We start from the raw sequence: 49,208 nt of genomic DNA, 5'->3' as shown, positions 1-49,208 counted from the left end.
CGGCCGCTCGACGAGCATCTGATGCCGCGGTCGACATTCACCACAATGAAGGAGGAGGACCGCCTTGGACTGGGCGTCCAAGGTGACGGCGCGCAGTGGCTTGCCGAAGCGCGGCAGATGCTCGACTTCAACCTGAAGCGTCTGGCGCACAGAGCGCGGTCCGGAAAGCTCGAAGGTGTTCGTCTTGAAGACGGTACCTTGATCGTGACGCCAACGGCTGGCGAGATTCCGGCGGCGGCCGAGGAACTGAATGCCGAGATCAGCGAACTTTTTCCGCTGGTTGAAGTGCCTGACCTGTTGAGGGAGGTGCACGAATGGACCGGCTTCGCGGATTGCTTCACGCATGTTCGCACGGGCGACACTCCGAGGAACGTCACGGCTATGTTGGCCGGCGTGCTGGCCGATGCGACCAATCTCGGTCCGAAACGGATGGCGAGCGCATCCAAAGGAATCAGCGCTCACCAGATCGGCTGGATGCGCACGTTCCATGCCCGGTCGGAGACCTATTGCGCGGCGCAAGCATGCATCACCGATGCGCACACCCGACATCCGCATTCTCGACTGTGGGGCAACGGAACAACCTCATCGTCCGATGGCCAATTCTTCCGCGCGAGTGACCGAGCCGCAAAGCGCGGCGACATCAATTTGCATTACGGCAGCGAACCAGGATCGAAATTCTACAGCCATCTTTCCGATCAGTACGGCTACTTCAGCATTCTGCCGATCAGTCCGACCGAAAGCGAGGCAGCCTATGTGCTCGATGGGCTATTCGATCAGGACACGATCCTCGATATCCAGGAACACTTCACCGATACGGGCGGTGCGAGTGATCACGTCTTCGGGCTGTTCGCCTTGATCGGCAAACGCTTTGCACCTCGGCTGCGCAACCTCAAGGACCGGAAGTTCCACACGTTCGAGAAAGGCGATGCATATCCGGCATTATCCAACCACATTGGCGCCCCGATCAACGCCACCCTGATTCTTGACCATTGGGACGATCTGCTCCATCTGGCGGCGTCGATCACGACGCGATCCGTGGTGCCGTCCACGATCCTGAAGAAGCTGTCAGCATCACCGAAGGAAAGCCATCTCGCAAGTGCGCTACGGGAACTTGGCCGGATTGAGCGCTCGCTGTTCATGATCGAATGGTACTCAAGTCCAGCGCTACGCCGGCGTTGCCAGGCCGGCCTCAACAAGGGTGAGGCAGCACATAAGCTGAAGCGCGCCGTCTTCTTCCACGAGCGCGGAGAGATCCGGGACCGATCGTTCGAAAGCCAGGCCTTCCGCGCCTCCGGCCTCAACCTCGTCGTCAGCGCGATCGTACACTGGAACACGGTCTACATCGAACGGGCCGCCACCCACTTGCGCAACATGCGTCGCGAGATTCCGGATCATCTGCTCAGGCACATCTCGCCGCTGAGCTGGGAGCACGTCAATCTGACCGGCATCTATACCTGGGACAGCGAGCAGCATCTGCCGGAAGGTTTCCGGTCGCTTCGCCTTCCAGTTGGGCTGCGACGGGCCGCATGAGTTCTTGATCCGTTCGACCTTAGCGTGTCGCTGGGAACAGTTCTTGTTCTGCCCCCAACCACGACGTCCATCAGCCCCTCCGATCAAGCCCGAGCGGACCTGATGGCTTCCTTCAGAAGCAGAGAGCGCTCCGACGCGGGGCGTTGAGCTCGATGGCTGGGGTCAGCAGAACAGCTCTTTTGACGACAGAGGCGTCGCTACAACGCGCACCACCGACTTCGCTTCCGCCGACGGAATGTGCGGTATTCACATATTCAACGAGCGTGCTGCTCCTTATGGCTGAATGTAGAGTCTGGCATACGGGTCAGGGCAAGACGCGCAGGTAGTAAGGTGAGTCGCTCGGCGGGCCGAAGCGGCCGAAAACCTGCGCGATAGTGGACTGCGTATCCTTGTTTGACAGATTCAGGCACGCCTTCAGCAATGTTGAGGTGGCGGCGAAACTGCCAGGGCTTCCACCATCGAAAACGGCAAGGCAGGTTAAAGATAAATAGGTTTTCGCGGGGTCGAATTGATCAAGGATGAAGCAAATGAATGCAGTCGGTTCGCCGTATCTGCTCAGATAGCCACTGATGTGCGGATTCCGACGTGAAGCCGGCCGCCATTCCGATCAAACACCGGCCACCATTCCGGTATGAAGCCGGCCACCATTCCAACCAAAGACCGGCCGGTTTTCGGCACTGAAGATTACCTCCTGGGTCAGCAACTTTGGCATCAATTACCTCGCGATGAACGAGGACATTTTGATGCCGGCAAAGAGAAGGCTGACCATGAGACAGTTAAGACAAATGCTTCGGCTTGCCGGAAGCGGGACCAGCTCCCGCGAGATTGCGGTCGTATTGGGGATAGCGCGCAGTACGGTGCAGGAGGCGTTATCAACTTAACTCGCGTTCAGGGATTTGCGGCATAGACCCGATGTCATGAACCCGCAACCGTCAGCTACAAGCGCCATCGTTTCGCGCCGCAGATCATCGCCCATGCAGTCTGGCTTTACTACAGGTTCCCCTTGAGCCTGCGTCTGGTCGAGGAAATGCTGCTGGAGCGCGGCATCGTGGTTTCGTATGAGACAATCCGCCGGTGGGGCATCAAGTTCGGGCCTGATTACGTTCGAGGTCTTCGCAGAAAGCGGCCGAGCCGAAACGATGTCTGGCACCTGGACGGGGTCGTCATCACCATCGCCGGCAGGAAACACTGGTTGTGGCGCGCCGTTGACCAGGATGGCTATGTGCTCGACGAGATCGTCCAGAACCGCCGCAACACCAAAGCGGCCAAGCGCTTGCTGACGCGGCTGCTGAAGAAGCAAGGCGTCGCGCCGAAGCGCATGATCACCGACAAGCTGCGCTCCTATGGAGCAGCCAGGCGACAGGTGATGCCGGACGTCGAGCATTGGTCGCATAAGGGATTGAACAACCGTGCCGAGAATTCGCATGTGCCGCTGCGAAAACGGGAGCGGATTATGCAAGGCTTCCGATCACCAGGAGCACTGCAACGCTTCGTTTCGATCTTCTCGGCTCTGCGCAATCTCTTCGTCCCGCCCCGCTCAAAACGCTCCGCTCTCGCCACACATATTCACCGCCTGCAGGCCATGGCGGAATGGAAAGCCGTGGCCATGGTCAGCTGACATCAGCGGCCGCAGGTCTCAACGCGTGTATATGCAGACAACGTGACATCGCCCTCGTCGGGCCACTTTTCACTTCCACTCCAGAAGGTCGTGACAAAGCCTCCGTCCAAAGCGGCCTAACGGTACAGGAGGCAAATGGCGTATCCACAGCGAACATCCCGGCGTTCACTCTCCGTTCGACCTTAGCGCAAGATTCTGAGCAGCTCTTGTTCTGGCCCCGAATTGGATCGCTGCTCAACACATGGCCTTTTAGCGGTTATCCTTCATGCAGGATGCTTGCCCGCGCGACTGGATGAACCTGCCCTGTTCCCGAGTACATCCGCCACCGTGACGACCGGAAGAAAATTCGAGCTGATCGTAGGACCGCTCGCTGCCTGAAGACGGCGCTCCGCGCTACATCGGTTTCGTCCGCGGCTATGATCGCGAGCTGCAACGGCGCATTCTCGCCCATCTCAAGAAGCAGGGCGACCAAGCCAATCACGATATTACCTTCATCACCGACTGTGGGGAAGAAGTCCGCTCGCTCGCGGAATGATCGCACCGGCGAGCGAGCATGTCCTCGACTGGTTCCATATCACCATGCGCATCACGGTCCTTTCAGTTCGTGCAAGGGCTCGAAAACCACCGACGAGCAGACCGGACAGGACCTGCTTGAAACCTTGCGCAGGATCAAATGGCATCTCTGCCATCGTAACGTCTATCGTGCCCGTGACGAAATCGCCGACCTGCAGTTCGACCCGGAAGGTCTCGAAACAGGCTAGCCGAACATGCGCAAGTTCCTGACCCCCAATCGGCGAGTTCCAGGCCTACATAGCCTTCCAACAGTGCCAGCCTGATCAATTACGGCGAGAGCTACCGGTCCGGAGATCGCATCGGCGCCTCTGTCGTCAAAAGAGCTGTTCTGCTGACCCCAGCCATCGAGCTCAACGTCCCGCGTCGGAGCGCTCTCTGCTTCTGAAGGAAGCCATCAGCTCCGCTCGGGCTTGATCGGAGGGGCTGATGGACGTCGTGGTTGCTTCGCTCGCCTGCCGCCCCATGGCGAGGCTTTGCGGATTATCAGTCCTCTGCCTCTTCTCCGGTCTCCACAGCGCTGTGGAATGTTCAGTGTTGATGATGAAGCCGCGGCTGTTCACGAGGTTGTTCCTGTCAAATGTACGCGTCAGCTCGTCCTGCGCCTCGCGCGACTTGCCCAAGTGCCGTTCAAACGGCGCTGGCGCGACTTGTCGGGCTTGCTGCTCTTGCAAGACGGCGTGTTGCACCTGCGACCCGGCTGCTGCAAAAGCATCCGCGGGGATTGCGGCAAGCTCGTGCGGCAAGCGGCCCTCCCTCAGTCGGTTTTGCAGCGCCTGCCGGTCGGCGAAGAGATAGTCGAGGTGCAGCGGCAGCTGCGGGACTGGCCGCTCTTCGTTCGCCAATCGAAGAACCAGCTCGCGCGTGCCTTCCACCACAAAGACGCCGCAATCAACACCGTTGTTCTGCCGGGCCATGGCGGGTGTCACAAAGGTGGTCGCGTCCAGTCTTGTTGCGAGCTCTCGTGCAGGTGCGTCATTGGATCCCCGTCTATCGCGCTGATGGATGGAGTCGTAGTGATAGGCGACCGCTCTTTCCGGGTCGCGGCGATCAACGAGCAGCAACGACCAATGCTCGTTGCGTCCATCATTCTCCACCATAGCCATGGGATTGCCACTGTTCACTGGCAGGAACACGAAGTCGGCTGCGACGTCGTTTTGATGATAGATGGACAGCAATGTAGGTTGCGGGTCCCGGTCGTGACGGCGCAGTTGCTGGGAGACCAAGGGATCCACCAGCCGCGTTCGGGCGGCGAGCGCTGGGTGGGCCACCTGCAGGTCCTGCTCCAGCAACCGGTAATCCCTGTGGATATGGGCGTCGCCCAGCAGGTCGGCGCCGAGCACCTCCCCCCGGGGGAGGTTGGACGAGCCTGACGGAAAAGCTCCGATCCGTGCATCGGAAGAGGTGGTCAGATCGACTAATGGAACACCGCGATAGGTGTCTGACAGCATGGCGGTCGCAGGCAAGGCGTGTCCTGGAGCCCTTGCCGGTACTGCCGCCGCTGCAGCTTCCCTCATCGCACCGCTATGGACGAGCCAAACGTCGTTGCCCCCCTCTGGCCTCCGGGCGGTGTAGCCGTGACCGTTAATCTCGTAGTTCCATTCCGGCGTTTCCGCGTCCGGCAAGAGGCCCTGGTGATCCAGGAAAGGGAGCATCGCTTCTGGGACGCGTTGAGTCCCATGGGAGAAGCCTTTGGGGACGGCGAATGAGATATTTATGAAGTCCTCGATCGCAGCGGGGGGTGCCTCAGACCTTGCAAAGGGCGCGGCCTCCGCATGCAGGCTTCGGATATGTTCGGACCCCGTGCCTTGAACGGGTAGCCCTTGCAATGGCAATTCACCCAACTGCTGCATGGGGGGCTGCATCGGCACGCGGCCGCCTGAATTGCCGATTTCGCTCGGCGGCTGCTGAATGGCGGCGGCTTGCGGGGCCCACTGCCTCTCCGCTGGCCGCAACGGCGCCGTCGAATGTTCATTGTTGACGATGAACCGCTCGGGTGGCGGGAGGTTGCCCTGGTCAAGCGCATCCGGCGAGCGCCGGATCTGCTGTTGGCTAGCAGCTAACGCTGGCGGGGCGGCGGTCTCAACTCCGGCGTGCCCAGAGCCGGCCGCTGCCAAAGCGTCCGCCACGATCCTGTCTGACGCGGGCTCCCTATCGCGAACCCGTTCCAGCGCCAAGCGGAGATAACGGTTGCCTGGAAACAACCTCTTGGCGAATTCGATCCGCGAATCGTGATCCAGCCCAGAGATCGTCTGGCCCCGACTGTCAAGCGCCTCAGAAAATTTGCGAAGATTACGACCATAGACACCACGGGTGCTTGGGGCCAAGCTGCTGTCACTGGTCACTTGTTCCAAGACATGCGCGTCTGCCTTTGAGGGCACCGTCACTGGCCACCGGCCAGTCGCTGAATAGCCCGGCTCATGATACGCACGCAGGACGTTCAACGCCGGCTTTATGTCCTTGTTTTGCGGAAAGAAAGTATCGACGTGATCGACCAGGGATTGGTGATTTTTTAGATCAGTCGCTTGGCCACGAGCGCCGAGATCATTCGCCAATCGGCGAAGCGCAGACGAGTATATTCCGAGCGTCGGCGCGCTATGGTGTTGCTGAGCCGCAGCGTGGGCGATCGCCTTATCAATCACGTCCCGGTGTTCGTCCGACAGATGGGGATAGCGGGTAGCACGGACGCCACTCGCGACAGGAGCCGGATCGGCTCGGCGCGGCTCGGCCACGTGCTGCTCAAACCTCACTTGCCGGGCCTGGCCCGCATCCGGCAAGGGGCCATGGCGGAAAGAGAGCATCGCCTCTGGGACGCGTTGAGTCCCATGGGAGAAGCCTTTGGGGAGGGCGAATGAGACGTTTATGGAGTTCTTGATCGCAGCGGGGGGCTCAGCCCTTGCGGAGGGCGCGGCCGCCGCATGCAGCCTTCCGATGTGTTCGGACCCTGTCCCTTGAACGGGTACCCCTTCCAATGGCAATTCACCCAACTGCTGCATGGGGGGCTGCATCGGCACGCGACCGCCCGAATTGCCGATTTCGCTCAGCGGCTGCTGAATGGCGGCGGCTAGCGGCGTATTCAGGACCGTCTGCCTCTCCGCTGACCGCAACAGCGCTGTGGAATGTTCATTGTTGATGATCACCCGCTCGGGTGGCAGGTGGTTGCCCTGGTCAAGCGCATCCGGCGAGGGCCGGATCTGCTGTTGGCTGGCAGCTAACGCCGGCGGGGCGGCGGCCTCAACTCCGGCGTGCCCAGAGCCGGCCGCTGCGAAAGCGTCGGCCACGATGCTGTTGAGGTCACCCGGTCCAGCGGGCATCCCTGGGTCGCTGAAAAAAGACGAGGCGGCTTGATCATCCTGCCATTGCTGAGGCACTTCGCTCAACAGCACTTCGCTCAACCCCTGTTCCAGTCGCAGAAGCTCCTCTGGATTGGTTGGCGACTCGTCAGCTTGATCGAACAGCCTCCGGGCCTCGGCCAGGTGCTGCTCAACGCCCCCTTGCCGGGCCTGGACCGCTCGCCCCTCTTCCAAGCCGACGTTCTGCACCTGCGACAAAGCATCGCTGAAACCCTGTTCCAGTCGCAGAAGCTGCTCTGGATTGGCTGGCGACTCGTCAGCTTGATCGAACAGCCTCCGGGCCTCGGCCACGTGCTGCTCAACGCCCACTTGCCGGGCCTGGACCGCTTGCCCCTCTTCCAAGCCGGCGTCCTGCACCTGCGACGAAGCTGTTACACGGGATGGATTACTATTTCGCGGGTCCACACTAGCCTCACATCAAACTGTATCGTCAAAGTCCTGCGCCAATCCACGCAGCGGCTCATCGGGTTGAGATTCTGCCGGGAGCCCCTCGCCTGCTTGCATCAAGGGTACCGGCTCCGGGAGGGCGCCTGTCTGGTTTTCAAAGATGCGTTTCAGAATGCGATCCGAAAAATATCGCACCTTCCTCAATTGCAATGGTGGCAAACCTTTGATGAGAACGATCTCTACTCGTCGTTGAGCAGCCGCACCTGTTCGGGACGCAACAGCGGTGCACCCTGATGTGAATTCTGGATGTTCCAATCGAACGTTCGCGCCTGGTTGTAGGAAATCGATTGGGCTTGAAACGTGTATTCACCGATAGCTTTGGAAATGTAGTTCGGAGTCTCGTCATCGGCAGTGGCCATGAACACTTGCAGGCCGGTATTGCTGAGAAAATTCTGCTTGCCAGCCTCGCCATAGGCCCCCGTCAGTGCCGAGAGGCTTTGGATGATGAGCATGAAGCGACCCTTGTAGCCCGCGATGGTCGTAATTGCGGTCTCGATCGCCTCCAGCTTACCCAAGTGCTTGAATTCATCGAGCAGAAAGAAGTGCAACGTCCTGAACTGCACGTCGCGCTTGCCTCTCGGCGGATTTGAAGCTACCAAGATCGCGTGCTGTATCGCGCGGGTTAGCGGTTACTAACCGTTCTGCAACATGGTCAATGGCCCGTCTGGAAGGTCAAGGTCCTCGGCCCTCCTCCCGTCGCGGGATGAACTTCCAGCTGCACGTGTCCGTTTGCTATCGCGATCCATTGCTCAGCTTCCAAAGTCGTTTCTGTACCCCATGAGGTTACCATCGAAGCTTGATCCGCTAAACCAATATGGTGTTACACTTGTAGTCTCGCAGAGGCTTCTCCCAGCTCTCTGGGCCACGTCGAGAGCCGTAACCGGATCAGGACTGGGCTTTCTGGCTGGCTGCGGCTTCGCTTTGAATGATCCGGCCTGGCATGCTTCAGTCGGCGATATCCTTCACAAGCGCGACATTCCGGCTGCGGTGACGCTTATGTCTGTCGGATACAACCGTGTGCGCAGCGTCGGCCCGGCTTTGGGGGCGTTATCCTGGTATTCTTTGGACCGCTGGCCGCTTTCGCCCTGGCCGCGCTGAGTGATCTCGCGCCTCTAGGCGCAATATGGCGTACTAAATCGAAAGTTCGCTCCTCGCCTCTCCCTCGTGAGAGAATGATAACGGCTGTTCACGACGGGTTGCGCTTCACCGTGATGTCCTTGGAGATCAGGGCGGCGATCGCCCGTGCAACCCTTTTCGGCTTGGCCAGCATTGCCATCCTCGCGCTGCTCCCGCTCGTCGTGCGGGATCAGTTGAAGAGCGGCCCGATCGTCTACGGCATTTTACTGCCCGGGTTCGGAATGGGGGCTTTCATGGCGGGCATGAGCAACAGCTTTCTAATGAAGATCACGTCCCAACACAGGCTGGTATCATTCATTCGCCTATGTCGCCTGTGCAGCATGTTGCCTTTGCCTTGCACTTACATCGTCCGTCCCGGTGGCGGCCATTTCGCTGGCACTTGGTGGCGCGGGTTGGCTTATCACATGGACGGGCATTGACGTGTCGGTGCAGCTGGCAAGCCCAAGGTGGGTTGTCGGCCGCACGCTCTCGATCTACTACGCCTTGAGCGCTGGCGATATGGCTGCCGGCAGCTGGATCTGGGGCTCCGTCGCGCAGAATTACTCCCTGACATGGCAGGAGTGGCCCGATCGTTGCCAAGGTCGACTATTCCATATCCGAAAAGAATATCGACGCCTTTCCCGGCTGTATGCGCGCAAAGCGCCACGCTCTTAGCCGTGCTGGTGCACAAAACTGGACTCTCCAGCGCAATCTTCAAACGCCTTCACTTTGGACGGAGACGTTCCGCACGCCAACCTGGATGGACTTTCTTCGCTTGAATCATCGGCTCACGGCAGCGGATAAGGAAGCAGACGAACATCTTCTCGCGCTGCATGGTGGCGAACTTCCTCCACGCTTTCGATCGAGCGAACGACCGAGGAAGCTCGTAGCCGTGCCTCAACAATCGTTTCTCGTCCTCCGAGGTGACGTCGTCATGAAGCTGTCAGCCGACGAACAGGCGCAATCGTCCCCTGGGCTGAGCGGAAGGTTCGCACGGTGCCCTCTGCAGGAACCGATCTGTAGACCGACGTTCCAGTCTGCCATTTTATGCGACTGGAAACGCACAAAACGAGAACAAACCGAGTTATCGATCCTTAGCTTGTCCGGTTTGAGCTTTGAGCTTTAGTTGAGCCTCCACGCGCTCTCCACTCACAACCGCCAATCTCACGTTTCGCCACGTCGTTTGATGTGCAGAGAATGCCGGTCTCGCCCTCGCGTCACTCCCCCTGCCGTTGTTTACATGATATGGCACAGCCTAAGCGATATTCAGTAATCCACGGGGGCCAAATCATATGCATCTTCACTCTTTGACTTTTAGGAACTTTCGTAGATTGAGAGATACACGCGTCGAGTTTGCAAACGATCTGACAATATTTGTTGGAGCCAACAACAGCGGCAAAACGTCTGCAACTCATGCTGTGGACCTATTTTTGTCCGGTTCTAAGGACAAATTCACTGTCAATGATTTCAGCGCAGATTGCTGGCCGGGCTTTGAAAATTTTCCGGCAGAAGATGCGGCTGAGCAAGCCTTCGAATTTCCAGCCATAACTCTTGATGTGTGGATCAGCGTTGATCCGGACAGTCTCTACCGGGTCGTAGATCTCCTGCCCCGAGCCGCATGGGAAGGCGCACTCGTCGGCGTCCGAATTGAGTTTGCCGTGAAGAATGCCGCCCAGACGCTGGCCAGCTACCGGAGGATGGCGACCGAGGCCGCGAATTTCGCGCAGACCAAGGCCGAGCATGGCGCGGACTACAAGCCCTGGCCTCGCCACATGCGAGACTACCTCGCGCGAGAGCTGAAGAATGAATACGGCTTGCGCTATTTCATCCTCGACGAAGCGTCACTCGACCCCGCGAACGCTGGCGAGACTTATACGCCGAAGGAGATTCTGGGAGACACCGAGCGCACGGGCCACTCGATCATCAATTCCCTGATCAAGGTGGACTTCCTGAGCGCGCAACGACACTTGAGCGACGGAAACGCACAGGCTCGAACCGAAGATCTGTCTAAGCGCCTCAGCCGTTTCTACACGCGCAACCAGAGCAAGCGCGAAGACGACCACAACGCCCTGCGCGCGTTGGCGCTATCTGAAGACCAATTGACGAAGCATTTTTCAGACGTGTTCAAGGATACGTTCAAATCGCTGCGCAAGCTCGGGTATCCCGGCCTTGCCAACCCTTCACTGGAGATCCGCGCCGCCCTACGGCTGGAGCGCCTGATGGGCGATCAGCAGGCCAAAGTTCACTACCTGCTCGAACAGGCGATCGGTGGTGCAGAAGCTCTGTCCCTTCCCGACAGCTACAACGGGTTGGGTTTTAAAAACCTCATTTACATGGGCGTCGAACTCCTCGACCTCCATGCTGCGTGGTCGGTTACAGAAGAAGGTGAGGAAGAAAAGCGCCAGCCAATCCACCTGATGTTCATCGAGGAGCCGGAGGCGCATATGCACGCGCAACTCCAGCAGGCCTTCGTTCGCAAGCTCACCGAACTCATCCCGCCCGCAGGCGCGGACGCTCACGCCACGCAGTTCGTGATCACGACACATTCTCCGCACATCCTGTACGAGCGGGGCTTCAAACCGATACGCTATTTCCGCCGTTCGGCAGAAATCGGCTCCAAGCAAAGCTCGTCTGTTTTCAACCTCTCAGCCTTCTACGAGAGCAACAAGGAAGACCGGGACTTCCTGCAGCGATATATGAAGCTGACGCATTGCGACCTCTTCTTCGCTGACGGCGCAATCCTTGTTGAGGGCAACGTCGAGCGCCTCGTACTTCCGTTGATGATCGGACACGGCGCTGAGAAGCTGAACGCTGCTTATCTCAGCATTCTTGAGGTTGGCGGCGCCTTCGCCTTTCGCTTCCAGAAGCTGATTGAGTTTCTCGGCCTGCCAACCCTGATCGTGACGGACCTCGACAGCGTGTACCCTCCCAGGCCCAAGGACGCTCCTGAAGCCGCACCGGACGCCAATGGGAACGCCGCTACCCAAAGCGATAACGACGCGCGTGAAGACGAAGACGATGAGCTTGATGATGAAGTTACGGCTGAAGGAGATGAGCCGAAGCCAAGCTCAAAATGCCCTGCCGGAACGGCTGGAGCTGTGACGGCAAACCAGACCCTACGCCAGTGGCTCCCTGGCAAGATGCTGATTGAAGACCTCCTGGCCGCGGCGCCTGAAAGTAAGCTGCAAGCGCCCCAGAATGGCTTGGGTGCGCATGTGATGGTGACGTATCAGTGCCCCGTGACCGTAACGTGGGGAGCGGAGACGGCTGAGCTGAAGAGCCGAACCCTCGAAGAGGCCTTCGCTTACGAAAACCTTGAATGGTGCCAGAAGAAGGAGCACCACGATCTGAAGCTGCGATGGAGCAAGGCGGGAACCATGCCGCTGACCGATCTCGCTTCGAAAATTCACACGCGCGTCAAAGGCCAGCATTTCAAGAAGACCAACTTCGCCTTGGGTCTCTTGGCTAGCAGTGACGCTACATGGGTCGTCCCTACTTACATCCAGCAGGGCTTGGACTGGCTGACTCAACACGTGGCGATCGTAGAAGAAGAGACGGATGACACGGCTGAAGTCGCGGGCGCCCCAGAAGCTCCTACCCAACCTCAGAACGTTCAGGTGACTCAATGACCAGCCGCGCGGGAAAGCCAGATACGACGGCTGATATTGCACTGAGAACCTTGCTAGACGATGACGCGTCTACCGGGTTCGTGATGGTCTCAGGTGCAGGGTCGGGAAAGACGACCTCGATCGTCAAAGCGCTCGATCATCTTCTGAAAACACGAGGCCGAGCTCTCCGAGCGCGGTCCAAAAAGATCGCCTGCATTACTTATACAGAAGTCGCGGTCGCCGAGATCTGGGGTGATGTCGGCAACAATCCGCTGTTCCACGTGTCCACGATCCACAGCTTCCTCTGGGCGGCCGTGAAGCCGTTTCAGATCGACATCGCAAGCTGGGTCGGGCGTCGGCTCGACAAAAAAATCACAGACACTGAAACTGAGATTGCAGGATTTACGAACAGGACGCGGGCACCGACGCGCGAACGCAAAAACGCCGACCTCGAACGGTATCGAGCCCAAAAGCTCACGGTCAGTGATGTGGAACGCTTCACCTACGGTGTCGGGAGCGACTACCCTAAGGGCATTCTGGGGCACGACGACATTATCAAGCTTTCGACCGAGCTGATCCGCGACTTTCCGGTCATCGCCAAAGTGGTCGGGCAGAAGTACCCGTTCATCTTTGTCGATGAGAGTCAGGACACCGATCCGGATGTCGTCGCGGCACTCCAGGCGATCTCAGCCTTGCTTGGCAGTAAGTTCTGCCTTGGGTTCATTGGCGATCCGATGCAAAAAATCTACACATCCGGGGCCGGCGTCATAGCACCTCTCGAGGGCTGGAAGTCTATCGAGAAGCCTGAAAATTTTCGCTGCCCTATCGCTGTCCTCAATGTGATCAATCAGATCCGCGCGGGCGATGACGGTCTTGTTCAGACCGGCGGCAAAACGAAAGAGGTCGGAGGCGCACGCGTTTCGGTCCAAGGCTCGGCGAAACTGCTCGTGGTGTCGAAGACCGACCGTACTCAGAGCCTAGCTGACGCGCGACAGTGGCTAGCACACCACAACAACGACGCCCTTTGGCTCAGCGATGAATCTGACGCTGACGTGAAGGTCTTGGTGATTGCCCACCGGATGGCCGCCAATCGCCTTGGCTTCGGCTCCCTGTACGAAGCCTTCCACGACAAGACGTCTGACCGTCTCAGAGACGGTTTCGATGACGGCACACATTGGGCCGTCACCCCTCTGCTGAAGCTGCTGGCCCCCTTGATGCTAGCCGATGCCGATGACGATCAGTTCGAGGTTATGAGCCTTCTGCGTCGCCATGCGCCTTTTTTGCAGCGCGATTACATGCAGGCGAACGCTGTGCCCGGCATTTTGAAAGACATGGACACTCGGGTGAAAGCACTCGCGCAGATTTGCGGAGAGGCTTCAGCGACCCCTGCTTTTGCTGCGTTCGAGCATCTGCGGGGCGGAGGCATGTTCAAGCTGGATGATCGCATCCTCGCGGCAATGGCCGAATACGATGCTGCGGCTCCATCAGTTGAAAGCGGCGACCATGCTGCTTTGGTGAAGCTCCTTCACACGCCAATCCGCCAGCTATGGGGCTATCGTCGCTACATTGAGGAGCAGTCGCCGTTCGAAACGCATCAGGGGGTAAAGGGCGCGGAATTCAGCCGTGTTCTCACGATCCTCGATGACGAAGAAGGTCGCCATAATCAGTTCAATTACGGCAAGTATTTCGGCATTACGCCCCCCTCCGACACGGACGAGCAGAACATTCGGGACGGCAAGGAAACGACGGTAATGCGCACCCGTCGCCTTCTTTATGTCTGCTGCTCCAGAGCCGGCGACGATCTGGGTGTTGTTTTTTTCGCGGACGACCCCGCGCAGGCTCACGCCGCTATCGTCGCGTCCGGCCTGTTTCACCTTCAGGACGTCATCAATCTCGCCGCTGCCTAGGCCACTATAAGCCTACCATCCTGTCAGAAGGGCTATCGACCTGTGGCGTCTTGGAAATCGTTCCACATAGTCTAAATGCCAAGCGGCTATGCTCGGCACAGATGCAGCCCACGGCAAGGGCGTCTGGATAGTCGGGGGTTCCATGTACCCCCGGCACACAGCTTTTTGCTGTCCACAGAGAGGCCTATCCCTCCGGTTGATGTTTAACCGGCAACTGAGCCCTGAGCCATCCGACCTGGTAACCAGCTGACGGGGCGGCAGGCGCGATGTGACGCTTAAGTGCGATCCGACAAACCTGTTGCCGGTCGGGAGCTATTCATGTGTGGATCTCCGCGCTAGGTGCGGATCTTCCAACAATTCGCGTGGATGACCTCCCCTTCCCTTGGGGCGACGGGGTTGATAAGCACCTACCTTCAACGCTACGCCCTCCTGTAGGTTGTTTCGTCTGGATGCCAACTCGAGCGGTTAGCTCAACACCACGTCGATAAAGCCCTTTCCTTCCCTGATTCGTTCGAAGTCGGTGCGCAGAGGCTGGGCTCTGTCGAGCCATTCCCGCTCATAGGCTTCAAAATCCGCTGGATCTTTCGGTTTGAAATCTTTGAGGTCAGGCTTGTAGATTCGGGTATCGCCAACGCGCCGCGCTATTTCAGTCATCAGCAGCCCTCGCGGAATCGTGCGATATTTCCCACGTTCGGTCGACACAACCGCCATTGCTTTCGACTGCTGGCCGGCCGCCGGCACCGGCAGGATTGCATCCAGGATCGCAGTCGCCTCGCTCGGCTTTCCTTTGCCCATATCCCAGGGTGTACTGTTTTCACTGCCATGATGGCCGATTTTGAGGAAATCGACGGCTTTGCCGAGCAGATCTCGGCGCTCGTTCCACATCACATTCCACGAGCCGTTCATCTTGCTCTCTTTGAAGTCGCCGTTCCATTCAGCGTCACCGACAAACAGCAAGCGCTTCTTGTTCCATTCGATCAGCAGAACGATGCTGGAGTTGTTTTTCAGCGTGCCGTCCAGTTCGGCGAATGCCAAAGCGTTCGACTGCATGCGGGCGCGAAGGGCGCGAAAAGAGGCGGGACTGATATTGCGAGGCGAAGGTGGCTCTTGGGCTTCTGCTGTCGCATCAAACTCTTTTTCCGCGTCGAACGCGGCCGCTCCCAGCACGCCCTTCAAGGTACGCTGAGCGGTTGCGCCGAGATAAAAACGATCGAAATCAGCCTCCGGCCCCAGGATGTTGATCTTCGCTTTATTGAGTGCAATGCCATGCGTTTCATTGGTTTCGCCTGCTTGCACGTAGGTCGGCTCTTCGCCATCGAGCAACGTTTTGCGCAACGTCTGCATGGCGCCTTTGTTGTCGATCTGGAAAACTGACAAGAGCTCGCTTGCGCGAGGGCTGAGAGTGGGGCCAAGTGCTGCTAGTCCCCGCATGGCCTGCTCAGCGACCCCTCTAATCTTGCGGGTCTTTCCCGCCTGCGGATGTTTGGGATTCATTGCACAGTTCATCCAAACCGCGCCTACCTTCATGTTCTCGAACAGCTTGGGATCGAAGCCCGCTATGTGATCCTTGTGCTCATGCGTGACAACGACAAGATCAAGCCGCTTTTTTCCATCCTGTGTGTTTGGCAATTCGGTCTCGAGCTGTTTCATCGCCGCGACAAGAAGCTTCCCTTCGCTCCAGGTGCCGCAGTCGATCAGCATATGGAATGCATCTTCCTTCTTGTCGGTTTTGCCGGGGATGCGAACATAGATGCAGTCGCCCAGACCGACGTCATAAAGGCGGATCAGGAGCTCATTTGCCATCTAAGCGCTCCCAGGCTGGAATCATCGTCATCATAAACATGAAAGTGCGGCGAGAGCTCAAACCGAACCGAGCCGTCAACTTCGCGCGCGATCAGCGGCGGCGTAAGGCTTCCAACGAGACCTTCGGGGCCCGCTAGTTCCTCACCAACCATCCCCTCCTCGATGCGTCTGGCAAGTGCGTCGAGATAATCCTGCCTGCGCTGCTTGCCAGCCTCGACTTCAGCTAAGGCGACCTGCTCAGTGCCAAAGAGTTTTTTGCGCGATTTCACCTTCTCTATCGCCACGCTTGCGGTGGCAAAGGGTTCGCTGCCTGGCTTGCGCGCCCAATAAAGCAGGCTGCCATTGACGTCGAAGACCATTGTCCCGCCACAGAGCAAGCTGGTCGTCTTGCCACTAAAAGAGCCAAACTGCGTGCCCGCTAACGCCAAGTCCTCGCGCCACAGATATTGGAGGATGATCTGTTTGGGCTGGAAGAGACCTGGACCGACCATCTTCTCGGAGGTGAAGACCTCATCGACGATAATGTCGACATGGTCGGGAACGAACAGCTTGTCGCGGTTGTCATCGAGATACCGGTAGGCTGCGGCACGCGAACTCCCGATGAGCTCCGGATCGTGCGTAATTGTTCCTGGCATCCGATCGTACAAGGGCGCGCGCGCCAGCAGGTCGGTCCTCTCCTCCGCGGTCATGATCTCGCGATGGACGAAAATGTCCGCGATCATCTCGCGATAGTTGTTGGGATCAGTTGGGTTTGCGATCGCGAGGTTGCGCATGACAGCGCGCGCGTAGTCGTTGAACGTAACCTCGACTGGCGGCAAAAGATCAAGCGCCTGGATGGCAATTATCTGCATCTGGGCGACCGCATATTGTAGCGATTGAGCTGGAGTGTGTGTCTCCCCGCCGCTGCGCTCTCGTTTGAGATATTGCTCGGTCAACGCAACGAAGATGTCGAACATGGCTCCGGTCATCACCTCCGAGAGCGCGTGAGGTTCAATCTCATCCTTGTATTCGCCCAGCAAATGCTCGTTAGCCGCGCTACGAAGATATGGTTGTCCTGACACGGCGTTGCCGAACTCTGTGGCGACAGATGCGATGAGTTCGTCACCGGATTTCGTCTTCAAGTGGCCCTTGGTCCTGGCCGCAAGCTCCTTACGGAACGAATTGTTCCGCAGCGTCATCAAGATTGCGGTCAAGTCCCCAAGGAATTCGTGAAAGGCACCTGTCTGTGGTGAGACCGCCTCCAAGTAGTATGGGCGAATCCCATCCAGCAGGGCATGGCCGAACTCGTGATTGACGATATCGCTGGATAGGCAGGTGTGAATTCGCTGACCGCTGTCGTCGTCAAAATAGTAGAACTGGAGCGACTTGCTCTGGCGATCATAATAGGCATTTGCGCCGTAACCGGCATTCGGCGTGACCAGAAGCCGATTGCCTTCGAACGCCCAGGAGATGCGCCGGCCGAGGCCGCTTGGGCTCTCGAAGAAATCAAGTGTGCTTTGCAGAATTGCCCAAGTGCTGACCTGGCGGAAGTGAGCGGTTTCTTTTAACGCTCGATCGATCCTGTGCCCCTTCGGATCGAGAAAAACCTTCTCGCCGACGCTCCATTTGGCCGGATCTTCCAACGTATTTGTGGTGCTGTCGTAATCGACAATAGCGAACCTTGCACTTGTGGGGCCATCGCCAATGCGTGGCTCCCAAGGCACATAAAAATCGTCATCGATTTCCAGGCCGGGATTCTTCTTCGCAACAAGGGGATCCTTGTAATATGTGTCGAAGCGGACCTTGAGGCCGAGCTTCTTCTGCGTCGCCCCATCCAGGAACCGTCGAGAAGCGTAGACGTCTCGCGTCTCTGCAGGTGACAGGGCCACCGCCACAGCCTTTTCACCCTTCTTAACGGGACTGCTCTTTTTCGCCACCTGCATCCCCCTGCAATCGTGAACTTGGAGGCGTTACGACTCTCTGCCCTAACTGCCGGCTTCTTTTGCCAGGCGATCTTTCATCAGGTCACCATAAGGCTCGACATCGAACGCCGTTGGAAAATTCTCTGGCTTATATCCCAAGATGGCTGCCTTCCGATCCAGAACCGACTGATGAACAAACGGCCGCGGCTCCTGTTTCTCGATCATGCGAGGCTCGGCCTGCGGAATATAGAAACCGAGGGCGGATTTTCGCTTCCATTCACGCAATTTGACCGATTTTGGAATCCACTCGAGCGGCTTCCAGCCCCACGTCACTGAATCGTGCACGGCCCCAAGTGGATTCGGGCCGACGAAGTTCATCTTCCCCTCGCTCTCCCCTGTTCCGAAGACGAGGCGCTCCCGCATCCGAGAATTGATCTGCAATCCAAACGCGGTGGCTTCATCAATCATCCAGTCGAGCGGAAACTTAGAGATAGCGCCGTCCTCTTCAGGATAGCCACTCCCAACATCCGAATGACACCCGGCGAACCAGACTTGCTTGATATCTTGTTCTTTTGCTGGCGCAGTTTTGTCGAAAGGATCTTCGACAAACGGCTGTGGTTCGACCCACCGGTTCAGTCGGAACATGCGACGATGCTCATCGATCGCAATCGCGTGGCGAAAGACCTCGACGCTCGGGTTGGTCCTTGTATGTGGCAGTGTCTGGAGCTGCGGCAGAAGTCGGTCCTTTCGCGGCACGATGACCGACGCAACCGTATCCCAGACACCAAGAAATTTGATACGAGCGTCTCGGGCTCCAGAGACTTTGGAGAAGTGCCAGGCGACGTTTAGGTCGTTCTCGTCGCTGGCCTGCTTATAGGAGCTTACAGCATATCGAAGGATGTTAAGCTGATCTGGCTGCAGCAGGCCGATCATGTGGATCAGGCCCCCAACGGCGCGGACTGTGTAGGCACCGCGGCTGAAGCCAAAGAGGAAAATTGCGTCCCCTTCGACGTAGTGCTGGCAGATGAATGCGTAGGCACCCGCGATTTCAGTGTCGAGCCCATATCCCGTGGCCAGTTCAAACACCGATTTGGTGTTTTGCCGCCAACGGGCCCACGCGTTGCTGGTGCCGATCGTGCCTACGCCAGCGTCGTAATAGACGCGCTGTTCCTCATTCTTCTTCAGAATGCGGAACAGTTTCAAAACGTTCGAGAGATTGCGCTCGATCTGGTTGCCCGTACCGTCGCAGCAGACGACAATGTTTTTCCCCACCTTGTCTTACGCTCCCCCACTGATGTATCTAGACTAAACTGGACGACTTTGAACTTCTTCCATCTAGCACGGTTTTTCGTGCCGGGCCCTCCCCGAAGCAGTTTAAACTCCGTTTGGGGCTCGCATTTCCTGCGAATACAGACCCTCAGGTCGAAAGCACACCGCGAATAGAAGTGCGATAATTGTTGCACTCCTCTAGGATTCTGTAATCCGAATCACTGCGTGCAAAGTTATTTCCTGGACAGCAACACCGGCATGGACATCCAAAAGGCAATCTCTAGCCTCCTCAATCCATCGAAGTTAGGCGCGCACGTCGCCTGCGCCGTCGCGCACGACGCGCCATGCGAGGGCGACGGGCCACGGACTGCACTGCTCCATGTGCGATTCAAGGAAGACGAACCGCAGGTCGATGCCCTTGCGGAGTTTCTGTGGGGCCAATGCATGTACTACGCTCTGCCGCGAAAGCGGCGGCTTGAGTACACGGCGGCGATCGAGAAGGATTTCACACTGATTGCCCGGGTGCATCAGGCCGTGCGAGACGTCTTCATCACCTTCAATGCAACCAGCCCGTCGCGCGCAAGTGAACTAGGCGAGGTGCTCGCCTATTGCGTCGTTCAGCACCATCTTTCAGCGGCACAGGTCGCGGCAAAAATGGCGCTCAAAACCTCCGCCAACATGCCGGTTCACGGCCTAGACGGAATCCACGCCGCATTTGAAGGCGATGCCCTGACAATCTTTTTTCCGGAATCGAAGCTGGCGGGGAGCGCCAACGCTGGCCTTAAGGACTATGCCAAATCCGCCGCGGGATTTCTCGCCAACCGGAAACAGTACCTTCGCGAATATGAACTGGTATCGGACCTTGGGCACTTGGACTCTCTGGAAGGCGCGGCCCGGGAATCGGCGCTCGATTTCTTCGACATCGTCGGCAAACCCGATCTGCCGAGGCGCGAACGTTCTGTCGGAGTGATCTGCTATTCCGACCGCCGGTTTAATTCCAAATTACCCGTCTCCGATGGTCCCGTGAACGCGCACGAGGAACATTTCGCGGGCCTCTACCGAACGGATCACAAACGGCATCGCAGCGCAGCGAACAAACATATCAAGGCGTCAGGAGCTGACACCGCAAAGAGCCTCCTGTTCCTTGTGGCGGTTCCCGACGTCAATGTCCTGCGCAAGGCCTTTTACCAGGCGATGGGAGTGGAGCCTCCTAGCGAAGATATTCCAGCCGCGCCTGAAGATGAGGAGGACAGCGCGTCCGAGTCGGGGGAGGAGCTAGACCTCGTGGCGCCGGTCGAGAGCACTGTTGCATGACCTTCGCCCTGGACCTTTCCCGTCGGCTTGAGACCCACGAGGCCTTCCGATTCGACTTCGACCGCCTTCAGGCGGAAGCCGCCTTTGCCACTCTCCCCCGCACAATCGAGTCGCGCCGCATCGGGATGGATCGGCAGGATATACTGCGCCTGATGTACTGCGCCGGCGTGTTCGCCCAGACCGACGACGAGACCCTTCGGGCGCTTGCACAGGCGATCTCCCTGGGTGCCCTTCTAGTTGGTCGCGACGACATTCCAGTAGACGCCAGCCTTCGCCTTTTGACCGATCTCGGCAATTTCCCCGCCCTAACGTACGCGGAAGTCCAGCATGAGTCAGGCGGCACGATTCGGCAGGCCTTGCGGGCGGCAATCTCACGAGAGGTGAATGGCATCGACGTCGGCAGCGAGCGAATTGCTCTTACCGATTTCCAGAAACGCGCTTGGGATCGGCTTGGCCAGGCAGCTGCGCTGGCTATTTCCGCTCCGACTTCGGCCGGTAAGTCCTTTCTAGTGATCGAGCACCTCTGCAGGAGCGCAGAACGGTTGGCGATCTTCCGGGCGGTTTATGTCGCACCCACGCGCGCGCTCCTCTCGGAGGTCTATGCCTCGATCCAGCGCCGACTAAGAGATGAAGTCGGCGTTCGCGTTTCGACGGTGCCAACGATCGACCCGGCGGCCCCCGAGCGTCAGATATTCGTGCTGACCCAGGAAAGATTGCAAGTTCTGCTGGCGGTCTCGGCTATAGATTTCGACTTGGTGATCGTTGATGAGGCGCAGAATTTTTCGGACGGTGCCCGAGGGATGATCCTGCAGGAATGCCTCGAACAGGCGATTGCTCGACGGCCGAACACTCGCCTAGTCTTGTTGGCGCCCGGGGCGGAGGGTTTCGACACCGTCGCCGACTCCATTGGCCTGAAGGGACTGGAAGCGTCTGTTTCACTTCTGCCATCAGTCATACAAAACCGTATCCTGGTCAGCCGGGCGGCCGAGCCGAGGACCCTCGCTCTGCGCCTCCTGACCGCTCTTGGCTCGACGTCGCTAGGCGTGGTTCAGAGCGAACGAGGGTTCGACCACCCGGCCAGTCGCCTCGCGGCGGTCGCGCTGGAGCTCGGACGCACCGGCGGTTCTCTGGTGTACGCGACGGGACCCAAGGACGCCGAAACGGTAGCCCTACAGCTACACCAGGATTGCCGAGAAAGCGGCGATAAAGTGCTCGAAGATTTGGCGCAGTTCATTGAAAAGCACATCCATCCCCGATATGCTCTCGCAGCCTTGGTCCGGCGCGGCGTAGCTTTTCACTACGGCAAGATGCCGACGCTGCTGCGGGAGTCTATTGAGGGTGCCTTCAAGTCCGGCGCGCTGAAGTTCCTTGCATGTACCACGACCCTCTTTCAAGGCGTCAACCTTCCCGCCCGCAACGTCTTCATCGACACCCCCACACGGGGAACTAACTCGCGGCTGGATCCGGCAGCGCTGTGGAATTTTGCGGGACGCGCAGGTCGGATGAAGGCGGACATCGTTGGAAATGTTTTTCTCGTTGACTACGACGAGTGGCCGGATAAGCCGATGAACAGCTTCGTCGGCTACCGGATCGAACCTGCATTCGGAAAGGCCGCCGCCGACCATGGATCCGCCATATTACAAGCCCTGGCCGGCGAACTGCCAAGGATGGTACCTGGCGATGAGGTGGCGGGGAAGGTTCGTGCGGCTGCGGGCCTGCTCATAGCAAGAGCCGCCAGAGGCGACGTGGCTCTTTTTGCGTCACGATCCCTGTCCTCGTTCGCGGCAAAAGATCGCGACGCCCTAGTCGTCGCGGCCCAAGCTGCGAGCGATGGGATCGGCCTGCCCGCGACGCTGCTGTCCACAAACTGGACCGTAGATCCTTTCGGGTTGAAGCGCCTGTTCAATGAATTGGTCAGCAAGATCGTAGCCGGCGAAATCGACGGATTGATCCCAGTCAACCCGCACGACTATCTGCCGGCGCGTAAAGCGTATGAGTCGATTTTCATGCGTGCACAGAGGCTGGTGAATCTGTCCGCCAGCAGGTTCCCCGCATTGGTCGCCGGCGTCGCGGTCAAATGGATGCAGGGCACGCCCTACCCCGTTCTTCTTGCCGACGCTATCCGGCGCGAAGAGCGATCCCTTGCGAAAAAGATCAAGGCCTATGAGGATGAAATTGCATCGAATCCGAAGTCACGCAAACGTCGGCCGAAACCGATCGACATCAATGATGTGATCCGTAAGGAATTCGACCTCATTGAGGACGTCATCCGCTTCCAGTATGTGCAACTCGGTAAAGCCTACATTGATGTCCTGGCATTGCGGCACTGCGGATTCGAAGCGCGGATCAAAGAAATCTTTGACTTCTCACTGGCGCTTGAGCTCGGTGTATGTACGAGGTCTGGTTGGTCTTTCATGGAACTTGGACTTTCGCGGATCGCTGCCGCTGCGCTTGAGCCTCATTTCCCAAACTCCGATTTGAGCGTCCAGCACGCGCGGGACTGGTTGCGCAAACTAGACGTGACTCAACTCCAAATCAGTTCGGTGATCGTCGACGAGATGCTCAGCTTGGGGCTGATAGAATTGGAGAATTTCGCTTAGGCGGCCTTATTTGGCCAAAGGCCTTGTCAGCCCTCATCCAACTTGCCTGGCGGTCTCATTGCAGAGGCCAGAAACGGGCGTATTGGAATTCGACGCTTACCGCCACCGGCGCCTGTCTGGGCCACCCGTCAAGAAGTGCCGGGGCGGCTCCTGTGCCTATGAGGGAAGGTGTGGCTTAAAGTTGGCAGTCACCCGGGGAATGATGCGATTCATACGGGGCCAGTATGGGAAGCGTGTCAAGCATGGCGGTATGCTCGGATACGTATTTGATGGCAACTTCGCTTCGGCATTCGCTGCGATCACGGCAGCAATCCGAGCGCGTCTCGCGGACCTAGGCATGGATGCGCCGGGCGAGATGAAGCAATCTTCCAATCGGCCGCATGACAGCAATTGCCGAGAGACCTATCACAGGAGAGGTGAACTGCGCCCGTTGATCTTACACCACCAAGTCGTTCCAGTCGGACGGTAGAGAAGCGCCACGCTCCGACCTCGCCGTTGCGGCCGACAGAAGCCGAAGTGTTCGCTCGATCTCCGATCTCCGATCTCCGATCTCCGATCGCCGGGTGGCACGTGAGCTAACTGATCTGGTCAGCCGTCGCGGGAAGCCGGACATGATCGAAAAGCGAACTGTTTGGATCAAGCTGGCAATACGTCTGCAAATTCCCCACCGCAGAACCCGACATGGGCTGCAAGTGCTCGGAGCAGAACGGGCCGCCAGTGATTGAGGTGAAACTCTCGGCTCTCCACATCTGCCTGTGCAAGAAGATAGTTGCGGACACCCTCAGCGCCAGCACTATCAAACAGGATTCTAACCGCGGTCGCCTGACTCGTGAGATAGATATTGATCTCCCGCGCGTAGCGTTCGTTGAGTTTCAGGCGTTGCAAGACATATGAAAGGCGAGAACTGACAAGAGCTTCGATTGGGGCGTCTGGATCAATGTCAAACGTAGCAACCAGGCCACCCCCTTCAATTGCGACGCCAGCTCGCAAGAACGGCGTATCCGGGATGGCTTCCAAATAGGGATGAAAAAACTGCTGTGCCGGCTCTTCGGCAGCCGATTTGCTCTTCGACTGATTACACTCCTGGCACAGGGGCACCAGGTTGCGGGGATAAACAGCCAACGGATGGTAGTCCGATCGCGGAAGATGGTGGTCCAGTTGGCGCGGCGGTGCGATGCCACATATAGGGCACAGCTCAACTCCCGCCATTAGCGACGCTCGAACTGACGCAAGCTTGCCGCCCACTTGGGTGAAGTCGTACCCGCTATAGATTGCGTCGCGAAACTGCTGCAGGAGCCCGGCGCCCTTTAGAGCTTCCGCAGGAGCCCCCAAACTTGCGTCATACGAGTCGTAGATTGCGAGCACGCTTTCGATTTCAGCTTCGGTGGCAGAATAGCCCCTTGGAATACCCGCGTGAACATAGGTCTCGATGGCGCGCACGAGGTAGGCTTGAGCTTCGTCGCGAGAAGGACACGGCAGAATCCTCACTGGCGAGCCTTCTGAGCGAGGCCGCTAAGAACGTAGGCGAGCGCCTGCCCGCTAAGGCCGGGCGGAAAATGCTGATTCACCTCCTCGACCGTGTTGTGCGCCTGAATGAGAAGATCAAGGACCTCATGGAAATCCGTCGCAGCTGAGGTCAGACCAAAAATATCGTGGGTCAGGGTGCCCACATTTTCGCCAAACGTCTCTTTTGCCGGGACGAAAACCTCAAACCCCGAACCAATCCGCCTGATCACCCTCACATGCTGTGCCAATGTCTCCTGCAGGATAACAGGTGAGTGCGTTGCGACGATTGCAAACGCGTTCTTTTCCTCAAGTACCAATCTCAAGGCGTGCATGGCCGCTGCGATGAGCGGGGGATGAAGGTGTGTCTCAGGCTCATCGAAGAGCACCAGGGATTTTCTCGTCGTATGTGCGACCAAGGACGCGATCGCATGCAGCGTGATCTTGTGGCCTGTACTCCATCCTAGAAAGCTTGATCGGGGATCGGCACCAAAAAGAGCCTGCCGATCCGTCCCCGCTACATCGGCAAACGACGCGTCGGCGAGCACAGGGGCAAGCGCAGCATCGAACAGCGCATCGTCTCCATGCTCCGCAATCTGCCCGATGAGGCGAACAAACTCGTCGGCGAGTTGATCAAGCGACTTCAATTTCGTGCTCGGTCGCCGATCCTCGGTAGCCAACACAGTTCTTTCGTCCACATCCGTCGGGTTGGACCTCGCGGATGACAATTGCTCTCGCACTTCGGCAACGACGTCGCGGAGGCCGGCGTAGACGTAGCGACCGCCTCCCCTCTCCATGTCCGATGCGATCTGCTCTAGCTCAGTCTCATACAATCCCGGCACCGAAAAGTTCTCGAACGCACTATAAGAAACCGCGATTATACGCATAAAGCCGATTGACGGTGGATCGAACACGCCGACCGCGGTTAGCTGGGGCCACGTTCTGTCCGATGGTGAGGCGAAAGCAACCCGCGCAATGCGTGACAGGAGAGTACTTTTGCCCGATCCGTTGCGTCCGATCAGCACCATTGCTCGCCGTGGAAGCAAGACCTTGCGCTTGCTGGGACCAATTTCGCGCGATGGACCGAAATAAAATAGCGGGCTGGGAGCATCGAAATAGAGTTGGATCGGAGCCGCCCACCCAGCTGGCTGGAAGGTGAACGATAAATGGACGTCCGGCACCTCGCTGGCGTTGCGAGAATAAATCTGCCTGGCATCAGCGAGGAACCCCTCGGGTTCCGGATTGTCGCGGAACAAGGATACACGCCAGCCTTCCTCCTGATTGAACAAGGGCTCTAGCTGGGGGTTTGCAACGATGTCGTTCAACGAGGCCAGAATTTCGTCTCGATCCTCCCCGGCAATCTCATTGAGCCGCTGGTAATAGTCGAGTGAGTTGCCGACAGAGCCGAAGTCAGCCGGAAGCCGGTCGAATGCTTGGGTGATGAGGATTCCGTCTTGGGTGGTTTGGCCCCGCCTCAGAATCTTGACCGGCCCGATCAAAGTCGAGGGTTTTCCCTCTACCTGATAGTAGAGGTGATACAGCGTCATGAAGGAATAGTCGTTCCATCTGTCCTGCTGCAAGGCGAACTTTGTAGCAAAGCTCTGCACGCCCTGTCGGCTTGGGGGCAGGACGCTAATGGACATCGGCAGCCTCACTTTCGGGCAGTCGGCCTTGCTCGCTTAGCTGGCTTCCCCTATCCAGTAACATGCCAAGGAGTTCTTCGCGGTTCACGTTCGGGTCTGACGAACCGACGCCAATCAGCGCGCACACTACCTCCCGCGCGAGTTCTCGAGCACGCCGTCTATCGTTCCCGGAAATGTCCGCCATCTGCTTGCCGTGCAGGAAGTCGCTCCTGAGTCCGAAAAGCTTGGAATAGGCATCACCGGACGCCCAGTCGCCGAGCAACCCGGCAATGCGCAGCACGACACGGTGCGTCGCGCCTTGTTTCTTTCCCTTGATCTTTTTCCGAGCGCGTTGATCATGATCCAGAGGTAGGCCGAGCGCCGCCTCGATCGTCGAAATATGCGCCAGGAATTCATCCACCCCGTCTGACTGGAAGCCACGAATGAAGAAGTGCGCAACGGGACGATCAAATAGTGTCGTCTGGCGCGCGGATATAATGTCACTCCAGGCGCTGTCGTTCAGCCAAGCAATTTCATCGTCGCTGCCCTCGTCTAGCGGATACGTGATCGGCCTTTCGTACTCATGCTCGTCACCCTTGGCATCGATGTACCCCGCTGGCTCCCAGCTCAGGCTGTCCGGAGACGGTGGCGGAACCCGGCGAGCAAAGACATCGGAATCGAGAGTGTAAACCCACGGAACTCCAAACCCTCGCCACTCCATCTCCCTTAAGCTGCCAATTCGCTCCCACGGGATGGTGAGAAGACCGAAAAGGGCAGCTTCGACCGCTGGTGACAAGCCTGTCTTGTACGGTTCGATCCGTCCGAAATCCTGACCAAGATCCATGAACAGACCGGGCAGTTTTCTGCCCTCCGGACCCATGTCGTCGTGCGGAACCTGCTCGCTGACCACGAGCCAGTTGAACTGCGAGAAACGTCCGCTATCGAACGACCACTTTTCGTTCGCGCGGTGAAGAAGCAAAACATCGAAAAGCTGGTCAAGCTCGGCGGCAGAAAAGCGCCGGACCTGGTTTGGGCCGAAAGAGATCGCCGGAAGGTGTGCTGCCAGATCGAGCGGGCAAAGGTGCAGCCGCCTCGACGCGGTGCTCTTCACTGCCTGGTCGAGCCGGTCCGCAATCTCGGTTGCACTCGCCGCCAAACCGGATCCCCGGCCACCGACTAGACAGGCCAAGCCGAGCTGCCGGAGCGCCGAGGCAAGCGAAAACCGCAACATGGAGCCAAATCTAATGTGGGGGTATCGAGTTTTATACAGCTCGACAAAACGCAGAAACGCCGGCGTGTTTTGCAGGTGATTGACGTCAGTCGCCGGCGTCCAGGCTAGCTGTTCCAGTTCGTGGAGAATATCGACAGGAGGGCCGACCGTGACGTTCATGATGGCTGCGGTCCCGGCGGAGCTCGATAAAGGATGATCCGTCCGGTCGGCAGAATCTGAGTGAGGAAATCAAAATCACGGACGTTGCCAGTCAGCACACTCGCACCCAACTGACGCGCCTGCAGGAACACGAGGGCATCATTAACGAAGCGGCGCTCGTGCCCCTCCCCCTTGGGCAGATTGCTCAGCCGGAAGAGCAGACCGGCCAAAACTCCGGCTTGTCCCCAGATCGCATCGTCCGGCGCATGAAGTCGGTGGTCCGGAATGTCCTCTATCGTGGCTTCAATCGTCTCAAGGACAGCTTTTGTAGAGGCGTGCTTTGGGTCGAGCCGACCAAAGGCATGGGTCAGCTCAGACAGGCAGACCGCGGAATGGTGGCATCGACGATAGGTAAGCAGCGTATCGACTTCCACCGGCGATCGTCCCTGCAAGACATCCAGATAGACGCTCGTATCCAGAAATAGCGGGCCCCCGACCGCGGGTTCGTCGGCAATCCATGGGAGATCGTCGTCGGCTCTACGCTTCAGCGTTCCGGTGTACTTTTGCGGCTTGAGCGATCGGAGGGTTTCGGAAAGATCAAACCCCAAGATCTACGTCCGCCGGGATGCTGCCCTTACGTCCGACCAGACGGGCGCCAAAGTCATCTTCGAGGGCCAGGCGCGACAGCGCCAGTTCCAACAGTTCCGTGTCCGAGGTGACATGGGCGCGCTTCTTGGCCGCTTCGATCAACTCCGAGGGCACCCGCCCCGAAAGACGGGTATTCTTTGCGGCGCCGAGGAGGCCGGCGGCTTTCGCTTGCTCCAGTATAAGCTTATTGCGGGTCGATGCGACCGTTGCTTCGCTCTCTGCAGCCGTCCGTGTCTGCGCAGCCATCAAAACCTCCTGTGTTGAACAGAATATAGATTGCGTTGAACGCTTAAGCAAGGCTTAGTGGCCGCTTGCCTTTCGGGACGTCAGGCAGCTGAAGCAGACGTATAATAGTGATCGATTGGGGAGATCGATGGATTCCATGCAAACCGAAATTGCGCGTTTCCTTGCGGAAAAAGCGATGCGGCAAACGCGTGCGACGTATCAGCAGGTGGGGGAGGCCGTCGGTTGGAACCATCCGACAGGTCGCGGTCTGGGCAAGAACCTGGAGGTCGTGCTCCACGCGTTGCGTGATCGCGGACTGCCGGCGCTCACGACGGTTTTAGTCAAGCGCGGTGAGAGGCATCCGGCGCCTGACGCCATGGCGTATATCCGAGGAGCCTTGGGCGATATCGACATCGAGGCCGCACAACGTGAGGTGTTCGCGTTCGACTGGCCTTCGATTCCAGACTTGGCTCCTGACGTCGACAGACTTCCGAGCGGCCGGGATCTTTGGCTGACCTCATTTTGGGGATTTGACCCCGCGAGTTGGGGTTGCATCGGCTTTGCCGACGAGGCCAAGCGCAACCGCTATCTGAGACTGTCCAGCCCCAGTACATTGGTGGCGATCTACGTCACCAAGGGCAAAGGGCCAGAGGAGATGCGGGGTAAGGTCGTGGGCCTCCTCGAGATTTCGCACAACGCCGGCGATGCCAGTCAGTTCATCGCCGGCGACCGCTGGGCCAAGAAGGAAATGGACCTTGCCTCAAGAGGCAAATGGCTGTTCGCTGTGCAGGCGACCCGCGCATGGCGGATCGTCCAGGAGAATTGGAAACCTGTCGAACAGTTGTTTCCAACCGCGTACGCGAGCGCGCACGCCGAATACATCGGATCTAGTGGTGTCCAGGTTGACCCGGTTGAAGCCGAGCATCTCCTGCAACTCGATGTCTATAAGGTACCCGTGTATGGCCAAGAGAACCGCGTCAACGGCACGATCCAGACCCTTGAGTCCGCTTTGTCGCCAAGTCGGGCGATCCCACCCGCAACCGAACCGTACTGGGTTGGCGAAACCGATGGTCCCAAGCACCTTTACGTATTGGAACTCAGCGGCGATACATCGGCCTATCTCGGGCGTTCACGCGCCGACGTTGATGGTCGCACCATCATTAAGGTCGGCTTTTCCCGAAGCCCCTCGGCCCGTCGCGACCAGATCCAAAGCGCCTACCCGGACGGGCAATTCAAATGGGTGATAAAATACCCGCATCCCGTTCCAGATGCAGCACCATATTCGAACGCCAGGGTGGCGATTGTCGGCGAGGATGCCATGAAGCGGCGGCTCGTGACCGAGGGGGCTAAGGTGCTGGGTGGGGAGTTCTTTCTGGCCGAAGATTGGCTCGTTCACAGCACCTGGACAGCCGGAAAATTCGCGGCGGAGAAGGCTATGGAGAGCTGACTTGGCTTCAAGTGTTGGATTTGCGCCCCCAGAAATCAGCGCTGAAATTGTTCAGGTGGTCGCCGTCACCGAGCCTGACCTCAAACTCACCGGGGATACCCGCCCCGTCATGACCCGCCCGGAAATAGTCGCGCACCGACCAATGAGCCAGCTGCTCGAGGCGCTCCCATTCGCGCCGCAGGTCGTTCTCACGGACCTCGCCAAGCTTCCTGGCGCTCGGCTTGCGCTTAGGCTTAGGCTTAGCGAGTGCACGGTAGTCGAAATGGGGCCGGACCTTGTGTTTGAAGATGATGGAACCGGTAGTCCACTCATCTTCGATCGTTCGACGCCACCTGTAGCTGACACGAACTTGCATGTCCTGGGTCAGATGAAATGGAGGCGTCGTCGGATCGTAAATGAAGAACAATTGGCTCTCGCGTTCCTCGACCTCCAAGCGCTGCCTCATCTGGCCGAACGCAAAAGTCAAATCACTGCCGGCTTTGTGAGCAGAATATAGCGTCTCTTCCCGCTTCTTCGCCGATTTCGCGATCCTGTATGCCGCAAGCGCTTGATCGAAGTACCGGAGGTTGGCGGCCACGTATTCTCCGCAGTTGTAAAGTGGTAGACCGCTGAGTTTTCCGAGTTGCTCTGCCCTGATGCCCTGGTCAACCAGGTCGTGAAGCGCCCCGCTGTCGATGGCTCTAATAGCCTGCTTCTCGCGGTCACTGAGATTCATCAAGCCCATCTTGTCTCCCCTCAAACACAAAATCCCGCAGCGTTCATCGGACTCGAGCTATCTGGCAGCACGGTGGAGAGACGACGATCAAACCGTTGCCGCGTCTGCTAGTGAGATCGCGTCTGCAGCGTCTTCGTCCTCGGCCCGAAGACGCTGATGGGATGCTTCCTGCGTCTCCACAAAGAAGCTCTTTCCAGAAATGCCGGCGCGATCGAAGAATGCCTGATTCCGCTCTCTGGCGTCAGTGAGGAGTGTGTCCCACCCGATGAGCTCGATCGACCCTTTAAAACCCGAACGGGGCTGATAGTAGCGCCCTCTCCCGTCGGCAGTGCGGTCCCATGAATAGGTCCAGTCGTCCATTTTGCCCACGATGTCAGCAACTATGAAGCAATAGAAAACCGTGTCCTCCTTCAGCTTTATGGGGCGCCCCTTGACGTCAAGCTTCCCCCCTTCAAGCAGCCGGCGCACATAGCGCTCGACCTGATGCTGGGGGTTCTCGTCCGCGGCATAGTTGGTTCGTCCCGGCCGCTTGAACTCAACGAGCAGCACGCGCGAGGGATCCTCGGTCTGGCGCAGGCCGTGTACGTGATCGAAAATCAGAACATCCGGCCGCTCGTCGCTAGCGACTGCATCAGAGAGATTTTGGAATTCCTCATCCGAGCTGAAATACTGGGCGAAGGTCAATCGCTCATCGATGATCCAGAGGTCGTGCGACGCCGCCGGCATTACCTTTCTGGCGCCATCGGCTAGGGTGTTGACCCGCAGAGGACAGATGAACGAGTGCAAAATGTCTTCGCGCTGATAGCTGCTGTCACGCGTATCGTCGCGGACCTTCTCCAGCAGTATCTCGATGAAATCGAGCACGACCTTTCGGCGAACGATGTACTCGGTGAGACTCTTCTGCTCCGCCTCTTCGATTGCCTTGCCGGCGGCCTCGATTGCGCTCGCAAACGAATTGACATCGACGGACGGCTCCTTCAATCGCTCCAGCACCGCGCGAATTTTCTCCGCTTGGCGCTGATCCCGGCGATAGCGCTCACGCGACAGATGTCCGAAGATCGCATCATCGTTTAGCTCCCCCGAAGGGAGCTTTTCTTGCAGTTCATCGACGTCGCCGAATGCAACAGATGGGTAGGATTCCGTAATTGCCTTGACCCTGGTTCGCTGATCCTGGCGCAGCGCTAGCAACGGTTCTGCCAAAAACTTCTCGATATGTGGTGTGCAGACGTCGCTTACGATGCGATCGAGGACCGCATCCTCAAACTGGAATTTCGTGCGTTCCTGATTGACGTTGTCGTCCAGAAATTTGCCGGTGAGAACGCCGTGAAAGACTCGGTCCTCGTTCACCCCAAAGTACTTTAGGCCCAGCTTGCCGTCGATCTTTTGCGAATGAACTGTGCGGTCGTGCGCTATGAAATGGACGAAGTGCGACCCCTGCAGATCCGCGCTCGCAACCTTATCGCACTCCATCAACGTGAGTGTGAGCGGCCCATAGTCAGCAGTTGGAATGTTCTCGATGGTTTCCCGGCGATGGATGATCGAATTGATCTCATCCGGAAAGTGGCGGGTTTCGTCACCGCAGTGCACGGTGATGCGAGGCGAGCGCGACCCGATGAAGGTCGGCAAGAAATGCGACGTGAAATGCTGAAAGACGTAGGCTGGGCGACCGGGGAATTTGGCGCGATAACCATTGTCACGGAGCCCATCAAACTCAACAATCACCCCGGTGTCAGGTGCCTTAGCATCGGCTTTGCCCTCTTCGTAGTCTTGAATTTGGTCGGATTGCGATAGGACAAAGCGAAACTTCCGGCGCTTCGGATCGCCATTTTCTACCGAAGTACTGGACACGCTGATCGCTTCGAAGCAATCCAGCCACAATAGCCGCCCTACGCCCTTGCCTCCGCGGGCAATCTTATTATCCGTATCGGTCGTAGTAAAAGCGTCATAATTTCTGCCGTCGAGCCCCACGCCATTGTCTTCGACCACAATCTTTGCAGGCGCCTGTCGGCGCGCCATGGTGAGGGTGACAATGATTTTCCCTTTGGTTGCGACGTTTTCCTTGAACCGGTCCTGTGTGCTGTGAATCGAATTACTGACCGCTTCGAAAAGCGGTTGCATGGCGTCTGCAGCGTTGGTCGGCTTGGGAAGCCGATCAATTCTTTTGACGAGATTTGTCTTCAACGATGGCATTTATTATCCCCCACTGAATGCAACTTTACGCGACGAGTATTTCTCGGTCTATCGTCAAACGAGTGAGGGTTTAGATAATTGCCCATGCTCGTTACTGTCCTCTCCCGGTCATCTCCCGCACCCCAAAATCGGCAATAAAATTGAGCACGCCACGTTGGGTCACCTTCGCCATCGTCGACACCATAGTCGCGGACACCACTGGCCGCGACAACGCTTTCGTTCCATCTGTAGACGCGCCTGCTGAAGCGGGACAAGCTTCCGCAAGCCGCTATCTTCTGTCGCGGATCTGGCATCGAGGAAAAATCGACGAGCCGGATGACCGATCCCGCTGTGGCGACGGAGGAGACCTGGTTCGCATCGTGGTCGATGACCCGCATCGATGTGGTCTTGGTGGATACTCACGGCCGAACAGGTCTAGCCCACGCCCTTTTGGGAAGTATCGCATCGCAGGTCCACAGGGACCGACAGCACCCACACTCGCAACGGCGCCGAGTGATCCTGGCAGCGAGCGGCCATGATGAATTAATTGCTCGCTTCGCCGACTGCCGCCGACGTGCTGACGGCCTATCTGCGCGTCGCCGATCGAATCACGTCAAAGCCACACCACAACGTTGGAATTACACAAGCCTGACGGATTGACGGCGGCCCCTCCTGTCTTGACGCGGGGACTATTTGTCCCCTACGGCGCTAGCGCCAGGATCGCGGTCATCGGCAAACCCTGGCATGATGTCGCCCGCCAGCAGCTTCTCCTTCGACAGCAACCCGGCATCCTCGAGCGCCTCGAAGTCCGGGAGATCGCGCAGAGTGTCGAGGCCGAACTCCAGCAGGAATTCTTTCGTCGTGACATAGGTGTAGGGCGCACCGGGCGTCGGGCTGCGCGGCCCGGAGGCGATCAAGTTTGCGCCGCGTAAATGGCCGATCAGGTCACGCGAAACCTCCTTGCCAAAAAATGACGACAGTTCTCCACGCGTGATGGGCTGGAAGTAAGCGATGCACATCAGCACCAACACTTCGGGCTGCGACAGGTCGGACGGCTTTTCATTGCTGCCGACCGCGGCGCGGATGGCGTCGGCATAGACCGGCCGGGTCAAATGTTTCCAGCCGCCGGCGACGGAAACCAGGTCATAGGGTCGACCGCGCAGCTCCTCGCGGATGTCGTCGATGAGAAGATCAATGCTGCAGCTTTTCCCGACGATGCGGGCGAGCGTTTCGCGGTCGACCGGCTCGCTGGCCGCAAAAATCGTTGCTTCGACCCGATGCATCCATTCGCGCCAGCGCGTTTCCGGCGGCAGGTGATCCAGCTCCCGGTCAAACAGCTGGTCAGCCGATCGCCGTTCGCCTGATCGACGCTCATCTGACCGGCTCCCTCCTCGCCTGCGCACTGCCTCCGCCATGATCGTTACAGCCCGTAGATGCGGAAGGTCGGCCGACCGGACAGCTCGCGGACGGCGCCGAAATCGACCAGCCGGTCGAACAAGCGGCGCAAACCACGATCACTCATGCCAGCGATCTTTTCCGATGCCACGATCGCGTCGTCGGACAGCAGCTTTTCAACGACGAAGTCCGCTGCCTTGGCCCTGAGCTTTGGGGCAACGGCAAGCAGCCGGTCGGCGCGGCGCTCGAGCTCGGCGGAAAGATCAATCGCGCGCAGCGCGGCGCGCGCCTGCGCGGCCAGCAGGCCCTTCGCACGCTCAGGATTTGTCTCAGCGCCTGTCGCCACAAAGCTGGCTGCCGATCGACGCGGGCGGGCGCTTGTCCCCAAGGCTGACTCGGCGCCCAGCAGCGGCACAGCGTGGGCCCAACCCAGCCGTTGCGCCAGCAGGGCGTCCGCGAGCCAGCATCCAAAGGCTCGTGCGAAGCCATACCTTTCGGCGGCCGTGAACGCGCCGATCAGCATGCCGACCATTCCGATGCCCGCGGAAAGCTGTCGAAGATCATCTGCCAGTTCGCCGACTGCGTCGTCGTCGCGGCGCAGACCGAGGTCATCCAGCGCCGCGCCGATGCTCGCCTCGGTCAGCAGTTTCTCCACAGGCGTGCCGGCCAGCCGGCGCCAAGCCAGCAGCATCGATCCGGCGGGGCCGAGGGTCGTAGACCCCGACAAAATATCGCCTGGTCGGGCGAGGACAAATGAATCGCGCAGCGCGCTTTCGTCCTCGACGCGGCCGGCCTGCTTTGCCGTTACCGCAGCAGCGACAAGCGCCAGCCGCTGCCGCCAGGCGCCGGCCCACCGCTCCTGCTGGCGAACCACCGCATCGAGCGCGCCGATGGCGGCGCCTGTAGTGATCGCCACATCTTCAATGCTCTGGCTGGTAAGGCTTTGCGCGGCTAGAACCGCGCGGCGCAGCCAGCTCGGCACAGACGCCAACGAGGCGGCTGTGGCAACGCCAGCTGGCGTGCCATGGTGGCGAAGGGCGAGTGTGGGGCGCAGAATCATCCACAACACGATGAATCATGGCGGCGCTTTTGGCAACGGAAATAGGCAAAAAGCGCTGTACCTGTCGGCAGTGTAAAACGAATGATAATGTTGCATTATCATTCGTTTTGTTCTCTACATGAGAAATGGCCATTTTCGTCGAGCAGAAGCCCAAAAATCACCCCGAGCGAGCTTCCGGACCGTCCCACAGCACGGGGGCCGAAGACGACGTTTCGCCCGCGCGGCCGTCGGCCGGGCCCGCGGCGCCTGGCGCCGACGACTGTCTCGACAGCGAGCTGCCCGACATCGTTGATCTCGTCCTGGAAATGGGCCGTGCCGGCGACGAGCCCGGGCATGCACCGCCCTCCCCTCCCCTGCCGGCATCCGCGCCAGAGCCCGCATCGGGCCTTCCGGCGCATCTGGAAAAACTTGCAGATCACGCGCGAAAATATGTCGAGGCGGCGAGGTCCGCCAACACCCGCCGCGCCTATGCCGCCGACTGGAAGCATTTTTGCGCCTGGGCGCGTCGGCAGCATCTCGAAGTGCTGCCGCCCGACCCGCAGACCGTTGGCCTCTACATCACCGCCTGTGCGTCCGGAAGAGTGACAGGGGACAAAAAACCGAATGCCGTGAGCACGATCGAGCGCCGGCTTTCCTCCCTGTCCTGGAATTTTGCGCAGCGCGGCCAGCCGCTGGACCGAAAAGACCGCCATATCGCCACCGTCATGGCCGGCATCCGCAACAAGCACGCCTCCCCGCCCCGGCAAAAGGAGGCCATTTTGCCCGAAGACCTGATCGCCATGCTGGAAACGCTTGACCGCGGCACCCTGCGCGGCCTGCGGGACCGGGCCATGCTGCTCTTGGGATTTGCCGGGGGCCTGCGCCGTTCCGAGATCGTGGGGTTGGACGTCGGCCGCGACCAGACCGAGGATTCTTCCGGCTGGATCGAATTCTTCCCGGACAAGGGCGTGCTGGTGACGTTGCGTGGCAAGACCGGCTGGCGCGAGGTCGAGATCGGCCGCGGTTCTTCGGATGCCACCTGCCCCGTCGTTGCCCTCGAGACCTGGCTGAAGCTCGGCCGCATCGGCCACGGGCCGCTGTTCCGGCGCGTCACAGGCCAAGGCAAAAAAGTCGGCGCCGAGCGGCTCAACGACCAGGAGGTCGCCCGGCTCGTCAAGCGCGCCGCCCTGGCCGCCGGCGTCCGTGGCGATCTTTCGGAAGGCGAACGGGAACAAAAATTTGCCGGTCATTCGCTGCGCGCCGGCCTGGCGTCCTCGGCCGAGGTCGACGAACGTTATGTTCAGAAGCAGCTCGGCCACTCGAGCGCCGAGATGACCCGAAAGTATCAGCGGCGGCGGGACCGCTTTCGCGTCAATCTCACAAAGGCGTCGGGGCTGTAGAAAGCCCCCTCCCCTCCCCCGCTTTCGGCCTCTGCATAGGGGCTCAGGAACGTGGGGTTTTCACCTTAGCGCTTCAATTGAAATCGGGAAGTAAAACCGACATCGGCGCGGGCGAGCGGTCCGAGCAGGGCCTTCAGAGGCAGATTGGCGAATTGGTAAGCCATTGATGTTGTTGTAGCCGATTCGCGCAACGGAAGCTACATTACAATTCACTTCCGTCACAGGCGATGAGCCCGGGGACAAAGCTAACTATCGATAATGACCTCTTATCGATAGTGATTGTTTTTGCGGCGCAAATCAGCCAGAATCGTCCTCCAGCCGGCTGGCGACGTCGCTCGCGAGCAAGAATGACGCAAGGCGCGGCTATTCCGCCGCGAAAAAGGCCGTCTGGCATGAGCGAAGAAAAACCCGTCCGCCTGCCCGACCCCGCTTCCGTCGAAACCGTGCTCGCCTCCCTGGAGGCGCAGTCGGCCGACGCCGAACTCGCCCCTGCCCTCAACAAGGCCTTTCCAGCCTTTGCCTTCACCGTCGAGGCGATCGACGACCCCTATTGGCGCAACCCTCACGCTGTTATCGCTGCCGACGGCACGCGCCGCGGCGATCATCGTGCCTGGGTCGAGCGCGAGCTGCAGGAATGTGGCGGTGATCTCACCACCTTCTGGAACCGGCATCGGGAGAGCAAAGAAAAATTCGCCGAATGGCGCGGCACCAGCGCCTTCGCCTTTGCGCCGACCGGGCCGCGCGTCGCCGATTTTTTGCAGATCTCGCTCGGCCGCGAGATCGAGGTTTTGGCCGGACCGGTCGTCGATCCCGACTATCGTCCCCGCAACGTCGACGATCTGTTCGAGCCGACCTGGGTTTCTCGCGATTCCGCTGCTGAGGCGCAACAGCTCGCAGGACCAGTCTACCGGCTGCGTGGCCGCGCCGGCGGCGGCATCGTTCACATGAGGAGTTTTTTGACGCGCCGGAAGCGTATCGACGAGGACCAGCGCGAGGCAAGCCGTCCCGAGCTCGAAAACCGCATCATCCGTGAGGTCGGCCCCGACGGCACGCGCGACACCGCGTTTTTAGACGCCAATCCGGACTGGTTCGATTTTGTGCCGCGCGAGAACCGCTTTTTTGCCGACTGGGAGCGGTCGAGCGCTTGCGCCCACCGCATTTTTGACCATTGGGCCTTCGACATCCACGATTTTGAGCATCCTGGCCGGCGCGAAATCGGTTTTATCCCGCGGCCGCTGAAAATGCCGGCCGAGAGGCTGCTGGCCGACGAGGGCGTGTCGGTGCATCGGCTAATGGAGCGGACCGAGGCGATAGACCAAAAAATTGGCTTGCCCTTCGCCTGGTTTTTTCTGATGACGCACGGGCACTGGGTCGATCCGGACGTCGGCGATGCGATCGCTGAAGGCCTGCGCCAAGGACGGGTGCGTTTGCCAGACTGTGACGCCGCCGTGCTGCTCGCCTGGGCAGACAAAAAATATCTGTTCTGAGCCGCCGTCATGGATCTTCGCCTGCCAAAGCCCGCATCCGACCAAAAACTGCGCCGTGCGGAGGCACTCGACGCGCTGGATTCGGTGCTGCCATTCGACCGGCGCGATTTTCTGGCCGAAATCCTCACCGACGACGATGTCGCCACCCTGCGCCATCTCGCCAAAGAAGGCATCGGCGAGAATTCACTGCGGGCGCTGGCCTCCGACCTCGGCTACCTCGAGGCCTGGTCGCTAGCCGCGACCAATTTTTCGCTGCCCTGGCCGGCGCCGGAGGCGCTGCTGATAAAATTCGTCGCCCATCACCTGTGGGATCCCGCCAAGCGTGAAACCGACGTTTCGCACGGCATGCCGGAAGACGTGACCGCGGCGTTGAAGTCGGCCAAACTGTTGCGTGTCGATGGACCGCACGCGCCGAACACCGTGCGCCGGCGTCTGTCCAGCTGGTCGACGCTGACCGGCTGGCGCGGTCTTGTGGGAAATTTTTCGGCACCCGGCCTGCGCAGCGCCATAAAACTCGCGGTGCGCGCCAGCGCCCGCCCGCGCGGACGCAAGAGCAAGAAGGCGGTGACCGCCGACATTTTGACCGCGCTCCTAAAAGCCTGCGCCGGCGACCGTCTCGTCGACGTCAGGGATCGCGCGATCCTCATCACCGCCTTCGCCTCCGGCGGCCGGCGTCGCAGCGAAATTGCTTCGCTCAGGTTCGAGCAGATCATCGAAGAAGAGCCCGCGCCGGCTGATCCCAATGTTCCCGACTCTTTGGACAAACTGCCGTGCCTAAAAATCCGACTCGGCCGGACAAAAACGACACAGGCCGACAGCGACGCCTTCGTGCTGCTCGTCGGCCGGCCGGTGCTGGCGCTGAAAGGATGGCTCGAACGCGCCGGGCTCACCGAGGGCGCCGTGTTTCGCGGCATCGATCGTTGGGGCAATCTCGAAAAACGCGCGCTGACGCCGCAGGCGGTCAATCTGATCCTCAAGCGCCGCATCGCCGAGGCCGGGTTTGATCCGATGGCGTTTTCCGCCCACGGCCTGCGCTCCGGCTATCTCACTGAGACTGCCCGCCGTGGCATTCCGCTTCCCGAAGCCATGCAGCAGTCGCAGCACCGCTCCGTGCAGCAGGCCTCGAACTACTACAACGATGCGGAGCGGACGCTCGGAAGGGCGGCGCGGGTGATCATATAGATCCGGATGATGGTGCGGGTCGCTCGCGGCGCCCGCATGCCGTTTCGCGCGGAACGCGCCGTACAACAAGCTCCCGCTCTTACGCTGCGCGGAGATGTCGAGACCAAAGGCAGTGCCCTGTACAAAGTGCCCAATAACCCCAAGGCAACTGACCGCGGGAAATCGAACCTCGGATCCCGACCCGGCAGGTCGGTGATAAGCGCGTCGAGGCGCGGGATCGAATTGACCAGGACCGCCTTTGGAAACTGTCCGGACAAGCGGAGTTCCGCCAGTGCCGTTCGCGCCGCGATCAAGGTCCTTCAGCATCATACCGACACCCGTCCCCGTGCTCATCCCGCCATCCTCGCCGTGGCGCCGTTCGCCTTCAGCGCCGCCATCAGCATTGGTCCGACCGAAAACGCCCCTGCCCTGGCCTTGTCAGTCAGCACGCGCAGGTATCCGCCGGCGGAATTGATGTGCTGAGCGCGTTGCAGGATGCAGGCAATCACGATCGCGGCGGCTTCCTGGCCCATCGCATGGCAGGCCTCCTCATACGCCGACGGCGAGACGCCAAGGTAGCCCCGCACCTGGGCGGCGGTAATCATGAAATCGCGCCAATTGTCGATGCCATCGACGGCGTAGTCCGCAATTTCGGGGCAGGCCCTCAGCACAAGCCCTAGCGGATACGTTTTCGGGGGCTCTGCGTTCCTCGTCCTTGGCTCGGCCGTCGCCCCGCTTTTCTCTAAAGCAGGTTCAAATTCAAAAATAGAGTCTGTATTTGAATCAGATTGCTGCCGCTGGTTTTGAGAGTCATTGCCGCTCGGATTCGTGAATTTCATATGGATTTCCAGCAGCTTATCCACATCATCACGCAAGGCGGCCAGATCGGCAACGATGGGCTCGAGCTCGGCAATGCAGGCTCGGCGCGGAATTACCTCCACAACCTGGCGGAAACGCTTCCACAGGCCTCCCCAGTCGCCCGGGACATCTTCGTCAAGGGCGGCCTCTATCAGCTTGTGGATGTCCCGGCGGTGCAAAGTGATCCGCTCGCGCATAAGCCTGAGCGCCCTGTTGTCGGCGCGAACACGTTCGGCGGCCGCCTCGAACTCGTAAGCACGGACCAGCAGCGGGGCTAGGGAGAAGCCAAAGGCTTCCTCGATCTCCCCTCCCCTGCCCTTGCGGGCGTAACGCTTGCCGTTCGGGCTATCCCGCCGGATGATCAGCCCGCAATCAACAAGAGCCGCCAGGTGCCGCCTGACCGTGGGCTCGGCCATTCCGTGCGCCCTGAGCGACAACTGTGCGTTCGAGGGAAAGACGATGAGGTCGTTGTCCTCGCTTAAGTCGCTGTCAGGATAGAAAGATAGCAACGCATTCAGCACGGCCAGGGCACGATCGCCGACGCCGGCGATGCTCTTGCCCTCGCAGAGGTTGCGGTAGATCTGCCACTTGTCGACGACCCTGCCCTTGGGGATCTCACGTGAATCGTTCTGCGCTGCCAGCATGGCAAGCGACATCGGCCGCCGCCCAAAGGGCGTCGTTGCAATACCCGTCTCCATTTCTTCCTTCGCCTTCAATTAGGCAAAAAAAATCTGCTCGCCAAAACGACGCCAAAGACTCTTGACAGTGATTCGCGAAAATGTGATTCTCAGCTTGCTTATGGTTGAGAAGGGCTTCCGCGACGGTGACGTTCGGGGGCCTTTTTCTTTTGCGGTTCAGTCTCCTGTTTTCTTTGCCTGTTCCGATTCCCGGAAGGCCACGAAAAGTTCGTCTAGCCTATCAGCAATGAACGCGCCGAAGGTCGACGCGTCCTTCGATTTCAAGACTAGCGTAAAGATCTTTCCCGTATCGGTGATCTTGGCGCGTACGGACTTGTCTCCTGGCGTCCAGGCTCTGTCTTGCGACTTCGCCGGCGCTCGGGCACGATTCGGAACGGAACTCAGGAAGTCAAACAATCGTGTGAAGCGGGTATCGCTCTGAAGCGACGAAAAGTCTGCGCTCTTGACATAGTCCGCTGACCTGAGCCCATTTTCATGACGCTCCATCAGCTTTGCAAGTTGCCACCAGCGATCTCGACCTATGCCCTTGGCCGCTCCGACCGCCAAAATAATTCCCTCGGGGACGTGGCTGGTAACCGAGCGCATCTTGGAATATGTCGTATCGTCCAGCGCTAGCGCCAGCTTGACGGTCTCAGGCGAATGGCCAGCCTTGAGGATACGCTCGGCAAATAAGGTCCGTTCAATGAAGGACAGATCTGCCCTGGCAGCGTTCTCCTGCCCCTGGGCTATCACATGGTCCTTATCGTCCATGTTCTTGACGACCGCTCGAACGGGCCGGCCCAAATGCCGGGCGACCTTGAGCCTTCGGTGTCCAAAGACAGTCTGATAGCGCCCTGGCGCCGATGGATGCGGCCTGACCAGGACGGGGGAATCTTGCCCGCGCTCCCGAATTGCCGCTAGCAGCTCAAGGAACTCGTCATCAGCGTCGTCGATACGATCTGAAACGAACGAACTGTCGATCAGGGCGGGATCCAGATCGACCACGGAACTCTTGGACAGCTCCTCAAAGGATTGCATGATCGATCGCGAGGCGCCTCGAACGGCGTAGTTGGCGACGTCCCGCACCTCCCCGGCAGCAGCCCCTGCCCCCATCACGCTCCCGAATACGTCCTTGCGGGCCATTCAATCGCTCCGATTTTCCGCTAGGCTACTGATTTCGTAAAAAAACCGCCTATTTTTACTGCAGTAAAGTGCCCTTCAATCATGACCTGCCCCATGTGCGATGAATGAGATCGACGATTTCCGAATTCACTGCATCAAGTGACTCAAGCGCCCGATCGTAGGTCGAGCGCGTAAACGCCGATTTCTCCACCTCATACAGGGTCTGCTTGGTCAGACCGGCGTCCGAGATGGCAGTTGACTTAAGCATCGGGTTCTCAAGGATCTGACCGGCCAGCATGGACTGCATGAAGCCGACCATCTGCGCTTGCGGAATGTCCGTGGGCTCGTAGCGGGTGATGAGGTAACGAAACCAGTCCAACTGGATTTCCGCGCCAGCCGCCTTAATGGTCTTCAGTATGCCCCCGAGCATCAGCAGAAACTGGCTCATGGACATCAGATCAAGCATCTGCGGATGAACCGTGATCAGAACGGATGTCGCTGCCGACATCGCCGTCAGGGTTAGATAGCCAAGCTGCGGCGGGCAATCGATGACTACGATATCGTAGCGGCTGTCTACTTCTGACAGAGCCTTTGCGATTCTGGTAAAAAACTGCCGGCCTGTACTGGACGACTTGTCCTGCATCGCTAGCGGCGTGTCGTACTCGTACTCCTGGAGTTCCAGATTGGCTGGGATGATGTCCAAGCCTGGGAAGTTGGTCGGCGATATCACGTCCGAAATCGGCTTTTGATCCTCATCGTAACGGATTGCCTCGTAGAGAGAGAGGTTGCGGTCCAGTTCGGGCTGGAACCCATGAAGCGCAGAAAGCGACGCCTGCGGATCGAGGTCAATTGCCAGAACGCGATGCCCCGTCAGGGCCAGGTGTTGGGCGAGGTGGGCCGCCGTGGTGGTTTTGCCGCTGCCTCCCTTGAAATTTACGACCGCAACGATCTGGAGCTTGTCTCCAGGCTTGCGGTGCGGCACGTACTTCTTCACTTCGGTCCGGCCATGGCGGTCCAGGAAATGGCGCAGCTCGAGCATCTGCTCCGCCGTGTAAGACCGCCGGCCGGAGGAATTTTGAGCGGGCAGGGGTCCTTTGCCCTCGAGATGAAGACGCTTCAAATTGTTCTGCGACACGCCAAGATAGTGGGCGACTTCAGCCATTGAGAACGTGCGCAGTGTCTTTGTCGCGTCGGGCGGAAACTTCTCCATACGGAGTTGATTGAGGCGTCGCGATATCTCGGCACCCTGCTCGAGAATTTTGTCATCGAACTCGAAGCTTGGTAGCCGCATGGCGATGTTCATTCTCGTCGAAATCCGAATTGGCGCTTTTTGCGATGAAATTATCCAACAAGCGCCATTAAGCTCCGATTCGGCCAAGCACAGCAAGAAGTTTTGGGTTAACAAAAGGTTAACGGTGCGGACCAGCTCTCGGGGCCAACATCTCGATCATCGCCGACACGGTTTCCAGCCGTGCAGACCTAAGCCTATGTTTCCTCTGCCATAAGCACCAGAATTTACGGCAGTAAAACGAGTCGCGCAGCAGCAATTGAGCTGGCCGGACTTGCAGCCGCTGCCGACAGGACGAGCCGAGCATCGGGGGGCAGCCCAGGGCATTGCAGGAGGTTATCGAGATATGGCCACGCAGAAATGCGCCAGTATCTTGGCCGCGAGCTGAACTGGCCGAACAAATCTGCAGTTCCGGCGGCCATTTGCGCGATCTCACGGAAGTGTGCGCAGAAGTTCCCGGTGGCCGATGATCACCGCGTTGCCGGCGCGTGCGGTCGATTGCTGACCGAGACAGACGGCGCAGTGTCTGAGGCCGTCGTCGGGCGAGATGCCGACCAAAACCGCGCTACGATCGAAGGGGCGGCACCGAATCCCGCGTGTCAAGCGCCTCGGCGCCACAGTTTTGCGTCTCGCTCAAAACAGTTACGGTTTGTCCGCCCGGGCGAGCAGAACGGCGGCGTCCTGATCGGGTAGCCGCACCCGGCCCGTGCGCAAACCGTCGGCGATCGCGTGACCGACATTCGGATCGACCAAGTGGCCGTGGGTCATCAGAAAGAACCACGCGAAGGGCAGACCGATTTCGGTGTCGATCGCCTCGAACCGTTCCATCAGCCGGTGCACAGAGACGCCCTCCTCGGCGAGCAGCCTCTCAGTCGGGATTTTGACGGGCCGCGGAATAAAGCCGATCTCGCGCCGGCCGCGATCCTCGAGGTCGTGGATGTCGAAGGCCCAGTGCGCAAAGATGCTGTCGATGGCCGCACCTGATCAAGAGTGGCGTCAAAAAACGCGGTGTCGCGCGTGCCATCTGGCCCGACCTCGCGGACGACACGGTTTTCCAGCTCGGGCCGCTGCGCCTCGCGCAGTTCGCGTTCGATGCGCGTCCGGCGCGCCAAAAAACTGCGCATGTGGACGATGCCGCCGCCGGAACGGCCGCGCAGCCGGTAGACTGGCCCTGCGAGCTGTTGTGTCTCGACCGCGGAACCGCGTAAAACTCAGGTCGGCTCAAACAGATCGTCGACGTTGCGGGGGCGATAGTCGGGATCGACCACCGCGCCAGCCAGAAACTCGATCTCGCGGCCGAGCGAGATCTGCACGAAGTCGGCGACGCCGGGACCGGTCGGGGCAAAGGCGAAGGCGGTGGTGCCGCGCCATTCGGCGAATTTTTCCCCGCTCTGACGATGCCGATTCCAGAAGGCGTTGAGGTCACCGCCGACTTCGGCCAGTTCATACTCGACCCAGGCGCGATGATCGCCCAGGCGGGTGCCGTCGGCAGCGACAACGTCGTGAGGGTTGCACCAGTAGGAATCGTCGATGGTCGCGACGGTGAAGACGAAGCCTGGAAAGGCCTTGTTCAGGGCAGGGGCGAGTTCGATGTCGGCTGACTGCGGCTCTAAAGCCGCCAGCACGGTTTCGACGGAAGCGGGGTCAGCCAGGCGGACGGGTTTTTGCTCGGTCATTTTCGAGCTCCGGCCGGGTGGGAAATCCCCGCTTTTTTCATCAAGGGAACGCCGCGCGTCGTAGTCGGCGATCTTGGAGGGTGATTCTGGCTGATTTCGGTCACGAGAACAACGCTGACGTCCGGGATCGCCGATGGTGCGCTAGAGGGCGGCAACTTGTGCGACAAGCCTGAAACGACTATCTTGCACGCATGATGAGCAAGCATCTGGGTTCAGTCCTGACGACGGTGAACGCGCCCTACAGTGATCAACTGGACGAGGCGGCGCTGGCGCATTGCCTTGCTGATATCGATCTGGCCAAGCAGCATCCCGGTCATGTCAGCGCCTTTCTCGGCGAGGTCCCTCTCGCCCAGCAAGTCGAGTTCGCAACCGCGCACCACATCGCGGTCGACGACCTGAAGGCGTTTGCCGCCAAGTTCTCTGCCTGGTCCGGCGAGAGCTATCCGCTCGCCGCGTAATGGCTGGACTTGATAGCCGACGCCCGTCCGAATGGCGGCGGCTTTTTGGTATCACTATGGACCTGATCGATCAGCTTCGCGAAAATGCCGGCGGCGATGACTTTGAATGGTCATTTGGCGGCGGAACGGCGATGATGATCCAGATCGGCCATCGCGAAAGCCATGACATCGATATCTTCCTCGACGACCCTCAATTGCTCGGATTCATCGACCCCTCCAGAAGCCACCTGCACTTCAAAGCGATGCCGTCCGACTATCTGGGTGACGGGCTTCGATTTCAGAAGTTCGCCTTCGAAGGCGTTGGCGAAATCGACTTCATCGTTGCCGGAGCGCTGACAACGACGCCTTTCGAGACCCGCATGGTGGAAGGCAGGACGGTGCGTCTCGAGACCATTCCGGAAATTATCGCCAAGAAGGTCTATTACCGGGGATCGGAAGCCAAACCGCGCGACATCTTCGACATCGCCGCCGCAGCCCGGTCGCAACTGGACGAGGTCGTCAACGCTCTGCGTGCGCTCCCAGAACAGGTCGCTCGCACCAGACAGCGGATGGAAAAGCTCAACCCGGAATTCGTCGGCCGCGCGATCGCGCAGCTGATGATCATGCCTGAGTACGAAGCGTCGGCCGCCGACAGTCTGGACGCAGCGCTCGCTGTGCTCGACGATGCGTTGTCATCACCTCAAAGAACCTGACCGCCTCACCAGCGCTCAACCGGGGAGGGGGCTCTTCAGAGCCCGGACGCCTTGGTGAGGTTGACCCGGAAGCGGTCACGCCGCCGCTGATACCTGCGGGTCATCTCGGCGCTGGTATGGCCGAGTTGCTTCTGCACATAGCGCTCATCGACTTCGGCCGAGGAGGCAAGGCCAGCGCGCAGCGAATGGCCGGCGAAGAGCTTTCCGCGTTCGCCTTCCGGCAGGTCGCCGCGCACGCCGGCGGCAGCGCGGTGCGCTTGACCAGGCGGGCGACCTCCTGGTCATTGAGCCGATCGGCGCCGACCGCCTTGCCCTGTCCGGTGACGCGCCGGAACAGCGGTCCATGTGCGATACGGGCGAGCTTGAGCCAGGTCTGCACCGCGACAACCGGGCAGGTGGCATCGGACGAGCCGCGCCCGATTTCGACCTCACGCCAGCCGGTTTTACCCCGCAGCGTCACCAGCAACCCCTTTTCCAGGATCTCGATCCAGCCCGAACAATCCTTGGTCTGGTCACGGCCGCAGTCGAGACCGACGATTTCGGAGCGGCGCAGGCCGCCGGCGAAACCCAAGAGCAGCATGGCGCGGCCGCGCAAGCCGCGCAGCGTGCCGCGCTCCAGCGTTTCCAGCATGGCAATCAGATCCTCCGGCAGAATGGCTTCTTTCTGCCGGGGAGGGGAGGCGTGGCTGTTGCGAATGCCGGCCATGACGGTGGCGATATGCCGGTCCTTTCTGTCCAGCGGCTGGCCACGCTGAGAAAAATTCCAGGTCAGCGAGGACAGTCGGCGTTCGATCGTCGAAACGGAGTTTGGCGTCTTGTCGCCGGTGGCCGTGCCGGACGCGCAGGCGGTGGTGTAGAGCCCGACGACTTGCGGATCGGGCGGCAACACCTCGAGATGCTGCCTGCGCGCCCAGTCGCAAAAATGCTTCCAGTCGGCGGCGTAGGCGCGGCGGGTGTTGGCCGCGCTCGCCGCCTCCACATAGCCGCGGGCACCCGTGATTTCACCGTGATGCATGGAATGGCCGTCTAAACTGCAGGCGGTTATCCTACAAATGGGCCTGTATAGCTTCGCCTTCCCGACCTTGGGCGGATGTCGATAGGTCCAGGCGCTCTCGACCAACGGCCACCTCGGCTGGACCCTGTCGGCCGCGACAGCAGCCATGCTGGCGCAGGCCGTCGCAGCAGAGTTGCCCGTCGATTCCCAGTATTCAGCTTAGACGGGAAGTTCCACGGACCGGCAATGTGCCCTCCCTCGAGTTGAGATCGCTGGATGGAAGTGGCATCGCCGTTACGGCTTCACTGGTTAGGCAAGAAGTTGCCCGACTGCTGCATGCGTCGAGGCTGGAGCTGAAACGGCACTGAATCTGGCAGCCCGTCAACACGAACATTGAGTGTCTTACCCTTGCCCAGAAACCGCCTGTTAAGTATCTTCACCACTCGGCAACTGAGGCGTGCCAAATGCGGCCCGGCACACCTGTTGAGACAAAGACGATAGGAGGTCCAATGCCTAAGATCGGAAGCAAACTTCGGGAGCTGAGGCGGGCGTTCGAGAACTCGCCGCTCGTTCCCGCATCTCTCATTCTACCATCTCCTTAATGGAACGGGATAAAATGAGCCCCTCGATTGACACCCGTGGGGCCGTTGTGGATGCCCTTGGAACGACGCTTACAGGGTTCTTTTCTGACCTCTAGTCGAGTCTGCCCTACTCGCCGTTTTATGCGGCAGCTGGCGCCGATTACATTATGGGAGGGCGCAAGCTGCCCGGCGCAAACTCAGCGCTCAGGGCAAACGCGAATTGACATGCACGTCCTTGTTCGCACTGCACTCTCGCAGCGCGAACTGATCGAGCAGGCGAACACAAGACACAAGGCCGCCAGCGGCTTGCGAAAACGAATGTGGATGACGATGAAGTGGGCTCGCTTCGGGGCGTCGATTCAAGCAAACCTGTTCCCTCAGTCGAAGATCTGGATTGAGCCCTTTGAGCACGGATAACGTCCATCTGACGCAGGCGGCCAAAGACCTCCTCGGCGAGCCAGACATTGTGCGAGTTCGCGCGTTCAGGCGCCGCCGTGACGGTGCTGTCCACACGCACGACCTTGCCGTTTTGCAACCTTTCTTGCCGGGCGCTGGCCAGCAGCATTTTGTTGACCGCTTCGCAGGTGTCCGCCCGGATCGCGCTGATCGTCTTGTGCAAGACCGACTTTTTCGGGCTCCATGCCCATGGCAGCCGGGCAAAGGCCCGGACGAGGCGGAATCTTCCAAATGAAACGCCAACTCCTCGTAGCTCAACTGGCGGTACTGTGCGTCGCGATGGGCGTCCAGCCACTGCGACATCGCCTCCAACTCACGACCGATCTCGTGCTCGGCGAAAAGATCGAATACTCGCACGAAAGGGCGGGCCACCGATCTCAGCCCTGGAACATGACGTCTAGTGCCCGTCCATAAACGCGACGTCTAGTGCCCGTCCATAAACGCCTGTTTTTCAGGGTTTTAGAGGTGCTTTCTCGCTGAAGCGGTTTTTTCGGGAGGCGTGATGGCACAGGGCTTGCGGGCCAGGCCATAGGTCCGCTTCAGGCACGAGATGCCGGCCTCGATGCCGACCGGAAGTTCTGAGCTTGCGATACACCCAGCAGCTCCTGATCGTATCTTCGATCCGGAGGCCGCTCTTCTTATGGAAGGCCATGTCCCGCACACCCCAGCCTTGGCCTGGCGCAGGTTTTCACGGCTCGCATAGCCGCCGTCGGCGGCCGCCTGCCGCGGCGCCTCGCCATAGAAGGCGATGTGGCGCTCCAGTAAGGCCAAAAGCCGCTGGCTGTCGGCCGGATTGCCGGCTTCGATGAAGAGATCCAGAATCAGTCCGCTCCTGCCGGTGGTCAGATTGAGCTTATGTCCGTAATCGACGTCGCGGCTGCCCTTGACGATGATGTCGGCATGCGGCTCGAACAGACTGACAAGCTTCTCGCCGGCCGGCCCCGTGCGCGGTAGTGCTGAACCCGTTTCGGGCGACCGCGGGTATACTCGATCGCCCGAGCCCGCTTCTTCGCCGCGCGGCAGTGATCGTGCCAGGGGATGGTGCTGCCCAGCGAATTTGCGCCTTCCAGGGATGTCGCGGACCAGTGCGGCGCGGCAATCAAAGTGAGAGCGCGTATTGCCTCGCCCAAGAGTGTTCCCAAAGAACAATGCCGTTGCCTCACTCGGATGTTCTCGATTGCCTCACACTG

General features: G+C 59.4%; 30 protein-coding genes and 8 pseudogenes. 15 read left to right on the top strand and 23 right to left on the bottom strand.

Going from position 1 to position 49,208, the window contains the following annotated elements; genetic code table 11:
* The 3 genes and pseudogenes from AC0L2U_RS31405 to AC0L2U_RS31395 form a co-directional block, all read left to right on the top strand.
* A partial coding sequence (locus tag AC0L2U_RS31405; RefSeq protein ID WP_473603251.1) for a Tn3 family transposase occupies positions 1 to 1,530 on the top strand: 1,530 nt, incomplete at its 5' end.
* Between the two features lie 964 nt (positions 1,531 to 2,494).
* Positions 2,495 to 3,148, top strand: coding sequence for an IS6 family transposase (locus tag AC0L2U_RS31400; protein WP_473603256.1), 654 nt, complete (start codon positions 2,495 to 2,497; stop codon positions 3,146 to 3,148).
* 253 nt (positions 3,149 to 3,401) lie between these two features.
* Positions 3,402 to 4,049: pseudogene (locus AC0L2U_RS31395) on the top strand (ISKra4 family transposase); the annotation flags it as partial.
* Positions 4,050 to 4,071: 22 nt separating this feature from the next.
* On the opposite strand, the gene AC0L2U_RS31390 reads toward AC0L2U_RS31395, so the two are convergent.
* Both AC0L2U_RS31390 and AC0L2U_RS31385 read right to left on the bottom strand, forming a co-directional pair.
* Positions 4,072 to 7,413 carry a Ulp1 family isopeptidase gene (locus AC0L2U_RS31390; RefSeq protein WP_473603250.1) on the bottom strand — a complete coding sequence of 1,114 codons (3,342 nt, stop codon included), beginning with the start codon at positions 7,411 to 7,413 and terminating at the stop codon, positions 4,072 to 4,074.
* 75 nt (positions 7,414 to 7,488) lie between these two features.
* A pseudogene (locus tag AC0L2U_RS31385) lies at positions 7,489 to 8,057 on the bottom strand (type IV secretory system conjugative DNA transfer family protein); the annotation flags it as partial.
* A gap of 109 nt (positions 8,058 to 8,166) precedes the next feature.
* Between AC0L2U_RS31385 and AC0L2U_RS31380 the strand changes: the two are divergent.
* From AC0L2U_RS31380 to AC0L2U_RS31370, 3 genes and pseudogenes are all read left to right on the top strand, one after another.
* Positions 8,167 to 9,561: pseudogene (locus AC0L2U_RS31380) on the top strand (MFS transporter).
* A gap of 365 nt (positions 9,562 to 9,926) precedes the next feature.
* Positions 9,927 to 12,263 carry an ATP-dependent nuclease gene (locus AC0L2U_RS31375; protein ID WP_473603249.1) on the top strand — a complete coding sequence of 779 codons (2,337 nt, stop codon included), beginning with the start codon at positions 9,927 to 9,929 and terminating at the stop codon, positions 12,261 to 12,263.
* Complete coding sequence (locus AC0L2U_RS31370) at positions 12,260 to 14,149, top strand: UvrD-helicase domain-containing protein (RefSeq protein ID WP_473603248.1); 1,890 nt, start codon at positions 12,260 to 12,262, stop codon at positions 14,147 to 14,149. The genes AC0L2U_RS31375 and AC0L2U_RS31370 overlap by 4 nt, the downstream gene beginning before the upstream one ends.
* Before the next feature lie 465 nt (positions 14,150 to 14,614).
* Here the strand turns inward: AC0L2U_RS31370 and AC0L2U_RS31365 are convergent, their stop codons facing one another.
* From AC0L2U_RS31365 to AC0L2U_RS31355, 3 genes are read right to left on the bottom strand one after another with little or no spacing between them, the layout of a single operon-like run.
* Complete coding sequence (locus AC0L2U_RS31365) at positions 14,615 to 15,952, bottom strand: ComEC/Rec2 family competence protein (protein WP_473603247.1); 1,338 nt, start codon at positions 15,950 to 15,952, stop codon at positions 14,615 to 14,617.
* The gene (locus AC0L2U_RS31360) at positions 15,934 to 17,868 is read right to left on the bottom strand and encodes a gluzincin family metallopeptidase (RefSeq protein ID WP_473603246.1); all 1,935 of its coding nucleotides are present in this window, start codon (positions 17,866 to 17,868) and stop codon (positions 15,934 to 15,936) included. Before AC0L2U_RS31360 ends, AC0L2U_RS31365 begins: the two co-directional genes overlap by 19 nt.
* 48 nt (positions 17,869 to 17,916) lie before the next feature.
* Complete coding sequence (locus tag AC0L2U_RS31355; RefSeq protein WP_473603245.1) at positions 17,917 to 19,125, bottom strand: DUF2235 domain-containing protein; 1,209 nt, start codon at positions 19,123 to 19,125, stop codon at positions 17,917 to 17,919.
* Between the two features lie 222 nt (positions 19,126 to 19,347).
* On the opposite strand from AC0L2U_RS31355, the gene AC0L2U_RS31350 reads away from it, so the two are divergent.
* The gene (locus AC0L2U_RS31350; RefSeq protein ID WP_473603243.1) at positions 19,348 to 20,436 is read left to right on the top strand and encodes a HamA C-terminal domain-containing protein; all 1,089 of its coding nucleotides are present in this window, start codon (positions 19,348 to 19,350) and stop codon (positions 20,434 to 20,436) included.
* Positions 20,433 to 23,036, top strand: a complete 2,604-nt coding sequence (locus tag AC0L2U_RS31345) for a DEAD/DEAH box helicase (RefSeq protein ID WP_473603242.1) — start codon at positions 20,433 to 20,435, stop codon at positions 23,034 to 23,036. Before AC0L2U_RS31350 ends, AC0L2U_RS31345 begins: the two co-directional genes overlap by 4 nt.
* A 636-nt stretch (positions 23,037 to 23,672) precedes the next feature.
* Here the strand turns inward: AC0L2U_RS31345 and AC0L2U_RS31340 are convergent.
* From AC0L2U_RS31340 to AC0L2U_RS31320, 5 genes are read right to left on the bottom strand one after another with little or no spacing between them, the layout of a single operon-like run.
* A complete protein-coding gene (locus AC0L2U_RS31340) occupies positions 23,673 to 24,524 on the bottom strand; it encodes an HNH endonuclease (RefSeq protein WP_473603241.1) in 852 nt (283 codons plus the stop codon).
* Positions 24,521 to 26,182 (bottom strand): AAA family ATPase, encoded by a 1,662-nt coding sequence (locus tag AC0L2U_RS31335; protein ID WP_473603240.1) that lies wholly within the window; start codon positions 26,180 to 26,182, stop codon positions 24,521 to 24,523. The genes AC0L2U_RS31340 and AC0L2U_RS31335 overlap by 4 nt, the downstream gene beginning before the upstream one ends.
* Positions 26,172 to 27,551 carry a hypothetical protein gene (locus AC0L2U_RS31330; RefSeq protein ID WP_473603239.1) on the bottom strand — a complete coding sequence of 460 codons (1,380 nt, stop codon included), beginning with the start codon at positions 27,549 to 27,551 and terminating at the stop codon, positions 26,172 to 26,174. Before AC0L2U_RS31330 ends, AC0L2U_RS31335 begins: the two co-directional genes overlap by 11 nt.
* Positions 27,548 to 28,138 (bottom strand): type II toxin-antitoxin system VapC family toxin, encoded by a 591-nt coding sequence (locus tag AC0L2U_RS31325; protein WP_473603238.1) that lies wholly within the window; start codon positions 28,136 to 28,138, stop codon positions 27,548 to 27,550. The genes AC0L2U_RS31330 and AC0L2U_RS31325 overlap by 4 nt, the downstream gene beginning before the upstream one ends.
* Positions 28,128 to 28,424: a hypothetical protein gene (locus AC0L2U_RS31320; RefSeq protein ID WP_292696638.1), complete on the bottom strand. Its 297-nt coding sequence runs from the start codon at positions 28,422 to 28,424 to the stop codon at positions 28,128 to 28,130. Before AC0L2U_RS31320 ends, AC0L2U_RS31325 begins: the two co-directional genes overlap by 11 nt.
* 127 nt (positions 28,425 to 28,551) lie before the next feature.
* On the opposite strand from AC0L2U_RS31320, the gene AC0L2U_RS31315 reads away from it, so the two are divergent.
* Positions 28,552 to 29,850 (top strand): hypothetical protein, encoded by a 1,299-nt coding sequence (locus AC0L2U_RS31315; RefSeq protein WP_473603237.1) that lies wholly within the window; start codon positions 28,552 to 28,554, stop codon positions 29,848 to 29,850.
* 7 nt (positions 29,851 to 29,857) lie between these two features.
* On the opposite strand, the gene AC0L2U_RS31310 is transcribed toward AC0L2U_RS31315, so the two are convergent.
* The 6 genes from AC0L2U_RS31310 to AC0L2U_RS31285 all read right to left on the bottom strand — a co-directional run bounded on the left by AC0L2U_RS31310 (position 29,858) and on the right by AC0L2U_RS31285 (position 35,524).
* Complete coding sequence (locus tag AC0L2U_RS31310) at positions 29,858 to 30,574, bottom strand: hypothetical protein (protein WP_473603236.1); 717 nt, start codon at positions 30,572 to 30,574, stop codon at positions 29,858 to 29,860.
* A 78-nt stretch (positions 30,575 to 30,652) separates the two neighbouring features.
* On the bottom strand, positions 30,653 to 32,755 hold the full coding sequence (locus tag AC0L2U_RS31305; RefSeq protein WP_473603235.1) for an ATP-binding protein: 2,103 nt from the start codon (positions 32,753 to 32,755) through the stop codon (positions 30,653 to 30,655).
* Between the two features lie 91 nt (positions 32,756 to 32,846).
* Positions 32,847 to 32,954 (bottom strand): helix-turn-helix domain-containing protein, encoded by a 108-nt coding sequence (locus AC0L2U_RS31300; RefSeq protein WP_473603255.1) that lies wholly within the window; start codon positions 32,952 to 32,954, stop codon positions 32,847 to 32,849.
* A gap of 469 nt (positions 32,955 to 33,423) precedes the next feature.
* Positions 33,424 to 34,149 carry an SMC-Scp complex subunit ScpB gene (scpB, locus tag AC0L2U_RS31295; RefSeq protein ID WP_473603234.1) on the bottom strand — a complete coding sequence of 242 codons (726 nt, stop codon included), beginning with the start codon at positions 34,147 to 34,149 and terminating at the stop codon, positions 33,424 to 33,426.
* A 5-nt stretch (positions 34,150 to 34,154) separates the two neighbouring features.
* The gene (locus AC0L2U_RS31290) at positions 34,155 to 35,189 is read right to left on the bottom strand and encodes a DUF1403 family protein (RefSeq protein ID WP_473603254.1); all 1,035 of its coding nucleotides are present in this window, start codon (positions 35,187 to 35,189) and stop codon (positions 34,155 to 34,157) included.
* A gap of 98 nt (positions 35,190 to 35,287) precedes the next feature.
* Complete coding sequence (locus AC0L2U_RS31285) at positions 35,288 to 35,524, bottom strand: hypothetical protein (RefSeq protein WP_473603257.1); 237 nt, start codon at positions 35,522 to 35,524, stop codon at positions 35,288 to 35,290.
* On the opposite strand from AC0L2U_RS31285, the gene AC0L2U_RS31280 reads away from it, so the two are divergent.
* From AC0L2U_RS31280 to AC0L2U_RS31270, 3 genes are all read left to right on the top strand, one after another.
* Positions 35,495 to 36,568, top strand: coding sequence for a site-specific integrase (locus AC0L2U_RS31280; RefSeq protein ID WP_473603253.1), 1,074 nt, complete (start codon positions 35,495 to 35,497; stop codon positions 36,566 to 36,568). The genes AC0L2U_RS31285 and AC0L2U_RS31280 overlap by 30 nt on opposite strands.
* Positions 36,569 to 36,960: 392 nt before the next feature.
* Complete coding sequence (locus AC0L2U_RS31275; RefSeq protein ID WP_473603252.1) at positions 36,961 to 38,055, top strand: hypothetical protein; 1,095 nt, start codon at positions 36,961 to 36,963, stop codon at positions 38,053 to 38,055.
* Between the two features lie 9 nt (positions 38,056 to 38,064).
* The gene (locus AC0L2U_RS31270) at positions 38,065 to 39,237 is read left to right on the top strand and encodes a site-specific integrase (RefSeq protein ID WP_473603233.1); all 1,173 of its coding nucleotides are present in this window, start codon (positions 38,065 to 38,067) and stop codon (positions 39,235 to 39,237) included.
* Positions 39,238 to 39,566: 329 nt separating this feature from the next.
* Here the strand turns inward: AC0L2U_RS31270 and repC are convergent, their stop codons facing one another.
* The 4 genes and pseudogenes from repC to AC0L2U_RS31250 form a co-directional block, all read right to left on the bottom strand.
* Complete coding sequence (gene repC / locus AC0L2U_RS31265; protein WP_473603231.1) at positions 39,567 to 40,772, bottom strand: plasmid replication protein RepC; 1,206 nt, start codon at positions 40,770 to 40,772, stop codon at positions 39,567 to 39,569.
* 156 nt (positions 40,773 to 40,928) lie between these two features.
* Positions 40,929 to 41,894 (bottom strand): plasmid partitioning protein RepB, encoded by a 966-nt coding sequence (gene repB / locus AC0L2U_RS31260; RefSeq protein ID WP_473603230.1) that lies wholly within the window; start codon positions 41,892 to 41,894, stop codon positions 40,929 to 40,931.
* A gap of 79 nt (positions 41,895 to 41,973) precedes the next feature.
* Positions 41,974 to 43,176, bottom strand: a complete 1,203-nt coding sequence (gene repA, locus AC0L2U_RS31255; protein WP_006339593.1) for a plasmid partitioning protein RepA — start codon at positions 43,174 to 43,176, stop codon at positions 41,974 to 41,976.
* A 627-nt stretch (positions 43,177 to 43,803) separates the two neighbouring features.
* Positions 43,804 to 44,837: pseudogene (locus tag AC0L2U_RS31250) on the bottom strand (hypothetical protein).
* 194 nt (positions 44,838 to 45,031) lie between these two features.
* Here AC0L2U_RS31250 and AC0L2U_RS31245 point away from each other — a divergent pair.
* Both AC0L2U_RS31245 and AC0L2U_RS31240 read left to right on the top strand, forming a co-directional pair.
* Positions 45,032 to 45,295, top strand: a complete 264-nt coding sequence (locus tag AC0L2U_RS31245; RefSeq protein ID WP_473560994.1) for a hypothetical protein — start codon at positions 45,032 to 45,034, stop codon at positions 45,293 to 45,295.
* Positions 45,296 to 45,351: 56 nt separating this feature from the next.
* Positions 45,352 to 45,987 carry a nucleotidyl transferase AbiEii/AbiGii toxin family protein gene (locus AC0L2U_RS31240; RefSeq protein WP_473603229.1) on the top strand — a complete coding sequence of 212 codons (636 nt, stop codon included), beginning with the start codon at positions 45,352 to 45,354 and terminating at the stop codon, positions 45,985 to 45,987.
* 35 nt (positions 45,988 to 46,022) lie between these two features.
* On the opposite strand, the pseudogene AC0L2U_RS31235 reads toward AC0L2U_RS31240, so the two are convergent.
* Positions 46,023 to 47,002: pseudogene (locus tag AC0L2U_RS31235) on the bottom strand (site-specific integrase).
* Positions 47,003 to 47,490: 488 nt separating this feature from the next.
* Between AC0L2U_RS31235 and AC0L2U_RS31230 the strand changes: the two are divergent.
* A pseudogene (locus tag AC0L2U_RS31230) lies at positions 47,491 to 47,675 on the top strand (helix-turn-helix domain-containing protein); the annotation flags it as partial.
* 311 nt (positions 47,676 to 47,986) lie between these two features.
* Here the strand turns inward: AC0L2U_RS31230 and AC0L2U_RS31225 are convergent.
* Both AC0L2U_RS31225 and AC0L2U_RS31220 read right to left on the bottom strand, forming a co-directional pair.
* Positions 47,987 to 48,399, bottom strand: a pseudogene (locus tag AC0L2U_RS31225) (ISNCY family transposase); the annotation flags it as partial.
* 135 nt (positions 48,400 to 48,534) lie between these two features.
* Positions 48,535 to 49,208: pseudogene (locus AC0L2U_RS31220) on the bottom strand (ISNCY family transposase); the annotation flags it as partial.

The organism is Mesorhizobium sp. WSM4808, from assembly GCF_055811675.1.
The sequence above is the reverse complement of the archived record's forward strand: the minus strand, read 5'-3'. Positions and strand labels throughout refer to the sequence as shown.

What these genes read in the sequence shown, in the direction of transcription:
- AC0L2U_RS31375 (WP_473603249.1), top strand. Translation starts at nt 9,927, where the DNA reads ATGCATCTTCACTCTTTGACTTTTAGGAACTTTCGTAGATTGAGAGAT.
- AC0L2U_RS31370 (WP_473603248.1), top strand. Translation starts at nt 12,260, where the DNA reads ATGACCAGCCGCGCGGGAAAGCCAGATACGACGGCTGATATTGCACTG.
- AC0L2U_RS31365 (WP_473603247.1), bottom strand. Translation starts at nt 15,952, where the DNA reads ATGGCAAATGAGCTCCTGATCCGCCTTTATGACGTCGGTCTGGGCGAC.
- AC0L2U_RS31345 (WP_473603242.1), top strand. Translation starts at nt 20,433, where the DNA reads ATGACCTTCGCCCTGGACCTTTCCCGTCGGCTTGAGACCCACGAGGCC.
- AC0L2U_RS31335 (WP_473603240.1), bottom strand. Translation starts at nt 26,182, where the DNA reads ATGTCCATTAGCGTCCTGCCCCCAAGCCGACAGGGCGTGCAGAGCTTT.
- AC0L2U_RS31330 (WP_473603239.1), bottom strand. Translation starts at nt 27,551, where the DNA reads ATGAACGTCACGGTCGGCCCTCCTGTCGATATTCTCCACGAACTGGAA.
- AC0L2U_RS31320 (WP_292696638.1), bottom strand. Translation starts at nt 28,424, where the DNA reads ATGGCTGCGCAGACACGGACGGCTGCAGAGAGCGAAGCAACGGTCGCA.
- AC0L2U_RS31315 (WP_473603237.1), top strand. Translation starts at nt 28,552, where the DNA reads ATGGATTCCATGCAAACCGAAATTGCGCGTTTCCTTGCGGAAAAAGCG.
- AC0L2U_RS31310 (WP_473603236.1), bottom strand. Translation starts at nt 30,574, where the DNA reads ATGGGCTTGATGAATCTCAGTGACCGCGAGAAGCAGGCTATTAGAGCC.
- AC0L2U_RS31305 (WP_473603235.1), bottom strand. Translation starts at nt 32,755, where the DNA reads ATGCCATCGTTGAAGACAAATCTCGTCAAAAGAATTGATCGGCTTCCC.
- scpB (WP_473603234.1), bottom strand. Translation starts at nt 34,149, where the DNA reads ATGGCGGAGGCAGTGCGCAGGCGAGGAGGGAGCCGGTCAGATGAGCGT.
- AC0L2U_RS31290 (WP_473603254.1), bottom strand. Translation starts at nt 35,189, where the DNA reads ATGATTCTGCGCCCCACACTCGCCCTTCGCCACCATGGCACGCCAGCT.
- AC0L2U_RS31280 (WP_473603253.1), top strand. Translation starts at nt 35,495, where the DNA reads ATGGGCCGTGCCGGCGACGAGCCCGGGCATGCACCGCCCTCCCCTCCC.
- AC0L2U_RS31285 (WP_473603257.1), bottom strand. Translation starts at nt 35,524, where the DNA reads ATGCCCGGGCTCGTCGCCGGCACGGCCCATTTCCAGGACGAGATCAAC.
- AC0L2U_RS31275 (WP_473603252.1), top strand. Translation starts at nt 36,961, where the DNA reads ATGAGCGAAGAAAAACCCGTCCGCCTGCCCGACCCCGCTTCCGTCGAA.
- AC0L2U_RS31270 (WP_473603233.1), top strand. Translation starts at nt 38,065, where the DNA reads ATGGATCTTCGCCTGCCAAAGCCCGCATCCGACCAAAAACTGCGCCGT.
- repC (WP_473603231.1), bottom strand. Translation starts at nt 40,772, where the DNA reads ATGGAGACGGGTATTGCAACGACGCCCTTTGGGCGGCGGCCGATGTCG.
- repB (WP_473603230.1), bottom strand. Translation starts at nt 41,894, where the DNA reads ATGGCCCGCAAGGACGTATTCGGGAGCGTGATGGGGGCAGGGGCTGCT.
- repA (WP_006339593.1), bottom strand. Translation starts at nt 43,176, where the DNA reads ATGAACATCGCCATGCGGCTACCAAGCTTCGAGTTCGATGACAAAATT.
- AC0L2U_RS31245 (WP_473560994.1), top strand. Translation starts at nt 45,032, where the DNA reads ATGAGCAAGCATCTGGGTTCAGTCCTGACGACGGTGAACGCGCCCTAC.
- AC0L2U_RS31240 (WP_473603229.1), top strand. Translation starts at nt 45,352, where the DNA reads ATGGACCTGATCGATCAGCTTCGCGAAAATGCCGGCGGCGATGACTTT.